Source organism: Pseudomonas sp. GW821-FHT11D10, from assembly GCF_058808435.1.
In genome coordinates, this window is sequence record NZ_JBXARR010000003.1 from 1 (window position 1) to 56313 (window position 56313).

General features: G+C 60.9%; 54 protein-coding genes, 2 pseudogenes and 1 riboswitch (1 of these 57 only partly in view). Of the genes and pseudogenes, 16 read left to right on the top strand and 40 right to left on the bottom strand.

The genetic code is table 11. The annotated features are described in order from the left end of the window. Window positions 1-227: 227 nt before the first annotated feature. From rdgC to sugE, 3 genes are all read left to right on the top strand, one after another. Entirely contained in the window at window positions 228-1148 is a 921-nt protein-coding gene (rdgC, locus tag AC1RT4_RS10125; protein ID WP_007950430.1) for a recombination-associated protein RdgC, read from the top strand. A 74-nt stretch (window positions 1149-1222) separates the two neighbouring features. Beyond that, window positions 1223-2188: a bile acid:sodium symporter family protein gene (locus tag AC1RT4_RS10130; protein ID WP_493085291.1), complete on the top strand. Its 966-nt coding sequence runs from the start codon at window positions 1223-1225 to the stop codon at window positions 2186-2188. Window positions 2189-2306: 118 nt separating this feature from the next. Next, a complete protein-coding gene (gene sugE / locus AC1RT4_RS10135) occupies window positions 2307-2621 on the top strand; it encodes a quaternary ammonium compound efflux SMR transporter SugE (protein ID WP_039769847.1) in 315 nt (104 codons plus the stop codon). A gap of 42 nt (window positions 2622-2663) precedes the next feature. On the opposite strand, the gene AC1RT4_RS10140 is transcribed toward sugE, so the two are convergent. The 4 genes from AC1RT4_RS10140 to AC1RT4_RS10155 all read right to left on the bottom strand — a co-directional run bounded on the left by AC1RT4_RS10140 (window position 2664) and on the right by AC1RT4_RS10155 (window position 7452). Beyond that, window positions 2664-4538, bottom strand: a complete 1875-nt coding sequence (locus tag AC1RT4_RS10140; protein ID WP_493085292.1) for an MFS transporter — start codon at window positions 4536-4538, stop codon at window positions 2664-2666. 110 nt (window positions 4539-4648) lie between these two features. Beyond that, complete coding sequence (locus tag AC1RT4_RS10145; RefSeq protein ID WP_493085293.1) at window positions 4649-5800, bottom strand: TDT family transporter; 1152 nt, start codon at window positions 5798-5800, stop codon at window positions 4649-4651. Between the two features lie 100 nt (window positions 5801-5900). Next, window positions 5901-6212 carry a cupin domain-containing protein gene (locus AC1RT4_RS10150; protein WP_493085294.1) on the bottom strand — a complete coding sequence of 104 codons (312 nt, stop codon included), beginning with the start codon at window positions 6210-6212 and terminating at the stop codon, window positions 5901-5903. Between the two features lie 52 nt (window positions 6213-6264). Next, complete coding sequence (locus AC1RT4_RS10155; RefSeq protein WP_085747053.1) at window positions 6265-7452, bottom strand: MFS transporter; 1188 nt, start codon at window positions 7450-7452, stop codon at window positions 6265-6267. 91 nt (window positions 7453-7543) lie between these two features. On the opposite strand from AC1RT4_RS10155, the gene AC1RT4_RS10160 reads away from it, so the two are divergent. Both AC1RT4_RS10160 and AC1RT4_RS10165 read left to right on the top strand, forming a co-directional pair. Continuing rightward, the gene (locus tag AC1RT4_RS10160; RefSeq protein WP_493085295.1) at window positions 7544-8086 is read left to right on the top strand and encodes a TetR/AcrR family transcriptional regulator; all 543 of its coding nucleotides are present in this window, start codon (window positions 7544-7546) and stop codon (window positions 8084-8086) included. A gap of 134 nt (window positions 8087-8220) precedes the next feature. Further along, window positions 8221-11691: a hybrid sensor histidine kinase/response regulator gene (locus AC1RT4_RS10165; RefSeq protein WP_007950422.1), complete on the top strand. Its 3471-nt coding sequence runs from the start codon at window positions 8221-8223 to the stop codon at window positions 11689-11691. Between the two features lie 9 nt (window positions 11692-11700). Here the strand turns inward: AC1RT4_RS10165 and AC1RT4_RS10170 are convergent, their stop codons facing one another. Continuing rightward, on the bottom strand, window positions 11701-13065 hold the full coding sequence (locus AC1RT4_RS10170; RefSeq protein WP_493085688.1) for a DNA recombination protein RmuC: 1365 nt from the start codon (window positions 13063-13065) through the stop codon (window positions 11701-11703). Between the two features lie 175 nt (window positions 13066-13240). After that, on the bottom strand, window positions 13241-13564 hold the full coding sequence (locus tag AC1RT4_RS10175; protein ID WP_081493545.1) for an SEL1-like repeat protein: 324 nt from the start codon (window positions 13562-13564) through the stop codon (window positions 13241-13243). Window positions 13565-14517: 953 nt separating this feature from the next. Between AC1RT4_RS10175 and AC1RT4_RS10180 the strand changes: the two genes are divergently transcribed. The 3 genes from AC1RT4_RS10180 (at window position 14518) to AC1RT4_RS10190 (ending at window position 16919) form a co-directional block, all read left to right on the top strand. Continuing rightward, a complete protein-coding gene (locus AC1RT4_RS10180) occupies window positions 14518-14742 on the top strand; it encodes a hypothetical protein (RefSeq protein ID WP_007950419.1) in 225 nt (74 codons plus the stop codon). Window positions 14743-15018: 276 nt separating this feature from the next. Further along, window positions 15019-15501: a hypothetical protein gene (locus AC1RT4_RS10185; RefSeq protein ID WP_011333151.1), complete on the top strand. Its 483-nt coding sequence runs from the start codon at window positions 15019-15021 to the stop codon at window positions 15499-15501. A gap of 146 nt (window positions 15502-15647) precedes the next feature. Then, entirely contained in the window at window positions 15648-16919 is a 1272-nt protein-coding gene (locus AC1RT4_RS10190; RefSeq protein WP_493085296.1) for an OmpP1/FadL family transporter, read from the top strand. Window positions 16920-17016: 97 nt separating this feature from the next. On the opposite strand, the gene AC1RT4_RS10195 is transcribed toward AC1RT4_RS10190, so the two are convergent. From AC1RT4_RS10195 to cobO, 14 genes and pseudogenes are all read right to left on the bottom strand, one after another. Then, window positions 17017-17577: a glutathione peroxidase gene (locus tag AC1RT4_RS10195; protein WP_192564053.1), complete on the bottom strand. Its 561-nt coding sequence runs from the start codon at window positions 17575-17577 to the stop codon at window positions 17017-17019. Between the two features lie 55 nt (window positions 17578-17632). Then, entirely contained in the window at window positions 17633-17755 is a 123-nt protein-coding gene (locus tag AC1RT4_RS10200) for a hypothetical protein (RefSeq protein ID WP_493085297.1), read from the bottom strand. After that, window positions 17752-18960, bottom strand: coding sequence for an MFS transporter (locus AC1RT4_RS10205; RefSeq protein ID WP_007950414.1), 1209 nt, complete (start codon window positions 18958-18960; stop codon window positions 17752-17754). Before AC1RT4_RS10205 ends, AC1RT4_RS10200 begins: the two co-directional genes overlap by 4 nt. 54 nt (window positions 18961-19014) lie before the next feature. Continuing rightward, entirely contained in the window at window positions 19015-19419 is a 405-nt protein-coding gene (locus AC1RT4_RS10210) for a MarR family winged helix-turn-helix transcriptional regulator (RefSeq protein ID WP_007950413.1), read from the bottom strand. A gap of 56 nt (window positions 19420-19475) precedes the next feature. Continuing rightward, window positions 19476-20207 (bottom strand): adenosylcobinamide-GDP ribazoletransferase, encoded by a 732-nt coding sequence (locus AC1RT4_RS10215; protein ID WP_493085298.1) that lies wholly within the window; start codon window positions 20205-20207, stop codon window positions 19476-19478. Window position 20208: 1 nt separating this feature from the next. Then, on the bottom strand, window positions 20209-20784 hold the full coding sequence (gene cobC / locus AC1RT4_RS10220; protein WP_493085299.1) for an alpha-ribazole phosphatase family protein: 576 nt from the start codon (window positions 20782-20784) through the stop codon (window positions 20209-20211). Then, window positions 20781-21836 carry a nicotinate-nucleotide--dimethylbenzimidazole phosphoribosyltransferase gene (gene cobT / locus AC1RT4_RS10225; protein WP_493085300.1) on the bottom strand — a complete coding sequence of 352 codons (1056 nt, stop codon included), beginning with the start codon at window positions 21834-21836 and terminating at the stop codon, window positions 20781-20783. Before cobT ends, cobC begins: the two co-directional genes overlap by 4 nt. Next, entirely contained in the window at window positions 21833-22354 is a 522-nt protein-coding gene (gene cobU / locus AC1RT4_RS10230) for a bifunctional adenosylcobinamide kinase/adenosylcobinamide-phosphate guanylyltransferase (RefSeq protein ID WP_493085301.1), read from the bottom strand. The genes cobT and cobU overlap by 4 nt, the downstream gene beginning before the upstream one ends. Then, window positions 22350-23808: pseudogene (locus AC1RT4_RS10235) on the bottom strand (cobyric acid synthase); the annotation flags it as partial. The gene cobU and the pseudogene AC1RT4_RS10235, both read right to left, overlap by 5 nt. Beyond that, complete coding sequence (cobD, locus tag AC1RT4_RS10240) at window positions 23805-24815, bottom strand: threonine-phosphate decarboxylase CobD (RefSeq protein WP_221534187.1); 1011 nt, start codon at window positions 24813-24815, stop codon at window positions 23805-23807. The gene cobD and the pseudogene AC1RT4_RS10235, both read right to left, overlap by 4 nt. Further along, on the bottom strand, window positions 24808-25716 hold the full coding sequence (gene cbiB, locus AC1RT4_RS10245) for an adenosylcobinamide-phosphate synthase CbiB (RefSeq protein WP_085682929.1): 909 nt from the start codon (window positions 25714-25716) through the stop codon (window positions 24808-24810). Before cbiB ends, cobD begins: the two co-directional genes overlap by 8 nt. Beyond that, on the bottom strand, window positions 25713-26363 hold the full coding sequence (gene bluB / locus AC1RT4_RS10250; RefSeq protein WP_493085302.1) for a 5,6-dimethylbenzimidazole synthase: 651 nt from the start codon (window positions 26361-26363) through the stop codon (window positions 25713-25715). Before bluB ends, cbiB begins: the two co-directional genes overlap by 4 nt. Continuing rightward, window positions 26360-27655 (bottom strand): cobyrinic acid a,c-diamide synthase CobB, encoded by a 1296-nt coding sequence (locus AC1RT4_RS10255; protein WP_493085303.1) that lies wholly within the window; start codon window positions 27653-27655, stop codon window positions 26360-26362. Before AC1RT4_RS10255 ends, bluB begins: the two co-directional genes overlap by 4 nt. Then, on the bottom strand, window positions 27652-28263 hold the full coding sequence (gene cobO / locus AC1RT4_RS10260) for a cob(I)yrinic acid a,c-diamide adenosyltransferase (protein WP_007950401.1): 612 nt from the start codon (window positions 28261-28263) through the stop codon (window positions 27652-27654). Before cobO ends, AC1RT4_RS10255 begins: the two co-directional genes overlap by 4 nt. Before the next feature lie 81 nt (window positions 28264-28344). After that, window positions 28345-28570, bottom strand: a riboswitch (cobalamin riboswitch). 166 nt (window positions 28571-28736) lie between these two features. Between cobO and AC1RT4_RS10265 the strand changes: the two genes are divergently transcribed. Then, on the top strand, window positions 28737-29321 hold the full coding sequence (locus AC1RT4_RS10265) for a hypothetical protein (RefSeq protein ID WP_493085304.1): 585 nt from the start codon (window positions 28737-28739) through the stop codon (window positions 29319-29321). Between the two features lie 65 nt (window positions 29322-29386). Then, window positions 29387-30700, top strand: a complete 1314-nt coding sequence (locus AC1RT4_RS10270) for a PQQ-dependent sugar dehydrogenase (protein WP_493085305.1) — start codon at window positions 29387-29389, stop codon at window positions 30698-30700. Window positions 30701-30764: 64 nt separating this feature from the next. Here the strand turns inward: AC1RT4_RS10270 and AC1RT4_RS10275 are convergent, their stop codons facing one another. The 5 genes from AC1RT4_RS10275 to AC1RT4_RS10295 form a co-directional block, all read right to left on the bottom strand. Continuing rightward, window positions 30765-31301: a C40 family peptidase gene (locus tag AC1RT4_RS10275; protein ID WP_007950398.1), complete on the bottom strand. Its 537-nt coding sequence runs from the start codon at window positions 31299-31301 to the stop codon at window positions 30765-30767. Window positions 31302-31520: 219 nt separating this feature from the next. Next, window positions 31521-32141, bottom strand: coding sequence for a C40 family peptidase (locus AC1RT4_RS10280; RefSeq protein WP_007950397.1), 621 nt, complete (start codon window positions 32139-32141; stop codon window positions 31521-31523). A 214-nt stretch (window positions 32142-32355) separates the two neighbouring features. Continuing rightward, entirely contained in the window at window positions 32356-33060 is a 705-nt protein-coding gene (gene hda, locus AC1RT4_RS10285) for a DnaA regulatory inactivator Hda (RefSeq protein WP_007950396.1), read from the bottom strand. A gap of 210 nt (window positions 33061-33270) precedes the next feature. Beyond that, window positions 33271-34344 (bottom strand): AI-2E family transporter, encoded by a 1074-nt coding sequence (locus tag AC1RT4_RS10290; RefSeq protein ID WP_007950395.1) that lies wholly within the window; start codon window positions 34342-34344, stop codon window positions 33271-33273. Window positions 34345-34379: 35 nt separating this feature from the next. Further along, window positions 34380-35438 carry a DUF2066 domain-containing protein gene (locus AC1RT4_RS10295; RefSeq protein ID WP_493085306.1) on the bottom strand — a complete coding sequence of 353 codons (1059 nt, stop codon included), beginning with the start codon at window positions 35436-35438 and terminating at the stop codon, window positions 34380-34382. Window positions 35439-35813: 375 nt separating this feature from the next. Here AC1RT4_RS10295 and purM point away from each other — a divergent pair, with 375 nt between their 5' ends. The 3 genes from purM to AC1RT4_RS10310 are packed head-to-tail and all read left to right on the top strand — an operon-like array spanning window position 35814 to window position 38244. Beyond that, a complete protein-coding gene (purM, locus tag AC1RT4_RS10300; protein ID WP_007950393.1) occupies window positions 35814-36872 on the top strand; it encodes a phosphoribosylformylglycinamidine cyclo-ligase in 1059 nt (352 codons plus the stop codon). Further along, the gene (gene purN, locus AC1RT4_RS10305; protein WP_085608847.1) at window positions 36872-37522 is read left to right on the top strand and encodes a phosphoribosylglycinamide formyltransferase; all 651 of its coding nucleotides are present in this window, start codon (window positions 36872-36874) and stop codon (window positions 37520-37522) included. The genes purM and purN overlap by 1 nt, the downstream gene beginning before the upstream one ends. A gap of 8 nt (window positions 37523-37530) precedes the next feature. Continuing rightward, complete coding sequence (locus AC1RT4_RS10310; RefSeq protein WP_007950391.1) at window positions 37531-38244, top strand: DUF3108 domain-containing protein; 714 nt, start codon at window positions 37531-37533, stop codon at window positions 38242-38244. A gap of 53 nt (window positions 38245-38297) precedes the next feature. Here AC1RT4_RS10310 and AC1RT4_RS10315 read toward each other — a convergent pair whose 3' ends face one another. The 3 genes and pseudogenes from AC1RT4_RS10315 to AC1RT4_RS10325 form a co-directional block, all read right to left on the bottom strand. Further along, complete coding sequence (locus AC1RT4_RS10315; protein ID WP_431768342.1) at window positions 38298-39341, bottom strand: methyl-accepting chemotaxis protein; 1044 nt, start codon at window positions 39339-39341, stop codon at window positions 38298-38300. A gap of 102 nt (window positions 39342-39443) precedes the next feature. Continuing rightward, a pseudogene (locus AC1RT4_RS10320) lies at window positions 39444-39923 on the bottom strand (MCP four helix bundle domain-containing protein); the annotation flags it as partial. A 130-nt stretch (window positions 39924-40053) separates the two neighbouring features. Beyond that, window positions 40054-41091: an amidohydrolase family protein gene (locus AC1RT4_RS10325; RefSeq protein ID WP_493085307.1), complete on the bottom strand. Its 1038-nt coding sequence runs from the start codon at window positions 41089-41091 to the stop codon at window positions 40054-40056. A gap of 146 nt (window positions 41092-41237) precedes the next feature. Here AC1RT4_RS10325 and AC1RT4_RS10330 point away from each other — a divergent pair, with 146 nt between their 5' ends. Further along, complete coding sequence (locus AC1RT4_RS10330) at window positions 41238-41654, top strand: OsmC family protein (RefSeq protein WP_007959010.1); 417 nt, start codon at window positions 41238-41240, stop codon at window positions 41652-41654. 61 nt (window positions 41655-41715) lie between these two features. Further along, the gene (locus AC1RT4_RS10335) at window positions 41716-42582 is read left to right on the top strand and encodes a pirin family protein (protein ID WP_493085308.1); all 867 of its coding nucleotides are present in this window, start codon (window positions 41716-41718) and stop codon (window positions 42580-42582) included. Window positions 42583-42813: 231 nt separating this feature from the next. On the opposite strand, the gene AC1RT4_RS10340 is transcribed toward AC1RT4_RS10335, so the two are convergent. From AC1RT4_RS10340 to AC1RT4_RS10355, 4 genes are all read right to left on the bottom strand, one after another. Further along, window positions 42814-43542 (bottom strand): dienelactone hydrolase family protein, encoded by a 729-nt coding sequence (locus tag AC1RT4_RS10340; protein WP_493085309.1) that lies wholly within the window; start codon window positions 43540-43542, stop codon window positions 42814-42816. A 68-nt stretch (window positions 43543-43610) separates the two neighbouring features. Beyond that, window positions 43611-45515 carry a molecular chaperone HtpG gene (gene htpG, locus AC1RT4_RS10345; protein WP_493085310.1) on the bottom strand — a complete coding sequence of 635 codons (1905 nt, stop codon included), beginning with the start codon at window positions 45513-45515 and terminating at the stop codon, window positions 43611-43613. A gap of 81 nt (window positions 45516-45596) precedes the next feature. Further along, window positions 45597-46049 carry a PaaI family thioesterase gene (locus AC1RT4_RS10350; RefSeq protein ID WP_007959014.1) on the bottom strand — a complete coding sequence of 151 codons (453 nt, stop codon included), beginning with the start codon at window positions 46047-46049 and terminating at the stop codon, window positions 45597-45599. Further along, window positions 46046-46522, bottom strand: a complete 477-nt coding sequence (locus AC1RT4_RS10355) for a PaaI family thioesterase (RefSeq protein ID WP_493085311.1) — start codon at window positions 46520-46522, stop codon at window positions 46046-46048. Before AC1RT4_RS10355 ends, AC1RT4_RS10350 begins: the two co-directional genes overlap by 4 nt. 158 nt (window positions 46523-46680) lie before the next feature. Between AC1RT4_RS10355 and AC1RT4_RS10360 the strand changes: the two genes are divergently transcribed. Continuing rightward, on the top strand, window positions 46681-46917 hold the full coding sequence (locus tag AC1RT4_RS10360) for a hypothetical protein (RefSeq protein ID WP_007959016.1): 237 nt from the start codon (window positions 46681-46683) through the stop codon (window positions 46915-46917). A gap of 77 nt (window positions 46918-46994) precedes the next feature. On the opposite strand, the gene AC1RT4_RS10365 is transcribed toward AC1RT4_RS10360, so the two are convergent. The 8 genes from AC1RT4_RS10365 to AC1RT4_RS10400 form a co-directional block, all read right to left on the bottom strand. Then, window positions 46995-47396, bottom strand: coding sequence for an MAPEG family protein (locus tag AC1RT4_RS10365; RefSeq protein ID WP_493085312.1), 402 nt, complete (start codon window positions 47394-47396; stop codon window positions 46995-46997). Further along, window positions 47396-48133 carry a DUF599 domain-containing protein gene (locus AC1RT4_RS10370; protein WP_127797327.1) on the bottom strand — a complete coding sequence of 246 codons (738 nt, stop codon included), beginning with the start codon at window positions 48131-48133 and terminating at the stop codon, window positions 47396-47398. The genes AC1RT4_RS10365 and AC1RT4_RS10370 overlap by 1 nt, the downstream gene beginning before the upstream one ends. A 151-nt stretch (window positions 48134-48284) precedes the next feature. Beyond that, window positions 48285-49598 (bottom strand): branched-chain amino acid transport system II carrier protein, encoded by a 1314-nt coding sequence (gene brnQ / locus AC1RT4_RS10375; protein ID WP_007959023.1) that lies wholly within the window; start codon window positions 49596-49598, stop codon window positions 48285-48287. A 329-nt stretch (window positions 49599-49927) separates the two neighbouring features. Further along, on the bottom strand, window positions 49928-50812 hold the full coding sequence (gene sucD / locus AC1RT4_RS10380; protein WP_007959025.1) for a succinate--CoA ligase subunit alpha: 885 nt from the start codon (window positions 50810-50812) through the stop codon (window positions 49928-49930). Then, window positions 50812-51978 carry an ADP-forming succinate--CoA ligase subunit beta gene (gene sucC, locus AC1RT4_RS10385; RefSeq protein ID WP_007959029.1) on the bottom strand — a complete coding sequence of 389 codons (1167 nt, stop codon included), beginning with the start codon at window positions 51976-51978 and terminating at the stop codon, window positions 50812-50814. Before sucC ends, sucD begins: the two co-directional genes overlap by 1 nt. Window positions 51979-52179: 201 nt before the next feature. After that, on the bottom strand, window positions 52180-53616 hold the full coding sequence (gene lpdA / locus AC1RT4_RS10390; protein ID WP_093224724.1) for a dihydrolipoyl dehydrogenase: 1437 nt from the start codon (window positions 53614-53616) through the stop codon (window positions 52180-52182). Window positions 53617-53713: 97 nt separating this feature from the next. Further along, window positions 53714-54934 (bottom strand): 2-oxoglutarate dehydrogenase complex dihydrolipoyllysine-residue succinyltransferase, encoded by a 1221-nt coding sequence (gene odhB, locus AC1RT4_RS10395; RefSeq protein ID WP_007959031.1) that lies wholly within the window; start codon window positions 54932-54934, stop codon window positions 53714-53716. Window positions 54935-54976: 42 nt separating this feature from the next. Further along, window positions 54977-56313 carry the 3' end of a 2-oxoglutarate dehydrogenase E1 component gene (locus AC1RT4_RS10400; RefSeq protein WP_007959032.1) on the bottom strand. The gene runs 1495 nt beyond the window's last position, so only the last 1337 of its 2832 coding nucleotides appear in the window; its start codon lies beyond the right edge, outside the window; the stop codon is at window positions 54977-54979.

The following is a 56313-nucleotide window of genomic DNA, read 5'->3' on the forward strand; positions in this document are numbered from 1 at the left end:
GATGACGGGATCGAACCGCCGACATTCTGCTTGTAAGGCAGACGCTCTCCCAGCTGAGCTAATCACCCTTCGCTTCGGTGTGGCGCGCATTCTACGGAGCGACCCAACCTCTGGCAAGCACTTTTTTAATTAATTTTCTTAGCCCTTCCAAAGGCTTAGAGAAGGGTTGGCCTATGACCCGGCGAAGACAATAATGCCCCCCTTTGTATAAAGGAGAGACTCACCCCATGTGGTTCAAAAACCTGCTTATCTATCGCCTGACCCAAGACCTGCCTGTCGATGCCGAGGCGCTGGAAACTGCACTGGCCACCAAACTGGCGCGTCCATGTGCAAGCCAGGAGTTGACCACCTACGGTTTCGTCGCGCCGTTCGGCAAGGGCGAAGATGCTCCACTGGTGCACGTCAGCGGTGACTTCCTGCTGATCTCCGCCCGTAAAGAAGAACGCATCCTGCCGGGCAGCGTCGTGCGTGACGCGGTCAAGGAGAAGGTCGAAGAGATCGAAGCCGAGCAGATGCGCAAGGTCTATAAGAAGGAACGCGATCAGATCAAGGATGAAATCATCCAGGCCTTCCTGCCGCGCGCCTTTATCCGCCGCTCGTCGACCTTCGCCGCCATCGCGCCGAAACAGGGTCTGATCCTGGTCAACTCGGCCAGCCCGAAACGCGCCGAAGACCTGCTCTCCACCCTGCGTGAAGTGATCGGCACCCTGCCGGTTCGTCCGCTGACCGTGAAAACCGCGCCGACCGCCGTGATGACCGAATGGGTCACCACCCAGCAAGCCGCCCCGGACTTCTTCGTGCTGGACGAGTGCGAACTGCGCGACACCCACGAAGACGGCGGCATCGTGCGTTGCAAGCGTCAGGACCTGACCAGCGAAGAAATCCAGCTGCACCTGAGCACCGGCAAGGTGGTGACTCAACTGTCGCTGGCCTGGCAGGACAAACTGTCGTTCATGCTCGACGACAAGATGACCGTCAAGCGCCTGAAATTCGAAGATCTGCTGCAGGATCAGGCAGAACAGGACGGCGGCGACGAAGCGCTCGGCCAACTGGACGCCAGCTTCACCCTGATGATGCTGACGTTCGGCGACTTCCTGCCGGCGCTGGTTGAAGCACTGGGCGGCGAAGAGACTCCGCAGGGCATCTAAGCCTCTGCGCAGTCTTTGGGTTATCTTCAAACGCCACCGCTTCGGTGGCGTTTTCACATAATAAGGAACAGGCCATGCGCGCACTGGCTGCACTGAGTCGTTTTGTCGGCAATACCTTCGCTTACTGGGTTCTGATTTTCGCGGTGATCGCGTTCCTGCAACCGGCCTGGTTCCTCGGCCTCAAAGGCGCGATCGTGCCGCTGCTCGGGCTGGTGATGTTCGGCATGGGCCTGACCCTCAAACTCGACGACTTCGCCGCCGTCGCCCGCCATCCGTGGCGCGTGGCGCTGGGCGTGGTCGCGCATTTCGTGATCATGCCGGGAATGGCGTGGTTGCTTTGCCAGATCTTTCATCTGCCGCCGGAAATCGCCGTCGGCGTGATTCTGGTCGGTTGCTGCCCGAGCGGCACCTCATCGAATGTCATGACCTGGCTGGCCCGTGGCGATCTGGCGCTGTCGGTGGCCATCGCCGCCGTCACCACCCTCCTCGCCCCGCTGCTGACCCCGGCGCTGATCTGGCTGCTGGCCTCGGCCTGGTTGCCGGTTTCGTTCATGGAATTGTTCTGGTCGATCCTGCAAGTGGTGCTGCTGCCGATCGTCCTCGGCGTGGTCGCGCAACGTGTGCTCGGTGACAAGGTCCGCCACGCGGTGGAAGTGTTGCCGCTGGTGTCGGTGGTCAGCATCGTGATCATCGTTGCCGCCGTGGTTGCCGCCAGTCAGGCGAAAATCGCCGAATCCGGCCTGCTGATCATGGCCGTGGTGATGCTGCACAACAGCTTCGGTTATCTGCTGGGCTACTTCACCGGGCGCCTGTTCGGCCTGCCACTGCCGCAGCGCAAATCCCTGGCGCTGGAAGTCGGCATGCAGAACTCGGGGTTGGGGGCTGCGCTGGCCAGTGCGCATTTCTCGCCGCTGGCAGCGGTGCCGAGCGCGCTGTTCAGTGTGTGGCACAACATTTCCGGGGCGCTGCTTTCGACGTACTTCCGGCGGATGAGCGAAAAAGAAGACCGTGAGACGCTGGCGCAACAGGCGGTCGACTGATCCCGGATCAAGGCGCGGCGCACAATTTTAGGTAGTATGTGCGCCACGCGGGGACGACCCTGCGGCTCAATCGAGTTTTCAATCAGGGGACGGCCCCGTCAATCGATGGAGGTCTTTCATGTCCTGGATCATTCTGTTTTTCGCCGGCCTGTTCGAAGTCGGCTGGGCCGTCGGCCTTAAATACACCGATGGTTTCACCCGTCCGCTTCCGACCGTTCTCACCGTTGCCGCCATGGCGGTCAGCCTTGGCCTGCTGGGCCTTGCGATGAAGGAATTGCCGCTGGGCACGGCCTATGCGATCTGGACTGGCGTCGGTGCCGTGGGCACGGTGATTGCCGGGATCATCCTGTTTGGCGAATCGATGGCGTTGATTCGCCTGGCCAGCGTGGCGTTGATCGTCACCGGACTGATCGGGCTCAAGGTCAGCGCCTGAGCCGTTGCCGCCATCCGTCAGGGATGGCGGCTTTCCAACCAACTACCTGACAGTCCCGCGCAACTCCCCGACCAACGCCTGCAACTCCGCGGGCTGCGCCGCTTCAACGGCAACCGGCGATCCCGCCACCAGCGTCACCCGCGACCACAACCGGTGAAAGAAACCTTTATCGGGATCGCGACTGAAGAAACTCCCCCACAACCCCTGCAACGCCAGTGGAATCACCGGCACCGGTGTCTCTTCGAGAATCCGCGTCAACCCGCCCTTGAACTCGTTGATCTCGCCATCGGCGGTCAACTTGCCTTCCGGGAAGATGCACACCAGCTCACCGTCCTTCAGATACTGGGCAATCCGGGTGAAGGCCTTTTCGTAGATCTGGATGTCTTCCTGGCGTCCGGCGATAGGAATCGTCCCCGCCGTGCGGAAGATAAAGTTCAGCACCGGCAGGTTGTAGATCTTGTAGTACATGACAAAGCGAATTGGCCGACGCACTGCGCCACCAATCAGCAAGGCATCGACGAACGACACGTGGTTGCACACCAGCAACGCCGCGCCCTCATCGGGAATCGCCTCAAGGTTGCGATGCTCGACGCGGTACATGGAATGGCTGAGCAGCCAGATCATGAAACGCATGCTGAACTCGGGGACGATCTTGAAGATGTAGGCGTTGACGCCGATGTTCAGCAGCGACACCACCAGGAACAGCTGCGGAATCGACAGCTTGACCACGCTCAACAACACGATGGTGACAATCGCCGAAATCACCATGAACAGCGCATTGAGAATGTTGTTGGCGGCAATCACCCGCGCCCGTTCGTTCTCGGCGGTGCGCGACTGGATCAGCGCGTACAGCGGCACAATGTAGAAACCGCCGAAGATCCCGAGGCCCAGCACATCGATCAACACCGCCCAGGCATGGCCAAAACCGAGCACTTCGGTCCAGCTATGGCCGACAGTGCTTTCTGGAATTCCACCGGAATGCCACCACAGCAACAGCCCGAAAACGGTCAGACCGAACGAGCCAAACGGCACCAGGCCGATTTCGACTTTGCGTCCGGATAGCTTCTCGCACAGCATCGAACCCAGCGCGATACCGACCGAAAACACGGTAAGGATCAGGGTGACCACGGTTTCGTCGCCGTGCATCCATTCTTTGGCGTAAGCCGGGATCTGCGTCAGATAAATCGCCCCGACGAACCAGAACCACGAGTTGCCGACGATCGAACGCGACACCGCTGGCGTCTGCCCCAGGCCGAGTTTCAAGGTCGCCCACGACTGACTGAAGATGTTCCAGTTCAGGCGCATTTCCGGGGTCGCCGCTGCGGCGCGGGGAATGCTGCGACTGGCCAGATAACCCAGCACGGCGATGCCGACAATCGCGGCGGACACCACTGGCGCGTAATTGGCCGACGACATCATCACCCCGGCGCCGATAGTCCCGGCCAGAATCGCCAGGAACGTGCCCATTTCCACCAGCCCGTTGCCGCCGACCAGCTCATCCTCGCGCAATGCCTGCGGCAGGATCGAATACTTCACCGGCCCGAACAGCGCCGAGTGCGTGCCCATGGCGAACAACGCCACCAGCATCAGCGACAGGTGATCGAACAGGAAGCCGACAGATCCCACGGCCATGATGGCGATTTCTGCCAGTTTGATCAGACGGATCAACGCGTCCTTGGCGAACTTCTCGCCGAACTGTCCGGCCAACGCCGAAAACAGAAAGAACGGCAGAATAAACAGCAGCGCACACAGGTTGACCCAGATGGAGCGGTCACCTTCGATGGTCAGCCGATAGAGAATGGCGAGGATCAGCGACTGCTTGAACACGTTGTCGTTGAACGCGCCCAGCGACTGAGTGATGAAGAACGGCAGGAAGCGCCGGGTGCGCAGCAGGTTGAACTGTGAGGGGTGACTCATCTTCCGTGTAACCCTGTTGTTTTTGGAAAGAGAAGGTAGCGAGTGGCCTGGCTACGCTTATGAGAATCTCGAACCGCGATCCAGGCCACACATTACCTAATCTTTGCAGGTTATTTCTTCAAACCTGCAATGCACGGTGAAACAAACAGCTCGCCGCGCCACGCACCTTGCAGCGTGCGTTTGCCGACGATCAGCCACATCACCGCCAGCAACGTCACCAGCACACAACCGACCACACTGAAGAATGTCAGGTGCAACGTGCTGCCGAGTTTCAGGGTTGCCAGCGAATATACGCCCAGCGGAAAGGTAAAGCCCCACCAGCCAAGGTTGAACGGGATGCCATCACGCAGGTAACGCACGGTGATCAGCAGCGCCATCAACATCCACCACAGGCCGAAACCCCACAACGTGATCCCGGCGACCAGCCCCAGGCCCGAAGCCATTTCGCCGATGCCCGGCAGACCGTTCGCTGCGAAGATCACCGGGGCGTCGCCGCCAAGCAGCAACATGCCCAAGGCACCGGTGCCGATCGGGCCCAAGGCCAGCCAACTCGAGGCCGCCATGTTTTCGTGAGGCAGTTTGTGCAAGGCCATGCGCAGCAAGAGGATGGTCAGGATGCTGAACGCTACTGGCAGAGAAAAGGCCCAGAGCACGTAACTGGTCACCAGCACCACCAGTTGCGAGTGGGCATCGGCGAGATGCGGCGCGAGCAGTCCACCGCTGGCCGCCGCCACTTCCGCGGCCACCACCGGCAGCAGCCAGACGGCGGTCATCTGATCGATGCTGTGTTCCTGACGAGTAAACATCATGTAGGGAATCAGCACGCCGCAGGCCAGCGACATCGCCACGTCGAGCCACCACAGCACTTCGGCCAGATGAATGACGCTCTCGCCCCAGCGCGGCAGACCGAACAGCAGAAAGCCGTTGATGATGGTCGCCAGGCCCATGGGAATGGTGCCGAAGAACATCGAAACCGTGGAATGCCCGAAGATCCGCCGTGCCTCGTCGAAGAACAGAATCCAGCGGGCGGCGTAGGCAGCGGTAAACAGCACGAACAACAGAATGTTGAACAGCCACAGCCCTTCGGCCACGGCGTGCAGGCCGGGAATGGAAACGGGCAATTGCGCCAGCGCCAACGCCAGCACGCCGGTGCCCATGGTGGCGGCGAACCAGTTCGGGGTGAATTGGCGGATCACTTCACGCGGGTGCTGAAGCTGACTGAATGGCTTGATGCCGGGTTTGGCGCTGTTGGGGCAAATCATCATGAACTCCTGTCCTCAGGTGAGGTTGAGCTCATGGTAGAACCGAATCGAATATCTATATAACGGGTAATATCTCTAACTGTTATCTGTTTTGTAGATATCAAACACTGCCTTCGGTTTCGATCACCAGAATCCGCGCCGCGCCCTGAGGATGAGCGACGTGTTCAGTTCCAATGGACGCGTAGAAGATGTCGCCAACGTCGAGCAAGGTCTGCTTCTCCTCGCCCTCTTCGCGGTAGTGCATGAGCACTCGGCCGTCGAGCACCACAAACACTTCTTCGCCGTCATTGACGTGCCATTTGTAGGGCTGATCGGTCCAGTGCAGGCGCGTGGTGATGCCGTTCATGTTGGCGATGTCGAGCGCGCCCCAGGCGCGCTCGGCGGTGAAGGTCTTGCTGCGGATAATCTTCATGCGTCGGTCCGTGAGAAGAATGGGCTGGCCAAGGCTAACCGAATCCGCAGGCTTATGGCGCGCTGCAGGTCTTGGCCGCTTGCGCGCGGAAACTCATCAGCAGCGCACCAACCGCCAGCACAATCAGCACCGCGCCATACACATCGGTGGTGGCCAGCAGACCCACACTGTGGGTGAAGTGCCCAGCCAGCAACGCCGGCAGGCAGAACGCCAGGTAACTCAGCACATAAAATGCCGACATCAACCCGGCGCGCTCATGAGGCAATGCCAACGGCACCAGACTGCGCACCGCTCCGAGAAAACCAGAGCCAAAGCCACAACCGGCCACCAGCGTGCCGAAGAAGAACAGCGACAGACTGGCACTGTGCACGCCCAACAGAATCAGCACGATACCGGCCGGCAGCAGGCTCGCCCCAAGTTGCAGCGCCCGGGAGGCCGGACGATTGCGCAACGTGAAGATCATCAACGCACCGGTCACGGTCAGCGCCGCCACGGTCGCGCCGCCGATCAGGTTGGAGGTGGAACCGGTGGCCGTGCGCACCAGCGACGGTGCCAGCGAGGCGTAGAAACCGCCGAGCGCCCAGGTTGCAGTGTTCAACGGCAACACTCGCCACAGCGTCGAACGCGCCTGAACCGGCACATGCAGGGTCGGCCGCAACGAGGCCCATGCCCCGGCCTGCGGCGAGACGCTTTCCGGCAGGCGCCAGACATAAATGCCCTGCAACACAAACAGCGCGAGCAGCAACCAATAGGTCAACTGCAACGGAGCCGGAGCGAACTCGGCCAGCAAGCCGCAACCCATGCCGCCCAACGCCATGCCCAGCAACGGAGCAACGCTGTTGATCAACGGCCCTTGCTGGCGATCAGTGTCCAGCAGCGTCGCGCTCAACACGGCGGTGGCCATGCCGGTGGCGAAGCCTTGCAGCACACGCGCGCCGATCAGCCAGCCCACGCTGTCGGCGTAGATAAACAGCAGCATCGCCAGCGCATTGAGCGTCACGGCGGTGAAGATCACCGGTTTGCGTCCCAGGTGATCCGACAGCGAACCGACCGTCAGCAACGCGGCTAGCAGACTGAGGGCGTAGACGCCGAAAATCAGGGTCAGCACCGCTGCCGAAAAATGCAGCTGATCCTGGTACAGGTGATACAACGGCGTCGGCGCAGTGGAAGCGGCGAGAAAACTCAGTAAGGTAATCGCCAGAAACCACAGGCTGGAACGGTGGGAAGCAAGGCTGGTCATGGGCACACTCCGCAAAAGCTAATTTTTTGCTTTTGCGGAGTGTGCTCTCGGCTTGCGCTTAAAGCAAATTCTTTGTGTTAAGGTCTGCCGCATGGCTATTAAAGAAGGTTTACGCCCCGGCGGTCGCAGTGCCCGGGTGCAGGAGTCGATTCATTCGGCAGTCCGCGCGCTTCTGCAAGAACAGGAGCGCTCGACGGTGACCGTCCCGCAAATCGCGGCGCGCGCCGGGGTGACGCCGTCGACGATTTACCGGCGCTGGGGAGATCTGGCGGCGTTGCTGGCCGACGTCGCCCTCGCCCGCATGCGTCCCGACAGCGAGCCGGCGGTAACCGGCAGCCTGCGCAGCGACATCCGCGCGTGGGCCGAACAGTATCTCGACGAAATGAGCTCGGAACCCGGGCGCAACATGATGCGCGACGTGCAGGCGAGCGCGACGCCGGGCTATTGCGTAACGATCATCGGCACGCAATTGCAGACCATCATCGAGCGCCACCCCGAGGACACGGCGCCGAGCGTGGATCGACTGATCAATCTGGTGGTGTCCCCGGTGGTGTTCCGCATTCTGTTTTCGGCAGCGCCGCTGGAAGTCGAAGAACTGCACCGCTTGATCGACATCGCGCTCAAGGCGGACTGACCATAGAACTGGCCGGTTCTGTTCCTGCGACACCCCGCCACGCCACGACCTTGGTCGACACTGACTAACCGCCGCGCCCGTGCGAGACTGTCTGACCGGGCGCGAGTCCGGTCGTTTTCTGTCGGGAGTGTTCCATGTCGTTGTCCACCGGGCTGATCGCCGCCGTCGCCCTGGCCTATATGGCCATCATGTTCGCCATTGCCTTCTACGGCGACCGTCGCAGCACACCGCTGCCGCCGCGGGTGCGCGCCTGGGTGTACAGCCTGTCGCTGGCGGTCTATTGCACCAGCTGGACGTTCTTTGGCGCGGTCGGCCAGGCCGCCGAACAACTGTGGTCATTTCTGCCGATCTACCTGGGGCCGATTCTTCTGCTGCTCGGTGCGCCGTGGGTGCTGCAGAAAATGGTGATGATCAGCAAACAGGAGAACATCACCTCCATCGCCGACTTCATTGCCGCCCGCTACGGTAAATCCCAGTCGTTGGCGGTGGTCGTCGCGCTGATCTGTCTGGTCGGCGTCCTCCCCTATATAGCCTTGCAGCTCAAAGGCATCGTCCTCGGCGTGAACCTGCTGATCGGTGCCGGCGCAGACGCCATGGGCACCCGCGCCCAGGACACGGCGCTGATCGTGTCGCTGGTGCTGGCGCTGTTCACCATCGTTTTCGGTACGCGCAACCTCGATGCCACCGAGCACCACCGGGGCATGGTGCTGGCGATTGCCTTTGAATCGCTGGTCAAACTGTTCGCCTTCCTCGCCGTCGGCGCATTCGTCACCTACGGGCTGTATGACGGTTTCGACGACCTGTTCAATCAGGCCATGCTCGCCCCGCGCCTTGAGGAATACTGGAAAGAAACCATCAACTGGCCGTCAATGGTGGTGCAGACCGGCGTGGCGATGATGGCGATCATCTGCCTGCCCCGGCAGTTCCACGTAACGGTGGTCGAGAACATCGACCCGCAGGATCTGCGTCTGGCCAAATGGGTGTTCCCCGCCTACCTCGCACTGGCCGCGCTGTTTGTAGTCCCTATCGCCCTGGCCGGTCAGATGATGCTGCCCAGCTCCGTCATCCCGGACTCTTTCGTTATCAGCCTGCCATTGGCCCAGGCCCACCCGGCGCTGGCGATGCTGGCGTTTATCGGCGGTGCATCGGCGGCTACCGGCATGGTGATCGTGGCGAGTGTGGCGCTGTCGACCATGGTCTCCAACGACATGCTGTTGCCGTGGCTGCTTCGCCGCAACAATGCCGAGCGACCGTTTGAAGTGTTCCGCCAGTGGATGCTGTCGGTGCGTCGGGTCAGCATCGTGGTGATTCTGTTGCTGGCTTACGTCAGCTACCGCTTGCTCGGCTCCACCGCGAGCCTGGCGACCATCGGCCAGATCGCTTTCGCCGCCGTAACCCAACTGGCCCCGGCGATGCTCGGCGCGCTGTACTGGAAACAGGCCAACCGCCGCGGCGTGTTTGCTGGTCTCGCCGCCGGCACGTTCCTGTGGTTCTACACTCTGATTCTGCCGATTGCTGCACGCAGCCTCGGCTGGTCGCTGGACAGTTTCCCCGGCCTCGCCTGGCTGCACAGCAACCCGCTGAACCTGCCGATCACCCCGCTGACCCAAGGTGTGGTGCTGTCGCTGGCGGGCAACTTCACGTTGTTCGCCTGGGTCTCGGTGCTGTCACGCACTCGAGTGTCGGAACACTGGCAGGCCGGACGCTTTATCGGCCAGGAAATCAGCGCCCGACCGAGCGCGCGCTCGATGCTGGCGGTGCAGATCGACGACTTGCTGCAGCTGGCGGCACGCTTTGTCGGTGAAGAACGCGCGCGCCAGAGCTTCATCCGTTTCGCCTACCGCCAGGGCAAAGGCTTCAACCCGAACCAGAACGCTGACGGCGAATGGATCGCCCACACCGAACGATTGCTGGCGGGTGTCCTTGGCGCCTCTTCGACGCGAGCTGTAGTAAAAGCCGCCATCGAAGGTCGGGAAATGCAGCTGGAGGACGTGGTCCGGATCGCCGACGAAGCCTCGGAAGTGCTGCAGTTCAACCGCGCGCTGCTGCAAGGCGCCATCGAAAACATTACCCAAGGCATCAGCGTGGTCGACCAGTCGCTGAAACTGGTGGCCTGGAATCGCCGCTATCTGGAGCTGTTCAACTATCCGGACGGTTTGATCAGCGTTGGCCGGCCGATTGCCGACATCATTCGCCACAACGCCGAACGTGGTTTGTGCGGCCCCGGCGAAGCGGAAGTCCACGTCGCCCGGCGCCTGCACTGGATGCGTCAGGGGCGCGCCCACACCTCCGAGCGACTGTTCCCCAACGGCCGGGTGATCGAGCTGATCGGCAACCCGATGCCCGGCGGCGGTTTCGTCATGAGCTTCACCGACATCACCGCGTTCCGCGAAGCCGAACAAGCGCTGACCGAGGCCAACGAAGGGCTGGAGCAACGGGTCAGTGAACGGACTCAGGAACTGTCGCAACTCAACGTCGCATTGACCGAAGCCAAGGGCAATGCCGAGGCGGCCAACCAGTCGAAGACCCGTTTCCTCGCCGCCGTCAGCCACGATCTGATGCAGCCTCTGAACGCCGCGCGACTGTTCTCCGCCGCCCTCTCCCATCAGGACGACGGCCTGAGCGGCGAAGCGCAGAAGCTGGTGCAGCATCTGGACAGTTCGCTGCGTTCGGCTGAAGACCTGATCAGCGACTTGCTGGACATTTCCCGCCTGGAGAACGGCAAGATCAACCCGGATCGCAAGCCGTTCGTGGTCAATGAGCTGTTCGATATTCTCGGCGCCGAGTTCAAGGCGCTGGCCCAGGAACAGGGCTTGAGTTTCCGGGTACGGGGCAGTCAGTTGCGCATCGACAGCGACATCAAGCTGCTGCGGCGCATTCTGCAGAATTTCCTGACCAACGCTTTCCGCTACGCAAAAGGCCCGGTACTGCTGGGCGTGCGTCGGCGAAAAGGTGAAATCTGTCTGGAAGTGTGGGATCGCGGGCCGGGGATTCCGGAGGACAAACAGCAGGTGATCTTCGAGGAATTCAAACGCCTCGACAGCCACCAAACCCGCGCCGAAAAAGGTCTCGGCCTGGGCCTGGCGATCGCCGATGGTCTGTGTCGTGTACTCGGCCATACCTTGCGCGTGCGCTCATGGCCGGGGCGCGGCAGTGTGTTCAGTGTTCGCGTGCCGCTGGCCAAAGCACAGACCGTGCAGGCGCCGGCGGCAGTGGAAATCAATGGCAAATTGCACAGCGGCGCGCAGGTACTGTGCATCGACAACGAAGACAGCATTCTGATCGGCATGAACAGTTTGCTCACGCGCTGGGGCTGTCAGGTCTGGACCGCGCGCAACCGCGAAGAATGCGCAGCGCTGCTCGACGACGGCGTGCGGCCACAATTGGCATTGGTCGACTATCACCTCGATCACGGCGAAACCGGCACCGATCTGATGGCGTGGTTGCGCACAAGACTGGGCGAACCGGTGCCTGGCGTGGTGATCAGCGCCGACGGGCATCCGGAAACGGTGGCGCAGGTGCACGCGGCCGGACTGGATTATCTGGCCAAACCGGTGAAACCGGCGGCGTTGCGGGCGTTGTTGAGTCGCTATTTGCCGCTCTAGCAGAGCGGCTTATTCAGGCAGTTCGACCAGACCTTCGGCGTCGGTCATCGCGCGTTCCAGCAAATCGGCAGGCAGGCTCTTGCTGGCTCGCGCGCCGAGCAATTTGAGCTGCTCGCTGCGGCTGACCAGGTTGCCCCGCCCTTCCGTCAGCTTGTTGCGCGCCGCGCTGTAGGCCTTGTCCAGTTGCTGCAAGCGATTGCCGACTTCGTCCAGATCCTGAATGAACAACACGAACTTGTCGTACAGCCAACCGGCGCGCTCGGCGATTTCCCGGGCGTTCTGGCTCTGGCGCTCCTGCTTCCACAGGCTGTCGATGACTCGCAAAGTGGCCAACAGCGTGGTCGGGCTGACGATCACGATGTTGCGGTCGAAGGCTTCCTGGAACAGCGTCGGCTCGGCCTGCAACGCGGCGGAAAACGCCGCTTCGATGGGCACGAACAGCAAGACGAAATCGAGGCTGTGCAAACCTTCCAGACGCTTGTAATCCTTGCCGGCCAGGCCTTTGACGTGGCTGCGCAGCGACAGCACGTGCTGCTTCATGGCGATCTGGCCGATGGCGTCGTCGTCCGCCGCGACGTACTGCTGATACGCGGTGAGGCTGACCTTGGAGTCGACCACCACCTGCTTGTCGCCCGGCAGATAAATGATCACGTCCGGCTGGAAGCGCTCGCCGTCCGGGCCCTTGAGATTCACCTGAGTCTGGTACTCGCGGCCCTTTTCCAGCCCGGCGTGCTCAAGCACGCGCTCGAGAATCAGCTCGCCCCAGTTGCCCTGGGTTTTCTGGCCCTTCAGGGCGCGGGTCAGGTTGGTTGCTTCATCGCTGAGGCGCAGGTTCAGTTGCTGCAGGCGCTCCAGCTCCTTGGCCAGCGAGAAGCGCTCGCGTGCTTCGGCCTGATAGCTTTCCTCGACGCGTTTTTCGAACGACTGGATGCGTTCTTTCAAAGGATCAAGCAACTGGCCGAGGCGTTGCTGGCTGGTTTCAGCGAAGCGTTGTTCGCGCTCATCGAAGATCTTGCCGGCCAGTTCGGCGAACTGGGCGCGCAACTCGTCGCGGGAGCCTTGCAGGTCATCCAGACGTTGTTGATGGCTTTCCTGTTGCTCGCGCAATTCGGCGTTCAGCGAAGCCGCCTGGGCGTCCAGGCGCCGTAATTCGGCTTCCTTGTTGGCGCGTTCGAGGTTCCAGGCGTGGGCAGCGTCACGGGCGTCATCGCGCTCGATCTGCAACAGCTCGACTTCCCGGCGCACGGCCGCGAGATCTGCTTGTTTGGAGGCGTTGGCCTGGCCGAGGTCGGCGATTTCATCGCGGCAGGCTTCGAGCTGTGCAGTAAGGCCGTCCTGGGCCAGTTGCGCCATGGCCAGCCGCTCTTCGAGCAACGCGACTTCAGACTGGTTCTGACTGGCCCGGCGTTGCAGTTGCCAGGCCAGTGCCAGCAGCGGCAAGGCTGCGCCTGCCAGCCCCAGCAGGATGCTGGTCAAGTCCATCGCCATAGTGATTCCCGCCGATCCGATAAAGCCTGAAGGTTAACCAAGGCGCCAGGTCTTGGACAGCTCAGTCTTCGATCAGGCCGAGTTCCTGTTGCGCGCGTCGGTCACCGGCGCGGGCGGCCTGGCGCAGCAGGTCCTGGCCGATCCGGCGATCCCGGGCATTGCCGCACTCGCGGCACATCAACTGACCGAGACGACTTTGCGCGGCGACCACCCCTTCCCGGGCCGGTTGCTTGAGCAGGCGGCCGGCGAGGTGCTTGGCATTCTGGCTGTCGCCCAGGCGCGGGCTGTCCAGCAGCCATTCGGCCACGCGCACGGAAAATCGCTTGGGGGCGGTAACACGAGGGGGTTGGGAGGTAACAGATTCTGGAGCTGAACGAAACTTCATAAAGCACTGTGGGACAGATCGGAAGGCGCGCCACTCTACTCTTTTTTTCGCACAGGTAAAGTCGAAAAAAACCCGGCACGCCCGTGCTAGAGCAAGCGCTCGGGACAATCCACAGAAGCTGTGGATAACTCAGTGGACAACCGTCCTCCAGCCGCCGCAAAGCCTTGTGGAATGGGGCTCGCAGTCAAACTGACGATTTTTTCACCAGTTAAAAAAAGCGATGTTTTTCATTGACTTAAACTTTCGATGCAGGCAGCCATCGGGGTCAGGATCGTTGTGACAGCGCCGTTACAGTCTGCGCAACTAATGTGCACAAGTACCTGTTACGCGGTTATATCGATGCGCCTTTTCGGGTCGTTTTGGCATTCGGGTTGGGGATAAGCCCCTGCGACGAGCTTCAGCGCCGGCCAGGTCGTGGCGACCGACGGTCATGATGTGAGCCAGATCGGGGCAGGCTCGGGGCCTGGGCAATGTTCCCGGAGTTTTTTTGACCAACGGGTTTGCCTTCTGCAGTTCGTTCCGTTAGTATCCGCGGCGTTAGTACCAAGCTGAAAGTCAATTCCGGTCGAACACACCCCACGGTCAGCCTTCTCTCACAGAAGCCTCCACCGACAAAAGCGGGACCGACCCCTCGATGGTTTCCAGGTAAATCTTGCGACAACACAGCCTTTGAATCGAATGCAAAGGGTGTTGCGAAGACCACTTACTCTGACCGAACCAACCTGCAAATTGATCAGGATCTTCACCCCGGGCCCAGAACCTCTGCCCTCGATGTGTTGCCTGTCCTCCTAAGTACCTACCTGCCAGCCCAAGCGCGCCAACTTTTATAGCGCTCGAACTGGCTGCCTTGTTCCAGTCGGGTTCTTCGTTCGACCAATGGTGGTTGGCGTTACTGGAACGTTTTAACGTTGCACGGTTCTTATCCGTGTCATTTGTAGGAACACCTAATAACTATGTCGACTCAAATCCAGACTCAGGATGCCATTCGCACCCTAACCAACGCTTTTGCTCCAATGAACTGCCTGATCATGGCCGCTCGCAAAGGCTGCTTCAGCTTCACCGTGGTCAATGAACACGGGATCGCCCGCCACAGCGAGCGTCTGTACCCCGATCAATACTCCAGCGCCGAACCGCTGCAGGCCGTGATTGATCGCACCCGTCAGGCATTGATCGCCTGAGAGGCCGAAATGGCTGCAAAAGCAAAAGCCCCGCTGAAAATGCGGGGCTTTTTATTGCCCGATGTTTCACTTTTGCCACTTTCTGCCTAATCACTAACCGATATAACGGTTATAACGCCTCGCCGGAAATATTTTAAAAACAGGCCTTTACGTCGCGAATATGACACTACACTTCAACTCAAGCGGCGTGATCCGCTTCCGGCGAGCCTGAGTCGATCCACAGCTGCCAAGCTCCCCTTCAGGTCTCGCCGCCCGATAACAAGATCCGAGGGTTTTATGGGTATCGCTGCCAGCGAACTGTGCCGCTATGTGATCCGTCCTACGCTGATCTACTTGGGACGCCACTGCGCAACTGCCGAATCCCTGTTGCTGGGCATTGCCGCCAGCCAGTCCGCCCTCGGTTCCGCCCTGCATGACCGCCGTGGCCACGGCCTGTACCGGATTGCCGAACACCGCCACCAGGCCCTCTGGGATCATTACCTGGCACTTGATCCGGAACGCGCCAGCCTGGTTCGCGGCCTCGCCAGCCAGCATGCTTTCCTCAGCGGCCCGCACCTCGAACTGACCGTCAACTTGCGCTATGCCACCGCCATCGCCTGGCTGCTGGTCGAAGAACAAAACCCCATCCTCCCCGAGCCGGACGATCTGCTGGGCATGGCGCGCATCTGGCGTCAGACCTTCCAGCCTCAAGGTCGTCTGCGGGATTTCACCTGCGCCTGGCAAACCTGTGTTTCACCGCTGAATCAGGTCGCTTGCTGACCCACCGGTTTCGCAACATCGCCCAACGAGCAGCGAATCTGGTCGGATTGTCCTACAAAACCGCTCTAACTCAAGGCATACGGACTATAGCGCTGGGACGAAAATGTTGGTAATTTTCGCCCCGGTGATCACCAGGAGTTCTAATAATGAAAAAAGTCATGCTCAAAACCACCCTTAGCCTTGCCGTAACCGTGGCATCCACCCAGATCTTCGCAGCTGGCTTTGCCATCAACGAACACAGCATCAGCGGGATGGGGACTGGGTACGCCGGGCGATCTTCTTCTGCCGACGACGCAAGCACTGTTTACGGCAACCCTGCCGGCATGTCGCGCATCACGCGCGAACAAGTCACCGGTGGCGTAGCATTTCTCGACGCAAAAACCGATATCAGCGATGGCAGCTCCAGCCCTAACGGCGGCAGCAACAAAGGCGATATGGTGCCCTTCACCTCCGTACCTATGGGCTACTACGTCAAGCCGATCGACGAACATTGGGCATTCGGCCTGGGTGTGTACGTACCCTTCGGCCTGATCACCGACTATGAAAACGGCTTCGCCGGCCGTTACTTCGGCAGCAAGTCCGAAGTCCAGGTCATCACCTTCCAGCCGACCGTCAGCTACAAGTTCAACGACGTTGTGTCGATCGGTTTCGGTCCGACCATCAACCGCATCGACGGTGCGCTGGAATCCAACCTGTCGATCACTCAGGCGCTGCCTGACGGCAAGGTCAAGATCAAGGGTGACGATACCGCGCTGGGCTACAACATCGGCGTTCTGGTTCAAGCAACCGACACCACTCGCCTGGGTCTGACTTACCACTCGAAAGTCGACTACAAGCTCGAAGGCAACACCAAGGTCAACTACGGCGCACTGGCCGCAGTCGGTCTGGGCGCCAACCAGAAGTACGACGCTTCGCTGAAGATCACCACGCCTGAATCCGTTGACCTCTCGGTCACCCAGGCGATCAATGATCGCTGGAACGTCTACGCCGGTACCACCTGGACCCGCTGGAGCCAGCTGGAAAAGATCACCGTCAAGAACTCCGGTGTACAGCCGCTGCTGGCTGGCCAGTTCGGCGAGATCACCGAAGAACAGAACTGGCATGACACCTGGGCTTACGCCATCGGTACGTCCTACCAGCTGAACAAGGAATGGGTACTGCGTACCGGTCTGACGTTCGACCAGTCGCCGACCAACAACGTCGACCGTTCGCCACGCATCCCGACCGGCGACCGGACCATCTTCAGCATCGGTGCCGGCTGGAGCCCGACCGAAGACCTGACCATCGACGTTGCCTACTCGTACCTGAAGGAAGAGAAGGTCAACATCCGCAACGAAAACGATCGTGGCCAGACCTACAACTCGCAGTATGAAAACTCGGCAAACGGCTTCGGTGTCGGCGCAACCTACCGGTTCTGATGCCGTACGGCGAGGCTGAGCTCTTTACCATTTGAGGCCTCGCCCATCAAAAAGCCCCGCTCTCTTCACAGAGGCGGGGCTTTTTGATGGGTGTCGATCAGGGTTTCAGCGGCTGGGAGGCAATGGCTTTCTCGATGGCTGCGAGAAATTCCGGATCATCCGGTTTGGTCAGGCTGGAGAAGTTGGCGATCACCTTGCCCTGGCGGTCGATGACGTATTTGTAGAAATTCCACTTCGGTGCGCTGCTCTGCTTGGCCAGCACCTGGAACAAGTGAGTCGCATCGTCACCCCGCACCTTCTGCGGCTCGGTCATGGTGAAGGTTACGCCGTAGTTGGCGTAGCAGACCTTGGCGGTCTCGGCGCTGTCCTTGGACTCCTGCTTGAAGTCATTGGAGGGCACGCCGAGCATTTCCAGGCCCTGAGCCTTGTAGCGCTTATTGAGGGCTTCGAGCCCTTCGAACTGCGGCGCGAAACCACAGAAGCTGGCCGTGTTGATCACCACCAGCGGTTTGTCGGCGTAGCGCTGACACAGGTCGATGGATTCCTTGGCCCGCAACTTGGGCAGCGAACCTTGCAACAGATCCGGACAGTCCGCGGCCTGGGCCAGTCCGGTCAACGCCATCAGCAACGCAGGAACAGCACACCAGCGCTTGAGCATGTCGGGCATCCTTGAGCAATCGTCAGACCCCGACGTTACTCGCCCTTCCGCCGGTCTAGCAAGCACCCATGCCCAACTGCATCAGCGCCAGCCCGCCCTGATGCCAGCCCCACCACACCAGTGCCAGCAATGCGGCGCCGAGTGCGGTGATGACGATGTGCGGCCAGAAACGGTTCATGCAGCGCTCGCACGCGGTTGCAGGCGCTCGACCGGGCGCTCGCGCACCGGCCAGTTCAGCGCGGCCGCCAGCAGGCTCAAGAGAACCGCCACTTGCCAGATCAAGTCATAACTCCCGGTCCGGTCATACACCACCCCGCCCAGCCAGCCGCCAAGGAACGAACCCAACTGATGGAACAGGAACACGATACCGCCGAGCATGGACAGGTTTCGCACGCCAAACAAGGTCGCCACCGTACCGTTGGTCAACGGCACCGTCGACAACCACAGGAAGCCCATGGCCATACCGAACAGATAGGCCGAAGTCGTCGTCACCGGCAGCCACAGGAACAGCACGATCACCACCGCCCGCAGCAGATACAGCCCGGTCAGCAGACGCGGTTTGGACATGCGCCCACCTAGCCAACCGGCGGTGTAAGTGCCGAAGATGTTGAACAGACCGATCAACGCCAGCACCGTGGTGCCGACACTGGCGGGCAAATGCTGATCGACCAGATACGCCGGCAGGTGCACGCCGATGAACACTACCTGAAATCCGCAGACGAAAAAGCCGAACGCCAGCAGCCAGAACCCGGAATGCGAACACGCCTCGCGCAGCGCTTCGGACAGGGTTTGTTCATGGCCGAGCACCGGCAGCGGTTTGTCCTTGAGCATGCTCACCAGCGGCACGATCAGCGCCACCAGCAGGCCGAGCACCAGCAACGCCGCCGACCAGCCGAGCCAGCCAATCAGCCCGAGGGTACCCGGCAGCATGGCGAACTGGCCGAAAGAACCGGCAGCACTGGCGATGCCCATGCCCATGCTGCGTTTCTCCGGCGGCACAGCGCGGCCGACCACACCGAGGATGACCGAGAACGAGGTGCCGGACAGACCGATACCGATCAGCAGGCCGGCACTCAAGGACAGGCCCAGCGCCGTTTCCGACAACCCCATGAACACCAGGCCCAAGGCGTAAAGCACGCCGCCGATCAGCACCACTTTTGCCGCGCCGAAGCGGTCGGCCAGTGCGCCGGTAAACGGCTGCGCCAGACCCCAGATCAGGTTCTGCAAGGCGATAGCGAAGGCGAACACTTCACGGCCCCAGCCGAACTGGGCGCTCATCGGCGACAGAAACAACCCGAAACCGTGCCGCACGCCCAATGACAACGCCAGAATCAGCGCACTCCCCAGCAACACCCAACCGCACGTACGCCACATCGAACTCATTGTTATTCTCCAGTCGCGGGTATATACCCGCTTAGATTCGGAAAAAACCGGCCCTCAGGCCAGTTCATCCAATAGCCGCAGCAAGGTTTCACGCTTCTCGGCACCCAGTCGGTCGATCAACCGCTGTTGCGCCGCTTCCCAGGCCGGCAGGGCTGCTGCCAGGCGTTGCGCACCGGTTTCGGTGAGGCGGACGATGCGGTTGCGCATGTCTTCGCCTTCAGCCAGCGCCACCAGGCCCTCGCCTTCCAGCACCCGCAGATTGCGCCCGAGGGTGCTGCGATCCAGGCCCATCGCTTCGGCGAGTTCGGAAATGCTCGGCTGATCCAGCCGTTGCAGATTGCACAGCAAAGAATACTGGGCAACGTTGATCCCGAAGCCGTCGAGAGCGCCGTCGTAATGCCTGCTGACGCCACGCGCGGCGCGTCGCAGGTTGGTGCACAAACACTGAGAAGGAAGCATGATGCGTGTATATACCCGCGACTGTGTTAAATCAAGTTACAGATCAAAGTTACTTATCAAAACAAGGCCAGCCCGACCAGCACTGACATCTCCAGCAATTCCAGCAACGCACCGGCCGTATCACCGGTGGTTCCGCCCAGTCGCCGCACCATCAAATGCCGTAGCCAGAGGAACACGACAACCGCCAGCAGCAACGCCACGACAGCGTTGAACCCGGCGATCCCCAGGCACGCCGCCACACTCACCGCCAGCACCTGCCAGCCCGTCTTGCGTGGCAGATGATCGGCCAGTGCCTGCCCTAATCCACCAGCCCGGACATAGGGTGTGGTGAGGAACAACGCGAGCAGCGCCGCTCGCCCGATCAGCGGCACGATGATCAACGCCATGCCCTGCTGTTGTTCGATCAAGGCCAGCAACGCGGCGAACTTCAGCAACAACACCAGCACCAGCGTCACCACCGCGATCGGCCCGCTGCGCGGATCCTTCATGATCGTCAGCGTACGCTCGCGATCACCGAAACCGCCGAGCCATGCATCGGCGCTGTCCGCCAGCCCATCGAGGTGCAACGCGCCGCTGAGCAGCACCCACACCGTCAGCAACAGCGCCGCGTGCAACAGCAATGGCGCGCCGCCCAACGCAATGTTCAGCGCCCAGAGAATCACGCCGAACAGCAAACCCACCAGCGGATAAAACAGCAGCGACCGGCCGAGCTGTTCAGGCGCCGGCATGCCCGGCAGACGAATCGGCAGGCTGCTGAGAAATTGCAGGGCGATCCACAGGGGCAGCATGTCAGAGCACTTCCCTGAGCGAACCGTCGGCTTCGACGATCAGCGAAAAAAGCGCGCCGTGAGCGACTTCGACATTCAGCAACTGCTCACGGGGCAAACCACGGGCCCGCGCCAGCAGCAGACGCATGACGCCGCCGTGGCTGACCAACAACACCCGCTCACCCGCGTGCGCCGCGTGCAGTCGCATCACCGCCGCCAGCACCCGTGCCGAAAAATCGCTGACCGGCTCACCCTGCGGCGGGGTAAACCCATACGGATCTGCCCAGAACAAACCCAGCGCCTCGGCATCGGTTTCCATCAGCGCCGCCGTGCTCTGCCCTTCCCAGGCACCGAAATGCAGCTCTTGCAGATTTTTGTCCAGCGATACCGACAGATCCCGCTGCGCGCTCAACTCTTCAGCAAACCGCGCGCAACGCTGCAACGGCGAACTGACCAGCCGATCCCACGGCCCCTGCCCGCTCACCGCCTCGCGCATCTGCGCCCAGCCTTTTTCGGTCAGCGCATCGTCGAGGCTGCCGCGCAGGCCGCCGCCGAGTTCGGTTTCACCGTGACGCAGCAGATCCAGACGCAAGGTCATGCCGGGCGATCCGCCACCGCTGCTTCGGCAAAAGTCGCCATCTGCCCGTGCAGGTCGCAGGCCAGACGCAGCAACGGCACCGCCAGCGCCGCGCCACTGCCCTCGCCCAGACGCAGGCCCAGCTCGAGCAGCGGTTCAGCGCCAAGGGCTTCCAGCACATGTCGATGACCTGGCTCGGCACCGCGATGACCAAACAGCAGCCACTCGCGACAGGCCGGATTCAAGCGCACCGCCACCAGCGCGGCGACCGTGCAGATGAACCCGTCCACCAGCACCGCCACACCTTCCTGAGCACACGCCAGATACGCACCGACCAAAGCCGCGATCTCGAAGCCGCCGAGATTGAACAGGGTCTGCAATGCATCGCCGCGCCGTGCTGCGTGTAACGCCAGCGCCCGCTCGATTACTTGCGCCTTGTGGCTGACGCCTTCGGCATTCAGCCCGGTGCCGGGACCGGTCAAATGCGCCACCGGGCAATCGAGCAGCGCACAAGCCAGCGCACTGGCGGCCGTGGTATTGCCGATGCCCATTTCACCGCCAATGAACAATTGCGCACCAGCAGCCTTCGCGCGCAGCACGCTGTCGCGGCCGCCCTGCAAGGCGAGTTCGCCCTGGGCCTGAGTCATCGCCGCGCCCTCGGCGAAATTCGCCGTGCCCGGGCCGATGTTCAGGTGGCGCACGCCCGGCAGGTTCAACGACGGGGTCACGGTGCCCAGATCCACCACTTCCAGCTGCGCGCCGAGTTGCCGCGCCAGCACGCTGATCGCCGCGCCGCCACTGACAAAGTTCAGCAGCATCTGCCCGGTGACTTCCTGCGGGAACGCGGAAACCCCTTCGGCCACAACGCCGTGGTCGCCGGCAAAAATCGCGATCCAGACTTGATCCAGCTTCGGCTTGATCTGGCCCTGCAATCCGGCCAGTTGCACCGCCACCGATTCAAGCTGACCGAGGGAGCCGGCGGGTTTGGTCAATTGCTGCTGACGCGCCGCCGCGTTTTCAACGGCGTCCGTATCCACCGGTTTGCACGGGTTCAGCCACCAGGCTTGGGTCATAACGCAGGTCCTTTCAGAGTCAGGGGCAGGCCGGCAACTGTCAGGACGACTCGCTGACAGCGCTCGGCCAAAGCTTGATGCAGCCAACCGGCCTCATCGACGTAGCGGCGAGTCAATTCGCCCAGCGGCACGACACCCATTCCGGTCTCGTTGCTGACAAAAATGATTTCACCCGGCAGCGACGCCAGGCATTCGAGCAGGGCTTCGCGTTCGGCGGCGAGGCGTTCGGCGTCGTCGAGCATCAGCAGATTGGTCAGCCACAGCGTCAGGCAATCCACCAGCAGGCAACGTTCATCACTGGCGTTTTCGCGCAGCACACGGGCCAGTTCCAGTGGTTCTTCGATCAACGCCCATTCGGCGGGACGACGGGCGCGGTGATGGGCAACGCGTTCATTCATCTCGCCGTCCAGCGGCTGGCTGGTAGCGATGTACGTCACGGCCAGCGCGCTGTCGGTGGCGAGTTTTTCGGCGAGGCGACTTTTGCCGGAACGGGCGCCGCCGAGGATCAGTTGGAGCATGGGGAGATTCCACAGAGTTCACGTAACAGCCCGGTATCCAGGTGCTTCTCCACCAGATCCGCCAAGCGCTCGATATCGCGTTCACGCAGGCCGTGGTAATCCACCTCCTGCACATCGTTCAGACCGGCCCAGCGCAGCAGCGCGGCACTGGCCGCCGGCGATTCGAACAGGCCATGCAGGTAGGTGCCGAAAATCTGCCCGTCGAGACTTTGCGCGCCGTCGCAACGACCGTCGTCCAGATGCACGGCAGCATTTTCCAGCGCAGATCCTGTCGTCACGCCCGCATGAATTTCATAACCGCTGACCTCGGCATCTTCCAGCGCCAGACGCCCGCGCACATTGCGCAACTGCTTCTCGGCTTCGAGCTGTGTTTCAAACGCCAGCAGCCCCAGACCGAGGCTGGAACCCGGCGCGCCCTCAAGGCCCAGCGGATCGTGCACTTGCTCGCCGAGCATTTGCAGACCGCCGCAGATCCCCAACAGCTTGCCGCCGTAACGCAGGTGACGGCGGATGGCGGTCTCCCAGCCATTGGCGCGCAGATACGCCAGATCACTGCGCACGCTTTTCGAGCCCGGCAGAATGATCAGATCGGCCGGCGGAATCGCTTGCCCCGGGCCAATGAATTGGAGATCCACCTGCGGATGCAGACGCAGCGGATCGAAATCGGTGTGGTTGCTGATGCGCGGCAGCACCGGTACCACCACTTTCAGGACTTGCTCGGCCTTGTCGGTCTGGCGCTGGTCGATGCCGTCCTCGGCTTCCAGATGCAGGTCCATAACGTACGGCAGCACGCCAACCACCGGTTTGCCGGTGCGCTGTTCCAGCCAGTCGAGGCCCGGTTGCAGCAAGGCGATGTCGCCGCGAAAGCGGTTGATGATGAAGCCTTTGACTCGCGCCTGTTCGCTCGGCGACAGCAGTTCCAGCGTGCCCACCAGATGGGCAAACACGCCGCCACGATTGATGTCGGCAATCAGCAGCACCGGGCAATCCACCGCTTCGGCGAAGCCCATGTTGGCGATGTCGCCGGCGCGCAGATTGATCTCAGCCGGCGAGCCCGCGCCTTCGACCATCACCAGCGGATACGCGGCGCTCAAGCGCTCATGGGAAGCGAGCACGGCCTGCATGGCGATGGCTTTGTAGTCGTGATAGGCGACGGCGTTCATGCTGGTGACCGCACGGCCATGAATGATGACCTGGGCGCCGGTGTCGCTGTTGGGTTTGAGCAGCACCGGGTTCATGTCGGTGTGCGGTTCGAGGAACGCCGCTTGCGCCTGCACCGCTTGCGCGCGGCCGATCTCGCCGCCGTCGGCAGTCACCGCGCTGTTGAGCGCCATGTTCTGTGGCTTGAATGGCACCACGGCAACGCCCTGTCGGGTGGCCCAGCGGCACAGCGCCGTCACCAGCGTGCTTTTGCCGGCGTCGGAAGTGGTGCCCTGCACCATTAATGTGGTCATGCTGGTTTGTTTTCCATAGAGCGTTGCAGGGCGAATGCTTGCAGGGCTTGCTCAAGGCGCGCTTCGTCGGCGGCATCGGCGGGCAGCCCGAAACGCAGGCTGCTGTTGTGCGCAAACAGACGCAGAAGAATGCCGCGCCGAGCCATGAATTCGTGCAACGCGGCGGCCTGTTCGGTGATCAGCCACTGAAACAGTGCGCAGCCGCCCTGCGGTTTGAAGCCGGAACGTTCGAGCAGCGCAGCCAGCCGTTCGCTGGCCTCGTCGCTGCGGATGCGCTGACGAGTATGGCCTTCGGTGTCGCGCAAACAGGCCTGGCCGAGTACTCGGGTCGGCCCGCTGACTGCCCAGGGCCCGACCTGTTCGGCCAGCAACCTAAGCAACTTGCGCTCGGCCAGCACGAACCCCAGCCGCACACCGGCCAGACCGAAAAACTTGCCGAACGAGCGCAACACGATCAACCCCACTTGATGCGCATGCGGGGCGAGGCTCAGCTGCGGCGTGTTGTCCATGAACGCTTCGTCGACCACCAGCCAGCCGCCGCGCTGGGCCAGCCGCGCGTGCCAGTCGAGCAGGCGCGCCGGGGTCAGATTCAGGCCCGTTGGATTGTTCGGATTGACTACCACCAGCACGTCGAGGCTGTCGAGAAAGAAATCGACCTCCTGCTCCAGAACCTCACGCACGATATAGCCGCTACGCCGCCAGGCTTCAGCATGCTCGGCATAACACGGCGACAGCACGCCGACCTTGCCGGCGCGACGCAATCGCGGCAGCAGTTGAATGGCCATCTGCGAACCGGCCACCGGCAGCACCTGGCTGGCGCCGTAGTAATCGCAGGCGGCCTGCTCCAGACCATCATCGTTTTCCGGCAGGCGCGCCCAGGCCCGCAGCGGAATCTCCGGGACCGGAAACGGCCACGGCGCCAGGCCCGTGGACAGGTCGAGCCAGTCTTCTTCCGCGATGCCGTATTCGAGCGCCGCCCTGCGCAACCGGCCACCGTGCTCAAGCATAGAATTCAGCCCCCACGCAGAGAATCAGCAGCCATAACCATACCCCGCGCTGGACCAATTGCCAGCCGCGATCAATGGAATCGGCATCCGCCGGTGCGCCCTCGCCCAGTTGCGGACGCTCGTGCAGTTCGCCGTGGTAAATCGCCGGGCCACCCAGCTCGACGCCCAAGGCACCCGCGCCGGCGGCCATCACCGGGCCGGCGTTCGGGCTGTCCCATTTCGGCGCCTGGGTGCGCCAGCATTTCAACGCCAGTCGGGTTTTGCCGAGCAGCGCGTAGGTCAACGCCACCAGCCGCGCAGGAATGTAGTTGAGGACGTCGTCGATTTTTGCCGCCGCCCAGCCGAAACGCTCGAAGCGCTCGTTGCGATAGCCCCACATCGCGTCGAGCGTATTGCTCAGGCGATAGAGCACCACACCCGGCGCACCGGCCACAGCAAACCAAAACAGCGCGGCGAACACCGCATCGCTGCCGTTCTCCAGTACCGATTCGGTGGCGGCGCGGGCGACAGCGGTGCTGTCCAGCTCATCGGTCTGACGGCTGACCAGATAGCCCACACGCTTGCGCGCCTCTTCCAGATCATCGGCGCGCAGGGCCTTGGCCACCGGCTCGACGTGCTCACCCAGGCTGCGCATGCCGAGGGCGCAATACAGCGCGAGAATCTCGACGATCCAGCCCACATACGGCGCCCAGGAAAACGCCGTGGCCAGCAGGGTCAGCGGCAACACCGCAATCACCCACGCGGTGACACCATGGCTGCGCCAGCCGCGACCAGCGCTATTGAAACGTTGCTCGATGCGCCCGGCGAAATTGCCGAACGCCACCAGCGGATGCCAGCGTTTCGGTTCACCCAGCAGCGCATCCAGCGCAACCGCGGCGACACTCAACAACGCCACACTCATTGATTCACTCCCCAAAAATTTTCATACAGCAGCTCATTGAGCGGACGCGCCTGCGCCCACCCTTCGAGTACCAGCATCGGCGCCGGATAGAATTCCTTGACCGGCCCCAAACAAAGAACCGCCAACGGCTTGGCCCCGGCCGGCAGTTTCAGCAGATCGGCCAGCGCCTGCGGCTCGAACAGCGACACCCAGCCCATGCCCAGGCCTTCGGCACGCGCGGCGAGCCACAGGTTCTGGATTGCGCAGGACAACGAGGCCATGTCCATTTCCGGCAACGTGCGGCGGCCGAAAATATGCCGCTCGCGATCGTCCATCAACGCAGCGACCAACACTTCGGCGCAGTCGTTGATGCCTTCGACCTTGAGCTTCATGAACTCGTCGCTGCGTTCGCCGAGGGCTTCGGCGGTGCGCACGCGCTCCTCTTCAACAAGGTTCTGGATCTGGCCACGTAGCGCGCGGTCGCTGATGCGGATGAAGCGCCACGGCTGCATCAGGCCGACACTCGGCGCCTGGTGCGCGGCTTCAAGCAAACGGCGCAACAGTTCCGGCTCGACCGTGCCGCCGCTGAAATGGCGCATGTCGCGGCGTTCGGCGATGGCGCGGTAGACCGCTTCGCGCTCGGCGTCAGTGAAGGCGTTGTCGGTCATGGCACCAACAGTGCGGCAATCGCCGACGGATTCGACGGGAAGTAAAAATGCACGTACGAGGCGGTCATCCGCCCTTCCCGGTAAACAGCTTCCGCGCCGCGCCCGCCGTTGGGGCTGTGGCCACGGGCAATCGGTGTCAGTTCGGTGGTGGTCAGGGAATGATGATAGGTGTGGCCGCGCAGCAGGCCTTCCGGCAGGTCGACCTCTTGCAGCGCCAGCGCGGCGAGACGCTTCTGCATCACGGCGTCGCCACTCAACAGGCCGACCAAATCAGCGCGGGTGCCTTCGACATCGGTCAACGAGTCGAGCAGATACAACATGCCGCCACATTCGGCGAGCAGCGGTTTTCCGGCCGCATGATGCGCGCGGATCGCTTTGAGCATGTCGGCGTTCTGCGACAGGGCAACGTGGTGCAATTCCGGATAGCCGCCGGGCAGGTACAAGCTGTGGGCGTCGGGCAATTGCGTATCGCGGATCGGCGAAAAGAAACTCAACTCGGCGCCCATCGCCCGCAACAGATCGAGACTGGCGCCGTAGGTAAAGGCGAAGGCTTCGTCGCGGGCGACGGCAATTCGCACGCCTTCGAGCAGCTTTTCGGTCTCAATGATTTCAGGCGCGGCGAATTCCACGGCCGGTGGCAGCGCTACCTCGCAAGTGCCGGCCAGCGCTTCGGCGGCGGCGTCGAGGCGCACGTCGAGATCATTGAGTTCGCTGGCCTGCACCAGACCGAGATGGCGGCTCGGCAGTTCGATTCCGGTTTCCCGGGACAATGCGCCGTACCAGCGCAGGCCTTCGGTGAGGCTGCCTTCGAGCAACTGCGCATGGCGCGCGGTGCCGACGCGGTTTGCCAGCACGCCGGCGAACGGCAGGTCCGGCTGATAGCGCGCCAGCCCCAGCGCCAGTGCGCCGAAGGTCTGAGCCATGGCCGTGCCGTCGATCACACCCAGCACCGGCACGCCGAAATGCCGGGCCAGATCGGCGCTCGACGGCGTGCCGTCGAACAGGCCCATGACGCCTTCGATCAGGATCAGATCGGCTTCGGCGGCGGCTTCCCACAACAGGCGTCGACTTTCCTGTTCGCCGACCATCCACATGTCCAGTTGATAGACCGGCGCACCGCTGGCGCGCTCGAGGATCATCGGGTCGAGAAAGTCCGGGCCGCATTTGAACACGCGAACCTTGCGCCCCTGATTGCGATGCAGACGGGCCAGCGCGGCAGTGACGGTGGTCTTGCCCTGACCGGAGGCCGGCGCGGCGATCAGTACCGCCGGGCAGTGACGTGGTTGATTCAAAGTTCGACGCCTTTCTGCGCTTTGATGCCGGCCTGGAAGGCATGCTTGATCATGCCCATTTCGGTGACGGTGTCGCCCATCTCGATCATTTCCGGCTTTGCGGCGCGGCCGGTGACGATCACGTGCTGCATCGGCGGACGGGCCTGCAGATCACTGAGCACCTGATCCAGATCGAGGTAGCCGTGCTTGAGGGCGATGTTCAGCTCATCGAGCACCACCAGACCGATCGACGGATCGCGCAGCAGTTCGCGGGAGACTTCCCAGGCCGCTTCGGCGGCGGCGATGTCGCGCTGGCGGTCCTGGGTTTCCCAGGTGAAGCCCTCGCCCATCACATGAAAACGCACTTGCTCCGGGAAGCGGCGGAAGAACAGCTCTTCGCCGGTGCTGTTGCGGCCCTTGATGAACTGCACCACGCCGCACTGCATGCCGTGGCCCATGGCGCGAGCGAGCATGCCGAATGCCGAGCTGCTTTTGCCTTTGCCGTTGCCGGTCAGCACCAGCACCAGGCCGCATTCATCTGGCGAATTGGCGATGCGTTCATCGATCACGGCTTTTTTGCGCTGCATGCGCGCCAGGTGGCGCTCGTCGCGTTCGGGGGAATCAGTCATGGGGGAGCTCTCCGTTGAGGCTGGATAACGGCGGGCAGGCACAAGAATAGACGGCAACAAGCCTGGCATCGCCCACCGTGATGCCGCTGGATGGATCAGGCCGGTCTCCGGGCTCATGAGCGGCTGGTGCCTGGCTGCGCGCCTTCCCGCTTTTACGCAGTGGCATCGGACGCAGCTTTTACTCATTTACCGTTGCGGGGGCAGCGCCGGGATCGTGAGGGTTCATCGCTTGAAGACCCGCCTCACCGGCTTCCCTGTTTCACTCTGTCGACATGCGCCACAGAGCACCTGAAACAAGCCGCGAAGGTTAGAGGGTTGGGGGTGGAGCGTCAATTGAAGAGGGGCTTGTGCGGCGAATAACTGCCGCCGATCAATTAACTGACGCCAATCTTGTGCCACACTGTCAGCAGTGATATCAAAGAGCCATGCTTTTTGACTGCAGAGAGCACATCACAATAACAAGGGAGAGCACCATGCAAGGCATGATCATCAGCAATCCGCGGCTGGAATTCCTGCGCCCGGTGCTGGAACGCTGGTTTGACTGTATCGACCGCTACAACGCCGTGCGCGGCGACAACGACACGCCCTACTGGCACGACGAAAAAGCCAACCTCGGCCTGCTGTCGGCCGCTGCCTGGATGGCCGAACTGGTCACCCTGCGCGACACCGCCACCCGCAAACAAAACGAAGAAGGCGAGCGCAATGCCCGCGCCGACCTGTTTATCGCTGGCGCCGAGGAGCGCGCCTTCATTCAGGCCACCCAACGCTGGCCACGCGTCACCAGCCTGAATCTGACGCAGGCCTTGGCGGATATCACCAGCGATGCCAAGCGCATCAGCTACGCCAGCGACCTGAAACTCGGCTGCCTGTTCGTCGCCCCGCAAAAGGCCCAGCACAGCGCCAGCCCGGAAGAACTGCAGGACATGGTCGACGACCTGCAAAAGGAACACACCTGCGCCGTCGCCTGGTATTTCCCCTACGCCTACCGCAAATTGCGCAGCGAAGCCGGCAACTATCACCCCGGCATTGCCGTGCTGTTCAAGGAAGCCCGCGGCTGAGGGTTGAACCATCGGGCTTGTGCGCTTCTCTATGATTAAGAATGCATTCATAGGGAAGATCAGCAATGCGCAAGCCCCAGCTCGTTTTCGTCATCGTGCTCGCCGGAGGGCTCGCCGCCTGTGGTGAATCCTCCAGCCTGCAAGTCTCCGACGGCACCGGCCCGTCACCCCGGTTGCCCGAACCGAACAAGACCCTGATCCCGACGGTGAACATCGCCCCGGCCATCGGCTGGCCGGCCGGCGCGAAACCGACGACAACGGCAGGCACTCAAGTGGCAGCCTTTGCCGAAAATCTCGATCACCCGCGCTGGCTGTACGTGCTGCCCAATGGCGACGTGCTGGTGGCGGAAACCAACGCCCCGCCCAAACCCGACGACGGCAAGGGCATTCGCGGCTGGGTGATGAAGAAAGTCATGGGCCGCGCCGGTGCCGGCGTTCCCAGCCCGAACCGCATTACCCTGCTGCGTGACGCCGATCACGATGGCGTGGCCGAAACCCGCACGGTGTTCCTGCAGAACCTCAACTCGCCGTTCGGCATGACCCTGGTCGGCAACGATCTGTACGTCGCCGATACCGATCGCCTGCTGCGCTTTAACTACGAACCCGGCGCGACCGAAATCAAGAGCCAGCCGATCAAGGTCGTGGACTTGCCGGGCGGCACGCTCAACCACCACTGGACCAAGAACGTCATCGCCAGCAAGGACGGCAGCAAGCTGTACGTCACTGTCGGCTCGAACAGCAACGTCGGCGAAAACGGCCTCGATCAGGAAGAAGGCCGTGCGGCGATCTGGGAAGTCGATCGCGCCACCGGCAACCACCGGATCTTCGCCTCGGGCATCCGTAACCCCAACGGCCTGGCCTGGGAACCACAAACCGGTGCGCTGTGGACCGCCGTCAACGAGCGCGACGAAATCGGCAGCGATCTGGTGCCGGACTACATCACCTCGGTCAAGGACGGTGGCTTCTATGGCTGGCCGTTCAGCTACTACGGCCAGCACATTGACGTGCGTGTGGAACCACAGCGGCCGGACATGGTGGCCAAGGCCATCGCTCCCGACTACGCCGTCGGCCCGCACACTGCATCACTTGGCCTGACCTTCGCTGAAGGCAATCGCCTGCCGGCGCAGTTCAAGGAAGGCGCGTTCATCGGCCAGCACGGCTCGTGGAACCGCAAACCGCATAGCGGTTACAAGGTGATCTTTGTGCCGTTTGCTGCCGGCAAGCCGAGCGGAACGCCCGTGGATGTGCTGACCGGCTTCCTCGACAAGGACGAGAACGCGCTGGGTCGCCCGGTCGGCGTGGTGATCGACCAACAAGGTGGATTGCTGGTGGCGGATGACGTGGGGAACAAGGTGTGGCGGGTTTCAGCGACCCGTTAATCTGTTGCAGGCATAAAAAACCCGTGGGAGCCATTCAGTTCCCACGGGTTTTTATGTATCTGGATTACGGGTTATGCGCCAGATGCTCCGGCTGCAGAACGCGCTTGGCGCTCAGATAGGCTTTCTGCCAATACGCTTTCGACAGGCTGTCCAGCTTCACCGTGCCACCGGTGGCCGGCGCATGAACGAAGCGCCCTTCCCCAACGTAGATTCCGGCATGACTGACCTGCGAGCCGCCATTGGTGGCGAAGAAGATCAGGTCGCCAGTCTGCAGCCCTTCCTTGCCGACATTCGGCGCCTGCATCACGATCATCTCGCGGGTGGAACGCGGCAGGCTGATGCCGGCGGCATCGCGATAGACAAACCCGATCAGGCCGCTGCAATCGAAGCCCGAATCCGGCGTGTTGCCGCCCCAGCGATAAGGCGTGCCCACCAGCCCGAGCGCGCGAAACAGCACGTCTTCGGCAGCGGGGGAAAAGGCCTGGGAGGATCCGAATACGATCGGAGCGCGAACCACCGGCGCAGGCGGCGGAGTGCGACTGGCGCAGCCACTGAGCAGCGCTGCGAAGAACATCAAGGCAAAGCGGGCCGACATCGTCATATGCAGAACATCCTGATCTGGCTGAGGCTTTGACTGCCGATTCGACAGAAAACAAAACCGCCTGCGTTGGGACGCAGGCGGTTTGCCATCAATATAGATCAGGATTCTAGCGGCTACGCGGCAAACTTCAAGTAAGACTTTAACTTCACCTTGTAAAGTTTAGGTCTATTGCCTCTGAAGGGCCGCATTGTCGCCACGAGCTTGGCGACAAAGGCGTGATTACTTGCGAGCGGTAACCACGGTTGGAGCGTTCGCCAAAGCGCGTTTGGCTTCGATGAAGGTCTTGCTCCAGTAGCTGTCGCCCAGGCTGTCGATGCGAACACCGCCGCTGCGACGAGAGCTGGAATGGATGAACTGGTTGTCGCCCAGGTAGATCCCGGCGTGGCTTACACGACCGCGACGACCATTGGTGGCGAAGAACAGCAGGTCGCCCGGCTCGAGGTTGCTGCGCGAGACCAGCGGCGCATCCACGTTGATCATTTCGCGGGTGGAGCGCGGCAGGTTCATGCCGGCTTCTTCGCGGAACAGGTAGCCGATGAAACCGCTGCAATCGAAACCGGCTTCAGAGGTACCGCCGAAACGGTAACGGGTACCGATCAGGGACATGCCGCGTTCGAGGATGCTGTCGGCCAGAACCGGAAGCTGGTAAGGCTTCTTGCCGTTGAAGTCGGCGAGTTCTTTTTCGGTGTCCAGCTCTTCCTGGTAAATAACGGAAGACTGGGCGGTGGCAGAATTTTTAGCCTGTTGTTGCTGCTCTTGATTAACAGGTGAATGAGCAGCGCAACCGAACAACAGGGTGACGAGTGCGAGAGGCACGAGGGGTGCGAAGCGCTTTAGCATGGGCACGACCGTGGCTGATAGTTGTAAAGAAGCCGAGACTATGCCCGCTATCAGCCTCATTTGCAAATTCAATCGATCTTTTTGTGACTTCTCGGTTTCTCGTTAACATCTAAGCGCTTAAGCCTATTTGAATCGAGACGCAGCCTGCGCAACCCACAGGAAAGCGGGTTTTCTGGCGCCTGAAATATGCCGAAACCGGCTGAAAGCCCCGTTTTTACCAGCCCAGGGTTTCTTTCAGGAAGGGAATGGTCAGCTTGCGCTGGGCCTGCAAAGAGGCCTGATCGAGTTGCTCCAGCAGATCGAAAAGCGCGCTCATGCTGCGGGTACCGCGAGTCAAAATAAAATGCCCGACTTCGTCGGTCAGGTGCAGACCGCGACGGGATGCGCGCAATTGCAGGGCACGCAATTTGTCTTCATCGGAGAGAGGACGCATCTGGAAAATCAGCGCCAGGGTCAGGCGCGATTTCAGGTCGGCGAGTTTGATCGGCAGTTCACGCGGCGAAGTGGATGCCGCGATCAGCAGACGCCGGCCGCTGTCACGCAGACGGTTGAACAGGTGAAACATCGCCTCTTCCCAGTCTGCCTTGCCGGCAATCACCTGCAAGTCATCCAGGCAGACCAGTTCGTACTGTTCGAGGTTGTCGAGGATTTCGATGCCGCGATCCATCAACTCGGCCAGCGGCAGGTACACCGCCGGTTCACCCATCTGCTCGAAGCGCAGGCACGCGGCCTGCAACAGATGCGTACGCCCTACCCCGTGCTTGCCCCACAGATAGATCAGGCTTTCGGTCCAGCCGGCGTCGGCTTCGCATAGACGCTCGACATAGCCGAGTGCAGCGGCATTGGCGCCTGGGTAGTAGTTGATGAAGGTGGCGTCGTCACGCAGACGCACACCTAGGGGCAGCTGAATCGGTTTCATGCTGACTGAACAGTTCCCAAGGAACCGTTAGTGGCCTCTGTGTAAAGTGAGCGAAGTTTATACCCGTGAAGCGGAGCGCACAATGCGACAGACCCCAAGCAAAATCAAAGGTTTGCGTTAACGTGCTGGTTTTATGACAGTTTCTTTGGCGCCACGGCCTGCATGAGACGGGCCAACCCGGCAATCCACCGGGCAGCCCGCACGTCACGATTACAACTCCGGCTCATCCACCCCGCTATAGATGTCGGAATCCTTGTACAGATCGTGGACGTGTCGCACCAACACCATGATCACCGCCGCCACCGGCAGCGCCAGCAGCACACCGGTGAAGCCAAACAGCTCGCCACCGGCCAGAATCGCGAAGATCACCGCCACCGGGTGCAGACCGATCCGGTCCCCCACCAGCAAAGGCGTCAGCACCATGCCTTCCAGTGCCTGACCGACCATGAACACCGCGACGATCCCGATCATCGGATACAGATCGCCACCGAACTGGAACAGCCCGGCAATCAACGCCGCGCCGATGCCGATCACGAACCCCATGTACGGCACAATCGCCGCCAGCCCTGCGATCAGACCGATCAACAGTCCGAGTTCCAGACCGACAATCATCAAGCCGGCCGCATAGATCACGCCCAACGCCAGCATCACCAGCAACTGCCCGCGCACGAACGCGCCCAGCACTTCATGACACTCACCCGCCAGCGCCACCACGCGTTCCTCGCGATCACGGGGCAACAGGCCACGGATCTTGGCCATCATCACGTCCCAGTCGCGCAGCAGGTAAAAGCTCACCACCGGGATCAGCACCAGATTCGCCAGCCAGCCGATCAGCGCCAGGCTCGAGGCCGTTGCCTGACTCAGCACTACACCGACGATGTCGGTGGTCTGGCCCATGTGCTCGCTGATCGCGGCCTTGACCTTGTCGAACTTCCAGAAGCCGTCCGACAGTCCCAGCTTCGATTGCGCCCATGGCACGGCGGTGTGCTGCAACCAGTCGAGCATTTGCGGCGCCAGTTCATACAGCCGCAGCAATTGCTTGGCGAGCATCGGCACCAGCACCAGCAACAACGCGGTGACGATCAGAGTGAACAAGGCGAACACCGTGATCACACCCCAGGTGCGGGACAACCCCAGGCGCTCCAGCCGATCAACAAGCGGATCGAACAGATACGCGAGCAGCAGCGCCACCAGAAACGGCGTGAGGATCGGATGCAGCAACCAGACAAACGCGCAAAGCAGGAGCACCCCACCGAGCCAGAACCAACGCCGCGTATCGGCCATGTAACACTCCATTGCTTATATATAAGAAAGAAAATCTACCAGCGGAACCGCAAGGACGGCGCTGCTGGTGCTGGCGTCGGCGCAACAACTGGCGGCGCCCCGGCAACCGCAGGCTGAGGCGCTGCGACCGGAGCCGGCGCCTCGGCCGGCAGTTCCTGCAACTTCGCCAGCGACAACTGCGCTCGCAACTGATCGGCACTGCCATTGACCCGATACAGGATGCGATCGGCATCAACACTCTGCAGACGCACGCCAAACGGTTCGAGTAACCGCAGCAGCGCCGCGTAGTGCTCCAGATTCATGCCCTGCACTTCCAGGGTCTGCTGGCCGGACGCGCCCGGCTTGGCCACAAAGCGTGGCGCCAGACGCTCGGTGACCGCCAGCATCACCGCATCGGCCACGGCGGCCTGATCCGCGCCCTGCACGTTACCCGCCTCTTTCTTGTCGCCCAGCCACAATTGCCATTTGGCCTGCCATTGCCCGCTTTCTTCGCGAGCATGCACGGCGAGCAAGGCGTCAGCGTTGTAGCGCTCGGAAGCGTTGCGCAGCGGCGCCGGGTCGGCACCTTCGAGCGCCGGCGCCGTAGCGACCAGTTGCTCGCTCAAGTCCGCCAGTGGCAAGCGCAAAGGCAAACCACGGTGCTGGGCGGCGCGGCGCAAAGGTGCGGCACTGGCCTGACCGTCACCCACCAGACTTGAGCCCTCGGTCGAATCGTTCAGCCACCAGCTCAGAATCGAGGGCCGGTTGGCACCCCACAGCGCCAGCCCGGCGCGGCGCAACGCCTGCTCGGTGGTGCCCGGATCGAAATCGACTTTCAGCACTTCTGGCGGCCCGGCATCGAAACCGAACTGACTGATGATCTGCTGCGGATCCTTGCGAACCGGCGCCAGCCCCGGGTTCTGCGGAGCCTTCGGGTCACCGGTCAGGCGCAGCACCAGCGTATCCAGCGCAGCCTGGGTCGCGCGATCGCGCTCCTCCGGCGACTGGCCAGTGACCGGTTCACGCACCTGATAAAGACCTTTGAGATTTTCGGCCTGGCTCGCCAGGCTGATCAGAGACAAGCCACCCACTAACAGCCATTTACAAAAACGCATGGAGAATTCCCGTCGACAAGAGCGGCTGGAACAGGCCGCGTGCACCGTTGTGGCAAGCCTGTGACCACAGGCCATCGCAAAACATTCACACGCGGTCGGTAAGTTTTTGCACAGTCCTAACGATAGACGGTTCCTTATACAGGCACCCGTGATGTCATCCACAGCGTCAATTGCAAAATTTTTCCATCGATATGCCCCTGCCCGTCGGCGTGAGGATGGCCGCTGCCCCTCAAGCCTGATAAAATCGCGCGCCTTCGCAGACCGGCAACAGCCGGGCACCCCGAACTTCGCGTGAGGCAATCGCCCCTGTCGGATTCGGCGTTCCCGCTGAACTCGGTCGTTACCCCTGAATCCCCTCCCCTAAAGGCCTGGATCATGAGCAAGCAACCCTCCCTGAGCTACAAGGACGCCGGTGTAGACATCGACGCCGGTGAAGCATTGGTCGAACGCATCAAGAGCGTCGCCAAGCGCACTGCGCGCCCGGAAGTCATGGGCGGCCTGGGCGGTTTCGGCGCCCTCTGCGAGATCCCGGCCGGTTACAAACAGCCGGTACTGGTTTCCGGTACTGACGGCGTCGGCACCAAGCTGCGCCTGGCGCTGAACCTGAACAAGCACGACAGCATCGGCCAGGATCTGGTCGCCATGTGCGTCAACGATCTGGTGGTGTGTGGCGCAGAGCCGCTGTTCTTCCTCGACTACTACGCCACCGGCAAACTGAACGTCGACGTAGCGGCCACCGTGGTTACCGGTATCGGTGCAGGCTGCGAACTGGCTGGCTGCTCGCTGGTCGGCGGCGAAACCGCTGAAATGCCTGGCATGTACGAAGGCGAAGACTACGACCTGGCCGGCTTCTGCGTCGGCGTCGTGGAAAAAGCCGAAATCATCGACGGCTCGAAAGTCGCCACCGGTGATGCCCTGATCGCCCTGCCATCGTCCGGCCCGCACTCCAACGGCTACTCGCTGATCCGCAAGATCATCGAAGTGTCCGGAGCCGACATCGAAACCGTTCAGCTCGACGGCAAGCCGCTGACCGAACTGCTGATGGCCCCGACCCGCATCTACGTGAAGCCGCTGCTCAAGCTGATCAAGGACACCGGCGCGGTCAAAGCCATGGCCCACATCACCGGTGGCGGCCTGCTCGACAACATCCCGCGCGTTCTGCCAAAAGGCGCTCAGGCCGTGGTTGACGTGGCCAGCTGGAACCGCCCGGCCGTCTTCGACTGGCTGCAAGAGAAAGGCAACGTCGACGAAACCGAGATGCACCGCGTTCTGAACTGCGGCGTGGGCATGGTGATCTGCGTGGCTCAGGAGCACGTAGAAGTTGCCTTGAACACCCTGCGTGACGCCGGCGAGCAGCCTTGGGTCATCGGTCAGATCGCTGTCGCTGCCGAAGGCGCGGCTCAGGTCGAACTGAAGAACCTCAAGGCTCACTGATGTCCCAGACCTGTGATGTCGTGGTGCTGTTGTCCGGCACCGGCAGTAACTTGCAGGCCCTGATCGACAGCACGCGGACCGGGGACAGCCCGGTCCGCATCGCTGCGGTGATTTCCAACCGCGCCGACGCCTACGGCCTGCAACGCGCCAGTGACGCGGGTATCGCCACCCGCTCGCTGGATCACAAGGGGTTCGAGGGCCGCGAGGCCTTCGATACCGCCCTGATCGAACTGATCGACGAATTCAACCCCAAACTCGTGGTACTGGCCGGCTTCATGCGCATTCTCAGCGCTGATTTCGTCCGTCACTACCAGGGTCGCCTGCTCAACATCCACCCGTCGCTGCTACCCAAATACAAAGGGTTACACACTCATCAGCGCGCGCTGGAAGCCGGCGACGCCGAACACGGCTGCTCCGTGCACTTCGTCACCGAGGAACTCGATGGCGGACCACTGGTCGTACAGGCAGTAATACCGGTAGAGTTGCACGATTCGCCGCAAAGTCTGGCGCAACGGGTTCACGTTCAGGAACACCTGATCTACCCGATGGCCGTACGCTGGTTCGCCGAAGGACGGCTGAGCCTCGGCGAGCAAGGTGCTTTACTGGATGGCCAGTTACTCGGGGCCAGCGGTCACTTGATTCGAAACTAGGAGATTTTATGCGTCGCGCCCTGCTCTTCGCTTGCGCTCTGCTCGCCCTGCCTTTTGCCCAGGCGGCAGACCTTCAACCGTTCTCCGCTAGCTACACCGCCGACTGGAAGCAGCTGCCCATGAGCGGCACTGCCGAACGCAGCCTGACCAAACAGGCCAACGGCGTCTGGAAGCTCAGCTTCAAGGCTTCGATGATGATTGCCAGCCTGTCCGAGGAAAGCACCCTGACCCTGGACAAGGACACCCTGCTGCCACAGTCCTACCACTTCGAACGCGGTGGTCTGGGCAAGGCGAAAAAGGCTGACCTGGACTTCGACTGGGCCAACAAGCTGGTGACCGGCACCGACCGCGGCGACGCGGTGAAAATCCCGCTCAACCGCGGTATGGTCGATAAATCCACCTATCAACTGGCGCTGCAGCATGACGTGGCCGCCGGCAAGAAAAGCATGAGCTATCAGGTGGTCGATGATGGCGAAGTCGATACCTACGACTTCCGCGTGCTGGGTTCGGAGAAAGTCGAAACCAAGGCCGGCCAGATCGATGCGATCAAGGTCGAGCGCGTCCGCGATCCGACACAAAGCAAGCGCATCACTGTCCTGTGGTTCGCCAAGGACTGGGATTACCTGCTGGTTCGCCTGCAACAGGTCGAAACCGACGGCAAGGAGTACAACATCATGCTCCTCGACGGCACGGTCAACGGCAAGACAGTCAAAGGCAGTTGATTCAACAAAAAGCCCCGCAAATGCGGGGCTTTTTTTCGCCTGTCGAACGCTGATCAGACCGAGAACTTGGCGACCATGCTGTTCAGGTCCACCGCCAGCCGCGACAGCTCCTGACTCGCGGCACTGGTCTGATTGGCCCCGGCAGACGTCTGCATCGCCAGGTCACGGATGTTCATCAGGTTGCGATCAACTTCCCGCGCAACGGCCGCCTGCTCTTCCGACGCACTGGCAATCACCAGATTGCGCTCGTTGATCAAGGTGAACGCCGAAGCAATTTCCTCCAACGCCACGCCAGCCGCCTTCGCCAGCTCCAGGGTCGAGCGCGCCCGGACGTTGCTCTGCTGCATCGAGCTGACCGCCGAATCGGTGCCCTGCTGGATGCCGCCGATCATCTGCTCGATCTCCTGCGTCGACTGCTGAGTGCGATGGGCCAGCGCCCGCACTTCGTCCGCCACCACCGCGAAACCCCGTCCGGCATCACCCGCCCGGGCGGCCTCGATCGCCGCGTTCAATGCCAGCAGGTTGGTCTGTTCGGCAATCGATCGGATCACATCCAGCACCTTGCTGATGCTGTAGACCTTCTGCGCCAGATCCTCCACCTGCGTGGCATTCGCCGTGACATCGTCCGCCAGCAACTCGATGGACGACACCGTCTGCTGCACCTGCTCGCGACCATGCTGGGCAATGCGATCAGACTCACGGGAAGCCTCGGAAGTCGCAACGGCATTGCTCGCCACCTCTTCCACGGCAGCGGTCATCTGATTGACCGCCGTGGCGGCCTGTTCAATCTCAAGACTCTGCTGATGCAGCCCTCGCGTCGCGTCTTCGGTGACGCAGCTCAGCTCTTCCGAGGCCGAAGCCAGCTGACTGGAGGACTCCGAAATCCGGCGGATGGTGTCACGCAGGTTGTGCTGCATGCTCTTGAGCGCGTGCAGCAGCCGCGCTGGCTCGTCCTTGCCGGAAATGCTGATGTCCCCGGTCAGATCGCCACCGGCCACCACTTCCGCCACGTTGAGCGATTGCGACAGCGGCAGCACGATGCTGCGGGTCAGCAACAACGCCAGCGCAATGGTAATCAGCGCGGTGATGCCGATCATCACACCGACCCAGACCCGGGAATTGGTGAACACCAGCCGTGCAGCCTCAGTGGCGAGGTTGGCGTTGTGCTTGTTCAGCTCGACCAGTTCACGCAGGCTCACCGCAATTTCATCCGCCAACGGGCTCATCTGCCCGTTGAGAATAGCGGCCGCCTCCTCCACTCGTCCCTGAGCAGATAACGTCATCACCTGCGCCTGAAGCTCCAGGTACTTGTGTTCAGCGACCTTGAAGCGGTCGAACAGCGCGCGCTCTTCGGGCAATACGATCAGGATGTCGTAACGTTGCTGGGCTTCGCTCAGCACACCGCGCAGATCATTGAGCTTGGCGACATTCTGATCCAGCGCCTGCGGATCGCGATTGAGCAACAGGCGCATGGTCAGCGCACGCAGGCGCAACATGTCCTGGCTCATCTCGCCCACCGCCATCACGCTGGGCAGCCAGTTATTGTCGACCTCATCGGATTGCGCGCGCATGTTCGACATCTGCAGCAGGGCAAACGCCCCAAGCGCAAACACCATCAGCGCCAGCACGCCAAAACCCAGCCCGGCCCGGGGCGCAATATTGAGACTACGGATACTCATTGCTCTGGTTCCTTCCAAAAGCGCTGCATCAACCCTGCAGCTGGTTGCTCTAGAAGGTATCGGCCCTTTGGAAAATTGCGTAAGACCAAAACGTGATATCAAAAGGCCTCGATACTTCGAACCTGGCGCATTAACGATTCAGCGCGGGTTTGCCGGACTTGAGCGCTGTTCGCGGCAAGATCGCCAGGAAGTTGTCCCGCGCGACTTTTTTCGCCACCGCCTCCGGCAAGGCATCAAGAAATTGCTTGAAGCTGTGCATTTCCTTGCCGAGTTTGTTGAATCGCCCGACCACGTCCGAACCGAGCATGAAGCGATCCGGATAGCGTTCCACCAGTTGCACCCACTCGGCTCGCGGCTGGCCCTTTTCGTCCAGCAGATAAGGTGTCAGCAGGCTCCACGACAGATCAATGAACAGGTTCGGGTACGCCTCCAGCATTCGCGTCAGGGTCGGCAGCAGAAAATCCAGCTGCGTCTGATGACGATGGATTTCGGCACTGGTGCCAGCATGGGCCCAGATAAACCGTGTGTGCGGATGATTACGCAGCGGCTCTTCGATTTCCTTCAGGTACAGCGGATTCTTCTCACGCTTGGAGGTGATGTTGGAATGCAGCATCACCGGCAGATCGTTTTCGGCGGCCAGGTGATAGATGCGGGTCATGGCTTCGTTGTTGGCGCGCGGCGTGTCGCCGGAGGTCAGCGCGGTAAGGTCGTCGTGGCGAGTGAAGACTTCGCCGATGCCCTGCCACAAGCCGGGATACAGATCGAGCATGCGCTGGATGTGCGCGGCGGAGTTCTTGTCGTTGGGGTTGAAGCCTGAAAGAAACGGGTGAAAGTACTGGCGTTGCTCCGGTGCGAGTTTCTGCACCGCGTCGGCGACGATCACGTCAGTCGCGCTGTACCAATAGGCATCGGCGTCATCGCCGGCGTAGTAACGCGGGCGCTTCGGCTCGTCTTCGTGCCATTTCTTCGCCACGGGAATGCCGGAAATCATCACGTGCTCAATGGAGTTTTCCTTCATGGCCGTCAGCAATTTCGGCATGCCGGCGGTTTCCTGGAAAAAATCCACGTAATGAAGGTGCGCGTCACTGTAGGTGTAGTCCCGGGCACTGGCGACACCGGTAAAAACCATCAGGCAGGCAAGACTCAAACGAAACACGGACACAAGCATTCTCCAACAGACAGGCATAGCCTAGACCCTCGCCGGGCAACGAGGGTTCACCCGGCAAGAAAGTGGAACGTGCCTGTGTGGGAATGCTCTATACCTGCAAGGTCTTTTTTGATCGAATCCCTTTTCCTACAGCTTGCGAGGTTCACATGACCGTTACCGTCAATACCGTGTCCGCCGAAGGTTTTCGCCACACCGTACAGATCGATGAGCACGAGCTGTTTGCCGATGTCCCGACGACTGCCGGCGGCGAGGGCTCGGCTCCGGAGCCGCACGATTACTTCGACGCCGCCCTCGGCGCCTGCAAGGCCCTGACCCTGAAGCTGTACGCGAAGAAAAAGGACATCCCGCTGACCGGCGTCGGCGTTGAGGTCAAGCGCGACAACAGCCAGGAACAGAAAGGCAAATACGCCCTGCACGTGACCCTCACCCTCAAGGGCGTGCTCACCGATGCCCAGCGCGAAGAACTGCTGCGTGTTGCCGATCGCTGCCCGATCCACAAGCTGATGACCACCAGCGAAGTCACCATCGAAACCCACGCACCAGTCGGCTTCGACAGCCAGTAATCACCCCGATGACACCGGCGGGTTATGCTCCACGCATCACCCGCCAAGCCTGGAATGGACCATGGACACCCAACCCCTGATCATCCGCCCGCGCGCCGAAGACGTCGAAGGCCAGCCGATTCTGCGCCCGCTGCCGTCAGCCAAATGCCGCAGCGTCGGGCCTTTCGTGTTTTTCGACCACATGCTCGAAACGGTTTATCCGGCGGGCAAAGGCATGAACATCCGACAGCACCCGCACATCGGTCTGTCGACCCTCACGTATTTGTTCGACGGGCAGATCCAGCACAAGGACAGCCTGGGTTCAGATCAGGTGGTCAGCGCCGGCGATGTCAGCTGGATGACCGCCGGCACGGCGATCGCTCACGTCGAGCGCACGCCCGACCCGCTATGGGAACAAAGATTCAAGATGCACGGCCTGCAAATCTGGCTCGCCTCGCCCAAGGATCACGAACAAGGCCCGGGGCATTACAGCCACCACCCGGCCGCGACCTTGCCGGTCAGCGATAACCTCGGCGTGCAGATCCGCATGATCGCCGGGTCAGGCTTTTGCCTGGAATCACCGGTGCCAGTGCTTTCTCCTACGCTCTATGCCGAACTGAAGATGCAGACCGCGACCACACTGCTGATCCCAACCGAGCATGAAGAGCGGGCGCTGTATGTGTTGAGCGGTGATGTGCAACTGAATGGCGAGACGGTGGAACCCCATGCGCTGGTGGTGTTGCCGGCCGGGGAAGAGATGAGCCTGTTTGCCGAGAGCGACAGCCACGCGATGTTGTTCGGCGGTGCGCCACTGGACGGGCCACGACGGATCAACTGGAATTTTGTCGCGAGCGATCCGGCGGCGATCGATGAGGCGCGGCGCAAGTGGGCGGCCGGGGACTGGCCGACGGTGCCGGGGGAAGTCGAGCGGATTGAATTGCCGCGTTAAACCGCCTGCCCTCACCCCAGCCCTCTCCCAGGGGGAGAGGGAGCCGACCGAGGTGTCTTGCGTCATACATCGACCTGAAAAAATCATGTCGATTATGGATTCAACACAGCCATTTCAGGTCGGCGTAATACCTGAGCATCCCCCGATCAGTCCCCTCTCCCTTCGGGAGAGGGTTAGGCGGGCGGCGTTCCGATGAGGGGCTTTTGCTCTTAGGCTTTTGCTCCTCAGGCTTCAGCCCTTGAACACTTCCTCCAGCAAATCATGCATCGACTTGAACGCCCGCGCTGCGGTCTTCGCGTCGTACATCATCTTGCCCGGCACATTCGCGTGCGGATCGGTGAACGAGTGCACCGCGCCGCCGTAGCTCAGCAACTGCCAGTCCACACCGGCGGCGTTCATCTCGTCCTCGAATGCCGGCAACTGCTCTTTCGGCACCAGCGGATCGGAAGCACCGTGCAGCACCAGCACCGAGCCCTTGATGTTTTTCGCATCCGCCGGGTTCGGCGAATCCAGTGTGCCGTGGAACGACACAGCCGCTTTCACCGCTGCACCGGTGCGGGCCAGATCCAGCGCACAGCAGCCGCCGAAGCAGAAACCGAATACCGCCAGTTTCGAGGTATCGACCGCCGCCTCGCCCTGCTTCTGCAATTGTTCGAACGCGGCCTGCATACGCTTGCGCAGCAGCGCGCGGTCATTCTTCAGCGGCATCATTGCCGCACCGGCCTGATCGGCATTCTGCGGACGCACAGTCTGGCCGTAGACGTCAGCGATCAGCACCACATAACCCTTGGCCGCCACCGATTTGGCGATCTCTTCAGCGCCAGCGCTGACACCCATCCAGTTCGGCGCCATCAGCAGACCCGGACGCGCGCCTTTGTGCTCGGCGTCGAACGCCAGGCGACCTTCATAAGGCTGGCCGTCAATCTGATAGACCACGGAACGTACAGTGACTTGGCTCATTTCTGACTCCTGATTGGTTGAACACCAGAATGAAAAAACCCGCCGAAGCGGGTTTTTCTACCGTTTGATCAAGCGGACAGCTCGACCAGCAGCTTGTTCAGGCGGCTCACGTAAGCGGCCGGGTCTTTCAAGCTGTCGCCAGCCGCCAGCGCGGCCTGGTCGAAGAGGATGTGCGACAGGTCGCCAAAACGCTCTTCGCTGGTTTCGTTGTCGAGCTTCGCGATCAGCGGGTGGCTCGGGTTGAATTCGAAGATCGGCTTCGAATCCGGCACCTTCTGCCCGCTGGCCTCGAGGATCTGACGCATTTGCAGACCCAGGTCCTGCTCGCCGATGGCCAGAATGGCCGGCGAATCGGTCAGGCGATGGGAAACCCGGACTTCGGCAACGGAGTCGCCCAGTGCGGTTTTCAGACGCTCGACCAGACCCTCTTTCGACTTGGCGACTTCTTCTGCGGCCTTCTTGTCCTCTTCCGAGTCCAGGTTGCCCAGGTCCAGGTCACCGCGCGCGACGTCGACAAAGCTCTTGCCGTCGAACTCGCTGAGGTAGCTCATCAACCACTCGTCGATGCGGTCGGTCAGCAGCAGCACTTCGATGCCTTTCTTGCGGAAGACTTCCAGGTGCGGGCTGTTCTTGACCTGCGCGTAGGTTTCGCCGGTGAGGTAGTAGATCTTGTCCTGACCTTCCTTGGCGCGCGCCAGGTACTCGGCCAGACCGACGATCTGCTCGCCGTCGTCGCCATGGGTCGATGCGAAACGCAGCAGACCGGCGATTTTTTCCTTGTTGGCGAAATCTTCTGCCGGGCCTTCTTTCATGACCTGACCGAAGTTTTTCCAGAAGCCCTTGTATTGCTCAGGCTCGTTCTTCGCCAGTTTTTCCAGCATGTCCAGCACGCGCTTGGTCAGCGCCGACTTCATCGAGTCGATGATCGGGTCTTTCTGCAGGATTTCCCGCGACACGTTCAGCGACAGGTCGTTGGAATCGACCACGCCCTTGATGAAGCGCAGGTAAAGCGGCAGGAACGACTCGGCCTGATCCATCACGAACACGCGCTGTACGTACAGCTTCAGGCCTTTCGGCGCTTCACGCTGGTACAGATCGAACGGTGCGCGGGCCGGCACGTACAGCAGCGAGCTGTACTCGAGCTTGCCTTCAACCTTGTTGTGGCTCCACGACAGCGGGTTTTCGAAGTCGTGGGCGATGTGTTTGTAGAACTCCTGGTATTCCTCGTCCTTCACTTCGGTGCGAGGACGGGTCCACAGGGCGCTGGCGCGGTTGACGGTTTCCCATTCAACTTCAGGCTTCTCTTCGCCTTCGGCAGCGGCCACTTCTTTCGGCAGCTCGATCGGCAGAGCAATGTGGTCGGAGTACTTCTTGATGATGTTGCGCAGACGCCAGCCATCGGCGAACTCGTCTTCACCGGATTTCAGGTGCAGGACGATGCGGGTGCCGCGCTCCGGCTTGTCGATGGTGGCGACTTCGAATTCGCCCTCGCCTTTCGACGACCAGTGCACGCCTTCGCTGGCGTCGGTGCCGGCGCGACGGCTGTACACGTCAACTTTGTCAGCGACGATGAAGGCCGAGTAGAAACCGACACCGAACTGACCGATCAGGTGCGAATCCTTCTTCTGATCGCCGGACAGGTTTTTCATGAAATCGGCAGTGCCGGATTTGGCGATGGTCCCCAGGTGGGCGATCACATCGTAGCGGCTCATGCCGATGCCGTTGTCTTCGAGGGTGACGGTCTTGGCGTCCTTGTCGAAGCTCACACGGATTTTCAGTTCAGCGCCACCTTCGAGCAACTCAGGCTTGGCCAGGGCTTCGAAGCGCAATTTGTCGACGGCGTCGGAGGCGTTCGAGATCAATTCGCGAAGGAAGATTTCCTTGTTGGAATACAGCGAATGGATCATGAGGTGCAGCAGTTGCTTCACCTCGGTCTGGAAGCCCAGGGTTTCCTTTTGAGTTTCCACACTCATGGTCATCAAACTCCAATCAGATGGCATTGGCCGCGACCTTGCTGGTCGGCGGCGGGTTGTTCTGTGAGTTGGGGGCGTGCTTCAGGATTTCAAGGGCTCATCGATTTTGAAGTGCGCGCGGGCGGTAGCAATTGGTTCGCTTTCGGTGCTTTGCCAGGCCGTGACCGCGACGTTGGCCACCCGCCGGCCCTGACGGCAGACCTGACACCGGGCCCACGTATCGCGAAACTGCCCGGCCCGCAGGTAATCGAGGGAGAAATCGATAATCTTCGGCACACCCGGCGCGCCGGTGAAAATCAGCAGGTGCAGGGCCGCAGACAACTCCATGAACCCGGCAATCACCCCGCCGTGGATCGCCGGCAATAGAGGGTTACCAATGTTGTCCTTGTTGGCCGGCAGCTTGAACAGCAAGTCATCACCGACCCGCGAACACTCGACGCCGATGAGTCCGGCGTAGGGGATCAGCTTCAGCAGCGGCGCGTAGTCACCCTTCTCGTGCGCTTCTTGCAGTTGCTGCTTGAAATCATCGCTCATGGGTTTTCTCCCTTGATCGCGCCACCAAAGCCCCTGGTGCCTTTAAGGCCCTTGCCCATGCGCATGAAGGTGCCGACGACGTGGGCAATCGGTTGCTCGGGATCATCCTGATAGGCGAAGCCGCGAGCGAAGATCACATCGGTGGTGACTCGATAGCATTGGGCAAAGCCATACACGTCTTTATGCGGCTCGGCAGCGTGCATGTAGTCGATGCGCAGATCGAGGGTCGGGCAGACTTCGAATTCCGGCAGGACGCACAGGGTCGACATGCCGCACGCGGTATCCATCAACGAGGTGATTGCCCCGCCGTGGATGACGCCGGTCAGCGGGTTGCCAACGATTTGCTCACTGTACGGCAGCACCACCGTCAGGCCTTCGCTACTTGCGCTGTGCACCTTCAATCCCAGCACCTGACAGTGGCGCAAGGCCGAGAGAAACCGTGTCGCACGCTCAAAAACGGGGTTTTCGGCCATTTGATAATTACTCTTGTTAGTCGCTATTCCCGGTAGTGGAAAGAACAGCAAAAGTTCCATTGCAAAACAAACTTATATATCTGTGAGAAATGAGGAACTTAACCCTTGGGCCTGAGCTCTTAAGGCCAGTAGTTATTTTCCATAAGGAGAAACACCCCATGCGTAAGACTTTAGCTATTGCCTTGATGTTGACCGCTTCCCTCGGTCTCGCTGCCTGCGATAAAAAATCCGAGGACAAAGCTCAAGATGCCAACCAACATGCTGAACAAGCTCAGCAAGACATGAACAAAGCTCAGGATAAAGTGAACGACGCAGCGAAAGAAAACGCCGAAGCTGCCAAAGCTCAGGCCGAATCGAACGCTGCAGCGCAAGAAGAAGCCGCCAAGAAGCAATAAGCCGCTTCTGGCTGGCAAAAAAGAAAACCCGCCAAGTGCGGGTTTTCTTTTGCCTGTCATTTTTTGCCAATGCCGTCTTAGAGCAAGACAGTTCTAAAAGTCGGACTAATCATCAACAACAATGAACACACTAAGCCGACCAGCCAGACCAGACTGCGCAGCGTGGGAATATCCGCCAGGTAAAACCACAAATAGAAAATCCGCGAGATCACGAAGATGATCGCCAATGTATCGATCAGCCATCCCGCCGTCTGCGTGGTATGCGCCATCAGCACGCCAACCGCAAACAGAATGAACGCTTCGATGCTGTTCTGATGTGCCGCCAGCGCCCGGGCCCCGTAACCGGTGAGTTGCGACTGTTGCTGACGTGGCAGGTGGTTGTTGTAACCACCCTGCTCTTTCATGGCCTTGCCGACCGGCATCCGCGCCACGTAGATCAACAATGCACTGATAAACACACACCAGAACGGAATACTCATCAAGCAGCCTCTTTGTTCGCTTCGGGCATTGGCGCCTCTGTAGGGGTATAGACCATTACATCGAGCACGTCGGAATGAAACTCCCGGCGATACAACACCAGCACCACGCCTGCGCTCATCAACATGAACAGCCACGGGCTGACGAACCACGCCAGCATGCTCATGCCGAAGTAATAGGAACGCAGACCGAAGTTGAACTGGTTGGCCGCCATCGAAATCACTCGAGCCGCCCGCGAGGCGAACGCCTTGCGCTCCTGCTCCGAGACTTGCCGCTCACCGATCATGGGGGCCGAGCCGACCAGAATGGCGGCGAAATTGTATTGGCGCATGCACCAGCTGAAGGTGAAGAAGGCGTAAACGAACACCAGCGCCAGGCACAGCAACTTGATCTCCGACATGCCCTGCGAGGCCTGTTGCACCATCGGAATGTCCGCCAACAGCGACACCGCGCGCTCGGACGCGCCAAGCACGGTCAGAATGCCCGCCAGGATAATCAGCGTGCTGGAGGCGAAGAAAGAGGCGTTGCGCTCAAGGTTGCCGATCACGCTGGCGTCGGCGATGCGGTTGTCACGCAGCAGCATGCGGCGCATCCAGTCTTCGCGATACAGGTGCAGCACGCTGGCCAGGCACGCGGTGTCACGGGCCTTCCAGGTGGCATAACGGGTGTAACCGCCCCAGCAGATGACAAACCAGAGCGCGGCCAGCAGGTGGATCAGGTTGGCTTGGATGAACGACATGCAATTCCCTGTGATGAAGATTTCGGCTCCCCTTCGACGTTAGTCGAGGGAAAAAGACACTGCCTGAAGCCCATAAAAAATGCCCCGTATCGATTGATACGGGGCATTTCTGTTTAATCGCTCGGCAGCCGCTTGTGGCGGCCCGGCAATCTTAGGCGAGTGCTTCGGCGCGCTTGCCCAGCAGGCGATCGCAAACCACAGCAACCACCAGGGTCATCACGCACGGCACCAACCACGCCAGACCTTGCTCGCTCAGCGGCAGGTGGGCCAGTTGCGATGGCATCCAGTCAGCCAGACCGGCGCCTTTCAACGCATCGATGGTGCCGAACACGAACGACACCAGCATCACCGGACCCATGATGCGGCTCTGCTCATGCCAGAAGGCAGCGCAGAAGCTCAGGGCCACGAGCACGATGCACGGCGGATAGATCGCGGTCAGCACCGGGATCGAGAACGCGATCAGCTTGGTCAGGCCCAGGTTGGACACCAGCAGCGAGAACGCCGCCAGGATGATCACCAGGGTCTTGTACGACAGCGGCAGTACGCGGCTGAAGTATTCGGCACAGGCGCAGGTCAGGCCAACCGCCGTCACCAGGCAAGCCAGGGAAATCAGCACAGCGAGGAAGCCACTCCCCAGCGAGCCGAAGGTGTGTTGCACGTAAGCGTGCAGCACCGCGGCGCCGTTGGTCGCGCCCGCCGCCACTTCATGGCTGCCGGAACCCAGACGGAACAGGCTGACATACACCAGCGCCAGACCGACACCGGCAATCAGCCCGGCGATGATCGCGTAACGAGTGATCAGCGCCGGCGACTCTACGCCACGGGAGCGGATCGCGTTGACGATGACGATGCCGAACACCAGCGCGCCGAGGGTATCCATTGTCAGGTAACCATTGATGAACCCTTGGGAGAACGGTGCCGCAACGTATTCCGGAGTGGCCACGCCGATATCACCGGCCGGCAGTGCGAACGCGGCGATGCCGAGCACGGCCAGGGCGATGATCTTCAGGGGGGCGAGGAAGCGACCGACGGTATCCAGTAGACGCCCAGGGTAGAGCGAAATGAAGAACACCAGCAGGAAGTACACCGAACTGTAGAGGAACAGTGCCAGCGGGCTTTCGCCGGTCAGCGGCGCCAGACCCACTTCAAAGGAAACGGTCGCGGTACGCGGAGTGGCGAACAACGGGCCGACCGCGAGATAACACGCTGCAGCCAGCACGCCACCGGCGATCTTGCCGATCGGGCTGCTCAGGGCGTCCATGGCGCCACCGACCTTGGCCAGTGCAACCACGGTGACCACGGGCAAACCGACCGCCGTGATCAGGAAGCCCAGCGCCGCCATCCAGACGTTGGGTCCGGACTGCAAACCGACGATAGGCGGGAAGATGATGTTGCCGGCCCCGACGAACAGGGCGAATGTCATAAAGCCAAGTGCCAGGATGTCCTGACCTTTCAAAACTTTCATTAAGGAAATACCACACTACTGAATCGGAATTTAGAGGGGGATTTCCCTGTGGGGTTAGGGAAATGCTGTCAATCCGTATAAGACTGACCCGTTTAGCGCGTTGCATGCCTTGTGGGCGGCAGACGCAAAAATGGCTGCTAGCCTAACGAATTTGCCTGACAAACGCACTGTTAGAGGGCGAACTATCCGATACGCGACGTTTCTGTGTCGCGTTTTTGCATGTTATTGGGTGAGTGCTTATAAATTGCCATCGTCAATCCAAACGCCAGAAACGACAAAGGCCACCCGAAGGTGGCCTTTGTTGCTGGAGCAGAGAAGTCAGCCGAAGCTTACTTCTTCACTTCCCAGCCAGTCAGCTCGGCCAGGGCCTTGCCGATGTCTGCCAGCGAACGCACGGTTTTCACGCCTGCGTCTTGCAGAGCAGCGAACTTCTCGTCTGCAGTGCCTTTGCCGCCGGAGATGATTGCGCCAGCATGGCCCATGCGCTTGCCCGGAGGAGCAGTCACACCAGCGATGTAGGAAACAACCGGCTTGGTCACGTGTGCCTTGATGTAGGCAGCCGCTTCTTCTTCAGCCGAACCGCCGATCTCGCCGATCATTACGATCGCTTCGGTCTTCGGGTCTTCCTGGAACAGCTTCAGGATGTCGATGAAGTTCGAACCCGGGATCGGGTCACCACCGATGCCGACGCAAGTCGACTGACCGAAACCGGCGTCAGTAGTCTGCTTCACAGCTTCGTAGGTCAGGGTGCCGGAACGGGAAACGATACCGACCTTGCCTGGCAAGTGAATGTGACCTGGCATGATGCCGATCTTGCATTCGCCTGGGGTGATCACGCCTGGGCAGTTAGGGCCGATCAGGGTAACACCCAGCTCGTCGCACTTAACTTTGGCGTCCAGCATGTCCAGGGTAGGAATGCCTTCGGTGATGCAGACGATCAGCTTGATGCCGCCGAAAGCAGCTTCCAGGATCGAGTCCTTGCAGAAAGGAGCCGGAACGTAGATCACGCTGGCGGTGGCGCCAGTGGCTTCTACAGCTTCTTTCACGGTGTTGAACACAGGCAGGTTCAGGTGAGTGGTGCCACCTTTGCCTGGAGTCACGCCGCCAACCATTTTGGTGCCGTAGGCAATGGCTTGTTCGGAGTGGAAAGTACCCTGCGCACCGGTGAAGCCCTGGCAGATTACTTTGGTGTCTTTATTGATCAGGACGCTCATTACTTGCCCTCCGCAGCTTTAACGACTTGTTGAGCAGCGTCGGTCAGGCTGGTAGCAGCGATGATGTTCAAACCGCTTTCTGCCAGTACTTTAGCGCCCAGTTCAGCGTTGTTGCCTTCAAGACGAACAACAACCGGGATTTTCACGCCGACTTCTTTCACTGCACCGATGATGCCTTCGGCAATCATGTCGCAACGAACGATGCCGCCGAAGATGTTAACCAGTACTGCTGCGACATTGCTGTCGGACAGAATGATTTTGAAAGCTTCGGTTACGCGTTCTTTGGTAGCACCACCACCTACGTCGAGGAAGTTGGCTGGCTTGCCGCCGTGCAGGTTGACGATGTCCATGGTACCCATGGCCAGGCCGGCACCGTTCACCATGCAGCCGATGTTGCCTTCCAGCGCTACGTAGTTCAGTTCGAACTTGGCAGCGTGCGCTTCGCGCGGATCGTCCTGCGACGGATCGTGGAAAGTCTTCAGCTTAGGCTGACGGTACATTGCGTTGGCGTCGATGTTGATCTTGGCATCCAGGCAGTGCAGATCGCCATCAGCCTTGATCACCAGCGGGTTCACTTCCAGCAGAGCCAGGTCGTGATCCTTGAACAGCTTGGCCAGACCTACGAAGATCTTGGCGAACTGAGCAACCTGCTTGCCTTCCAGACCCAGCTGGAATGCCAGCTCGCGACCCTGGAATGGCTGAGCGCCAACCAGTGGATCGATGGTGGCTTTCAGAATTTTTTCTGGAGTGTCGTGAGCGATTTTCTCGATGTCCACGCCACCTTCGGTGGAAGCCATGAACACGATGCGACGGCTCGAACGGTCAACGACAGCGCCCAGGTACAGCTCTTTAGCGATATCAGTGCACGATTCAACCAGGATCTTGGTGACTGGCTGGCCGTTGGCGTCAGTCTGGTAAGTCACCAGACGCTTGCCCAGCCACTGCTGTGCGAAGGCTTTGGCGTCTTCTTTGCTGCGAACCAGCTTGACGCCGCCCGCTTTACCGCGACCACCGGCGTGAACCTGGGCTTTGACAACCCACTCGTTGCCGCCGATTTTGTCGCAAGCTTCTGCTGCTGCTTCCGGGGTGTCTACTGCGAAACCAGTGGAAACTGGCAGGCCGTATTCAGCGAACAGCTGCTTACCCTGATACTCGTGAAGATTCATGCTTTTTACCGTCTTCGTTAGGTACTGCGCATTCGGCGCTGCGCTCTTTATGAGTGCCGCGCCACCTGTGACTGCTGCTTGCGTAGCCTTTCCGGATACCCGGTGCAGCTACGCAAGGCTGCGTCCAGCGGACATTCCGCGGTGAGTCTTGCACGCAAGGCTCACGACGGGCCGTACCGCCGTGGTTTCTTATTGTGTGTCTTAACGCTTCTTGCGGTTGGCAATGTGGATGGCGCCGCCATTCACTGCCAAAGCTGCTTCGTGCAAGGCTTCAGACAGGGTCGGATGGGAGAAAACCATCATGCCCAGGTCTTCAGCGCTGGTGCCGAATTCCATACCGATCGCGCCCTGCTGAACCAGTTCTGCAGCGCTCGGGCCAATCACGTGCACGCCCAATACGCGGTCAGTCTTGGCATCGGCGATGACCTTGACGAAACCACCGGTATCGTTGGCGGCCATGGCACGGCCGGATGCTGCGAACGGGAAGGTGCCGACGTTAACTTCAACGCCTTCAGCTTTCAAGGCCTGCTCGGTTTTACCGACCCATGCGATTTCCGGGTGAGTATAAATAACCGAAGGGATCAGGTCATAGTTCATCTGGGCCTTGTGACCCTTGATGCGCTCGACAACCATGATGCCCTCTTCCGAGGCCTTGTGAGCCAGCATCATGCCGCGAACCACGTCACCGATGGCGTAAACGCCCGGTACGGTGGTGGCGCAGTGATCGTCAACGTGCACGAAACCGCGCTCGTCCAGGGTCACGCCGCTGTCGGCAGCCAGCAGATCAGTGGTCACCGGACGGCGACCAACGGCTACGATCAGCTTGTCGAAAGTGATGGTCTGTTCGCCGTTGGCATCGGTGTAGTTCACAACGACTTCGTCGCCGTTCACTTTCGAGCCGGTTACGCGAGCGCCCAGTTTGATGTCCAGACCCTGTTTGGTCAGGGTTTTCAGCGCTTCCTTGGAAACAGCGGTGTCCGCTGCCATCAGGAAGGTGTCCAGTGCTTCCAGAACAACCACTTCGGAGCCCAGACGCGACCATACCGAACCCAGTTCCAGACCGATCACGCCAGCGCCGATCACGCCCAGACGCTTGGGAACGGTCTGGAATTCCAGAGCGCCGGTCGAATCGACGATGACTTTCTGATCGACCGGAGCCGGTGGAATATCGATCGGACGCGAGCCTGGAGCCAGGATGACGTTTTCGGCTTCGATGACTTCAACCGAGCCGTCCGGCTTGGTGACTTCGACTTTCTTGCCGGCCAGCAGTTTGCCGTGGCCCTGGATCGAAGTAACGCCGTTGGCCTTGAACAGGGTGGCAACACCGCCGGTCAGGTTCTTGACGATGCCAGCCTTGCGGCCAACCATCGCAGCGACGTCCATTTTGACTTCGCCGGTCGAGATACCGTGGACGTTGAAGCTTTCTTTCGCTTCCTTGTATTTCCAGGAGCTGTCCAGCAGCGCCTTGGAAGGAATGCAGCCTACGTTCAGGCAGGTGCCGCCCAGGGCTTGCTTGCCTTCAGCATCGGTGTACTTCTCGATGCAGGCAGTGCTCAGGCCGAGTTGCGCGGCCTTGATAGCTGCCACGTAGCCGCCAGGGCCCGCACCGATCACTACTACGTCAAATTTCTGCGACATTCAAAAAATCCTCTTTAGCGAAAAGCTTCAAGCCGCGCGCTGCAAGCCAGGCTGCGTTTTCCCGCAGCTTGAAGCTTGCAGCGCGTGACTGCTTCTATCAGATATCCAGCAACAGACGAGCCGGATCTTCCAGCAGGTTCTTGATGGTCACCAGGAAGGTTACAGCTTCTTTGCCATCGATCAGACGGTGATCGTAGGACAGTGCCAGGTACATCATCGGACGGATCACGACCTGACCGTTGATGGCCATCGGACGCTGGATGATGTTGTGCATGCCCAGAATCGCTGCCTGCGGCGGGTTGACGATCGGGGTCGACATCATCGAACCGAAGGTACCACCGTTGGTGATGGTGAAGGTACCGCCGGTCATTTCGTCCATCGACAGTTTGCCGTCACGGGCTTTCTTGCCGAAGGTGGCGATGCCGCCTTCGATTTCAGCCAGGCTCATGTGTTCGGCGTTACGCAGAACCGGAACCACCAGGCCACGGTCGCTGGAAACAGCGACGCCGATGTCGGCATAACCGTGGTAAACGATGTCGTTGCCGTCGATCGAAGCGTTGACAGCCGGGAAGCGTTTCAGCGCTTCGGTGGCAGCCTTCACGAAGAACGACATGAAGCCCAGGCGCACGCCGTTGTGGGACTTCTCGAACAGGTCCTTGTACTTCGAACGCAGGGCCATGACTTCGGTCATGTCGACTTCGTTGAAAGTGGTCAGCATCGCCATGTTCGATTGAGCTTCAACCAGACGCTTGGCAACGGTGGCACGAACGCGGGTCATCGGAACGCGCTTCTCGATGCGGTCGCCAGCGGCGAACACAGGAGCGGCGGCGGCCGGAGCAGCAGCCTTGGCAGGCGCGGCAGCCGGAGCGGCTTTCTTGGCAGCAACGGCTGCAACCACGTCTTCCTTGGTCACGCGACCGCCTTTGCCGGTGCCGGCAACGGAAGCGATGTTGATGCCGTTCTCTTCAGCCAGCTTGCGCGCGGCAGGAGCTGCGATCGGGTCGTCTTCGCCATCAGCAGCTGGAGCAGCGGCAGCAGCGGCCGGAGCAGCAGCGGCAGCCGGAGCGGCAGCAGCAGCGCCGCCTTCAACGATGGAGCCCAGGACTTCGTCGGACAGGACGGTTTCGCCCTCGCCCTTGACGATTGCGCCCAGCACGCCGTCGGCGGTAGCCAGCACTTCCAGTACGACTTTGTCGGTTTCGATGTCGACGATCAGTTCGTCACGCTTGACGGCGTCGCCCGGTTGTTTGTGCCAGGTGGCAACGGTGCCATCGGCAACCGATTCCGGGAAAGTGGGGGCTTTGATCTCGATAGCCATTATCTGTGGTTCCTTAAATTCGGTTTCAGGTGCGCGAAGGCGTTAAACGGTAAACGCGGCTTGCAGCAGTTGTTCCTGCTGCTCGGCGTGCATCGATGCGTAACCACATGCAGGTGCAGCAGAAGCCTCACGGCCCGCGTACTCGAGTACGAGAGATTTGTTGAGGTTGCTGATGCTGCGACGCAGGTGGTGCTGGCTGCAGTACCAGGCGCCCTGGTTCATCGGCTCTTCCTGACACCACACGGCCGCTTTGGCATTGGTGTAAGGAGCCAGGACTTCTTTCAAGTCGTCCTCAGGGAACGGGTACAGCTGCTCGATACGCACGATGGCGATATCTTCGCGGCCTTCGGCACGACGTTTTTCCAGCAGGTCGTAGTAGACCTTGCCGCTGCACAGAACAACGCGCTCGACCTTTTTCGGGTCCAGTGCATCGATTTCCGGGATAACGGTCTGGAACGAACCTTCGGCCAGATCTTCCAGGGTCGAGATGGCCAGCTTGTGGCGCAGCAGCGACTTTGGAGTCAGAACGACCAATGGCTTGCGCAGCGGGCGAATCACCTGACGGCGCAGCAAGTGGTAGATCTGGGCCGGAGTGGTCGGCATGCACACCTGAATGTTGTGCTCGGCGCACAGCTGCAGGTAACGCTCAAGACGCGCCGAGCTGTGCTCAGGGCCCTGACCTTCGTAGCCGTGTGGCAGCAGCATGGTCAGACCGCAGAGACGGCCCCACTTGTGCTCGCCGCTGGTGATGAACTGGTCGATAACGACCTGTGCACCGTTGGCGAAGTCGCCGAACTGGGCTTCCCAGATCACCAGCGCGTTTGGCGTGGTGGTCGAGTAACCGTATTCGAACGCCAGTACGGCTTCTTCCGACAGGAACGAGTCGTACAGGTCGAAGCGTGGCTGACCTTCATAAAGATGCTTGAGCGGAATGTAGGTACCGGCATCTTTCTGGTTGTGCAGCACAGCGTGACGGTGCGAGAACGTACCGCGGCCGATGTCCTGACCGGTCATGCGGATCGGGTGACCTTCGAACGCCAGGGTCGCGTACGCCATGGTTTCGGCGTAACCCCAGTTGATCGGCAGGCCGCCGGCTTGCATCTTCTGACGGTCTTCGTAGATCTTCGCGACCTGACGCTGAACCACGAAGCCTTCCGGAATTTCCAGCAGCTTGGCGGACAGTTCCTGCAGGGTCTTGAGGTCGAAACGAGTGTCGTGACGCGCAGTCCAGGCGTGACCCAGATACGGACGCCAGTCCACGAACAGCTCTTTGTTCGGCTCTTTGACCAGCGATTTCACTACGTGCAGACCGTTGTCCAGCGCGTTGCGGTATTCGTCGACTTTCGCCTGAACACGCTCTGCGTCCAGCACACCGCCCT

Bases quoted from the DNA above. Each gene is read 5' to 3' on its own strand.
- AC1RT4_RS10150 (WP_493085294.1), bottom strand. From the start codon at position 6,212: ATGAAGATTATCCGCAGCAAGACCTTCACCGCCGAGCGCGCCTGGGGC.
- AC1RT4_RS10340 (WP_493085309.1), bottom strand. From the start codon at position 43,542: ATGAGCCAAGTCACTGTACGTTCCGTGGTCTATCAGATTGACGGCCAG.
- AC1RT4_RS10310 (WP_007950391.1), top strand. From the start codon at position 37,531: ATGCGTCGCGCCCTGCTCTTCGCTTGCGCTCTGCTCGCCCTGCCTTTT.
- AC1RT4_RS10295 (WP_493085306.1), bottom strand. From the start codon at position 35,438: ATGCGTTTTTGTAAATGGCTGTTAGTGGGTGGCTTGTCTCTGATCAGC.
- cobT (WP_493085300.1), bottom strand. From the start codon at position 21,836: ATGACCCAAGCCTGGTGGCTGAACCCGTGCAAACCGGTGGATACGGAC.
- purM (WP_007950393.1), top strand. From the start codon at position 35,814: ATGAGCAAGCAACCCTCCCTGAGCTACAAGGACGCCGGTGTAGACATC.
- AC1RT4_RS10155 (WP_085747053.1), bottom strand. From the start codon at position 7,452: ATGACCAGCCTTGCTTCCCACCGTTCCAGCCTGTGGTTTCTGGCGATT.
- sugE (WP_039769847.1), top strand. From the start codon at position 2,307: ATGTCCTGGATCATTCTGTTTTTCGCCGGCCTGTTCGAAGTCGGCTGG.
- AC1RT4_RS10130 (WP_493085291.1), top strand. From the start codon at position 1,223: ATGCGCGCACTGGCTGCACTGAGTCGTTTTGTCGGCAATACCTTCGCT.
- odhB (WP_007959031.1), bottom strand. From the start codon at position 54,934: ATGGCTATCGAGATCAAAGCCCCCACTTTCCCGGAATCGGTTGCCGAT.
- AC1RT4_RS10335 (WP_493085308.1), top strand. From the start codon at position 41,716: ATGGACACCCAACCCCTGATCATCCGCCCGCGCGCCGAAGACGTCGAA.
- AC1RT4_RS10165 (WP_007950422.1), top strand. From the start codon at position 8,221: ATGTCGTTGTCCACCGGGCTGATCGCCGCCGTCGCCCTGGCCTATATG.
- cobU (WP_493085301.1), bottom strand. From the start codon at position 22,354: ATGCTCCAACTGATCCTCGGCGGCGCCCGTTCCGGCAAAAGTCGCCTC.
- AC1RT4_RS10145 (WP_493085293.1), bottom strand. From the start codon at position 5,800: ATGATTTGCCCCAACAGCGCCAAACCCGGCATCAAGCCATTCAGTCAG.
- AC1RT4_RS10275 (WP_007950398.1), bottom strand. From the start codon at position 31,301: ATGACGATGTCGGCCCGCTTTGCCTTGATGTTCTTCGCAGCGCTGCTC.
- AC1RT4_RS10290 (WP_007950395.1), bottom strand. From the start codon at position 34,344: ATGGCCGATACGCGGCGTTGGTTCTGGCTCGGTGGGGTGCTCCTGCTT.
- cobO (WP_007950401.1), bottom strand. From the start codon at position 28,263: ATGACTGATTCCCCCGAACGCGACGAGCGCCACCTGGCGCGCATGCAG.
- AC1RT4_RS10280 (WP_007950397.1), bottom strand. From the start codon at position 32,141: ATGCTAAAGCGCTTCGCACCCCTCGTGCCTCTCGCACTCGTCACCCTG.
- AC1RT4_RS10160 (WP_493085295.1), top strand. From the start codon at position 7,544: ATGGCTATTAAAGAAGGTTTACGCCCCGGCGGTCGCAGTGCCCGGGTG.
- AC1RT4_RS10180 (WP_007950419.1), top strand. From the start codon at position 14,518: ATGTCGACTCAAATCCAGACTCAGGATGCCATTCGCACCCTAACCAAC.
- AC1RT4_RS10175 (WP_081493545.1), bottom strand. From the start codon at position 13,564: ATGAAGTTTCGTTCAGCTCCAGAATCTGTTACCTCCCAACCCCCTCGT.
- AC1RT4_RS10195 (WP_192564053.1), bottom strand. From the start codon at position 17,577: ATGCTCAAGCGCTGGTGTGCTGTTCCTGCGTTGCTGATGGCGTTGACC.
- sucD (WP_007959025.1), bottom strand. From the start codon at position 50,812: ATGAGCGTCCTGATCAATAAAGACACCAAAGTAATCTGCCAGGGCTTC.
- AC1RT4_RS10205 (WP_007950414.1), bottom strand. From the start codon at position 18,960: ATGAGTTCGATGTGGCGTACGTGCGGTTGGGTGTTGCTGGGGAGTGCG.
- AC1RT4_RS10185 (WP_011333151.1), top strand. From the start codon at position 15,019: ATGGGTATCGCTGCCAGCGAACTGTGCCGCTATGTGATCCGTCCTACG.
- AC1RT4_RS10355 (WP_493085311.1), bottom strand. From the start codon at position 46,522: ATGGCCGAAAACCCCGTTTTTGAGCGTGCGACACGGTTTCTCTCGGCC.
- AC1RT4_RS10265 (WP_493085304.1), top strand. From the start codon at position 28,737: ATGCAAGGCATGATCATCAGCAATCCGCGGCTGGAATTCCTGCGCCCG.
- cobC (WP_493085299.1), bottom strand. From the start codon at position 20,784: ATGACCTTGCGTCTGGATCTGCTGCGTCACGGTGAAACCGAACTCGGC.
- AC1RT4_RS10315 (WP_431768342.1), bottom strand. From the start codon at position 39,341: ATGATCGGCATCACCGCGCTGATTACCATTGCGCTGGCGTTGTTGCTG.
- htpG (WP_493085310.1), bottom strand. From the start codon at position 45,515: ATGAGTGTGGAAACTCAAAAGGAAACCCTGGGCTTCCAGACCGAGGTG.
- AC1RT4_RS10350 (WP_007959014.1), bottom strand. From the start codon at position 46,049: ATGAGCGATGATTTCAAGCAGCAACTGCAAGAAGCGCACGAGAAGGGT.
- bluB (WP_493085302.1), bottom strand. From the start codon at position 26,363: ATGACCGACAACGCCTTCACTGACGCCGAGCGCGAAGCGGTCTACCGC.
- AC1RT4_RS10360 (WP_007959016.1), top strand. From the start codon at position 46,681: ATGCGTAAGACTTTAGCTATTGCCTTGATGTTGACCGCTTCCCTCGGT.
- purN (WP_085608847.1), top strand. From the start codon at position 36,872: ATGTCCCAGACCTGTGATGTCGTGGTGCTGTTGTCCGGCACCGGCAGT.
- rdgC (WP_007950430.1), top strand. From the start codon at position 228: ATGTGGTTCAAAAACCTGCTTATCTATCGCCTGACCCAAGACCTGCCT.
- AC1RT4_RS10270 (WP_493085305.1), top strand. From the start codon at position 29,387: ATGCGCAAGCCCCAGCTCGTTTTCGTCATCGTGCTCGCCGGAGGGCTC.
- AC1RT4_RS10365 (WP_493085312.1), bottom strand. From the start codon at position 47,396: ATGAGTATTCCGTTCTGGTGTGTGTTTATCAGTGCATTGTTGATCTAC.
- AC1RT4_RS10210 (WP_007950413.1), bottom strand. From the start codon at position 19,419: ATGCTTCCTTCTCAGTGTTTGTGCACCAACCTGCGACGCGCCGCGCGT.
- AC1RT4_RS10215 (WP_493085298.1), bottom strand. From the start codon at position 20,207: ATGCTGCCCCTGTGGATCGCCCTGCAATTTCTCAGCAGCCTGCCGATT.
- AC1RT4_RS10330 (WP_007959010.1), top strand. From the start codon at position 41,238: ATGACCGTTACCGTCAATACCGTGTCCGCCGAAGGTTTTCGCCACACC.
- lpdA (WP_093224724.1), bottom strand. From the start codon at position 53,616: ATGTCGCAGAAATTTGACGTAGTAGTGATCGGTGCGGGCCCTGGCGGC.
- sucC (WP_007959029.1), bottom strand. From the start codon at position 51,978: ATGAATCTTCACGAGTATCAGGGTAAGCAGCTGTTCGCTGAATACGGC.
- AC1RT4_RS10325 (WP_493085307.1), bottom strand. From the start codon at position 41,091: ATGCTTGTGTCCGTGTTTCGTTTGAGTCTTGCCTGCCTGATGGTTTTT.
- AC1RT4_RS10140 (WP_493085292.1), bottom strand. From the start codon at position 4,538: ATGAGTCACCCCTCACAGTTCAACCTGCTGCGCACCCGGCGCTTCCTG.
- AC1RT4_RS10190 (WP_493085296.1), top strand. From the start codon at position 15,648: ATGAAAAAAGTCATGCTCAAAACCACCCTTAGCCTTGCCGTAACCGTG.
- cbiB (WP_085682929.1), bottom strand. From the start codon at position 25,716: ATGAGTGTGGCGTTGTTGAGTGTCGCCGCGGTTGCGCTGGATGCGCTG.
- AC1RT4_RS10370 (WP_127797327.1), bottom strand. From the start codon at position 48,133: ATGTCGTTCATCCAAGCCAACCTGATCCACCTGCTGGCCGCGCTCTGG.
- hda (WP_007950396.1), bottom strand. From the start codon at position 33,060: ATGAAACCGATTCAGCTGCCCCTAGGTGTGCGTCTGCGTGACGACGCC.
- cobD (WP_221534187.1), bottom strand. From the start codon at position 24,815: ATGCTTGAGCACGGTGGCCGGTTGCGCAGGGCGGCGCTCGAATACGGC.
- brnQ (WP_007959023.1), bottom strand. From the start codon at position 49,598: ATGAAAGTTTTGAAAGGTCAGGACATCCTGGCACTTGGCTTTATGACA.
- AC1RT4_RS10200 (WP_493085297.1), bottom strand. From the start codon at position 17,755: ATGAACCGTTTCTGGCCGCACATCGTCATCACCGCACTCGGCGCCGCA.